Below are 57403 nucleotides of genomic sequence, written 5' to 3' on the forward strand. Positions count from 1 at the left end.
GGCGGCAAAACACCCAGCGCGGCCGAATCCTCATTCATCGCTTGAATGAAACGTTGTGTCAGTGTTTCGATCGATTCATTGTTTTCCTGTGCACGCTTGATAATTTTGTCATCAATATCAGTTACATTCCTTACATAACTGACTGCAAAATCATTGGCCTTGAACCAGCGGATAACCGTATCGAAAACCACCAAAACTCGCGCATGTCCCAAATGACAATAATCATAAACCGTCATACCGCACACATAAATTTTTACTTTTCCAGGTGTTATTGGAACAAAATCTTGTTTTTCCCGGGCGATTGAGTTATAAATTTTGAGCATAAGGTCAACAGATAAAATTGTAGAGTTAGCCATCTTCTTGATAGAATCTGGCCGTTCCAGCGCTTTTTGAAATAGCCTGCGAGTATAACATAACGTAGGCGCAAAGCCCTTACCCGCTACTTGCCACTTAGGATACTTAACTATGCATCGCTATCAAATTCTGATTTTTTTATTGTTAATTGCGCTGTGCTTACCTGTTCATGCGACAGAGACCCGGGTTGAAATGAAAACCAATTTAGGCAGTATCGTTCTCGAGCTTTACCCGGACAAAGCACCGAAAACCGTTGAGAATTTCCTGCAATATGTTGACGATGGATTTTACAAAAATACCGTATTTCACCGCGTGATTGCTGGTTTCATGATTCAAGGCGGAGGATTCGATACCGCATTGAAACAAAAACCGGCACGATCGCCGATCCAAAATGAGGCTGGTAACGGTTTAAAAAATGAACCCGGAACCATTGCGATGGCGCGGACTTCGGATCCACACTCGGCATCCGCGCAATTTTTCATTAATGTCGCCAATAATGCATTCCTGAATTACAAAGCGCCGACTCAGAATGGCTACGGATATGCGGTATTCGGCAAGGTGGTTTCCGGCATGGAAGTTGTCAACAAGATCGCATCGCTACCGACCGGATCGGGTGGCCCTTTTGGCGGTGATGTCCCGAAAAGCAGTGTCATTATTGAAGATGTGATAAAACTGCCCGCGCTCGAGAAAAATACGCAATAACAAATTCATCACTTTACATAGGATAAATATGGTCAGATTACAAACCAATTATGGTGTTATTACGCTTGAACTGGATAGCGAGAAAGCACCGGAAACCGTACAGAATTTCTTAAATTACGTGACCAGCGGATTTTACGACAATACATTGTTTCATCGTGTTATTGACGACTTTATGATTCAAGGGGGCGGGTTTGAACCTGGAATGAAGCAAAAAAAGACTCAATCGCCTATTCAGAACGAAGCTGCCAACGGACTTAAAAACGATGCGTATACCATCGCGATGGCTCGTACGGCCGATGTTCATTCCGCAACGGCGCAATTCTTCATCAATGTCACTAATAACGGCTTTTTGAATTACAAATCTTCAACGCCGCAGGGTTTCGGTTATTGCGTGTTCGGTAAAGTGGTCGAAGGTCAGGATGTAGTGGATAAAATCAAGAAGGTCAAAACGGGTGATCACGCAGGTCACCAGAATGTTCCACTTGAAAATGTCATCATCGAAAAAGCCGAAGTGATTTAATCGCAATCCGGCAGCCGTTCATCACGATGTCATCGTGCCATTATGTCAGTCCGCGGTGCAAATCAGCTTGCAGATCCTGCACCGCTTCCAGTCCAACTGCAATACGCAATAATCCATCGGTGATACCGGCAGCATCCCGTGCTTCTTGACTGATACGCGCATGGGTTGTTGTGGCCGGATGGGTCAGCGTGCTTTTCGCATCGCCCAGGTTGGCGGTAATTGATATCAAACACGTCGAATCGATGACACGCCAAGCAGCTTCCTTTCCGCCTTTCACTTCAAACGTCACAATCCCGCCGCCGGATTTTTGCTGACGTTGTGCTAAGGCATACTGCGGATGCGAGGCTAAGCCGGGATAAAAAACACGCGTCACATTCGGTTGTGCCTCAAGCCATTGCGCCATTTGCAACGCATTTGCCGAGTGCGCTTCTATGCGTAACTTGAGCGTTTCCAGACCCTTCAGTATCACCCAGGCATTGAAGGCACTCAGTGTCGGCCCGGCAGTGCGCAAGAATCCATAGATTCCGCCATCCATCAGCAATTCGCGCTTACCGAGCACAGCACCGCCCAATACTCTACCCTGCCCGTCCAAATATTTGGTCGCGGAATGAATCACGATGTCAGCGCCTAACTCAAGCGGCTTCTGCAAAATAGGAGTACAAAAACAATTATCGACCACCAGCCAAACGCCTGCTTTCTTGGCGATTTTACTCAGTTCCGCGATATCGGAGATTTCCGTTAATGGATTGGACGGTGTTTCCAGAAAAAACAGCTTGGTATTGGGTTGTATCGCAGCTTGCCATGATTGCGCATCGGTCGCCGATACGAAAGTTGTGTCGATATTGAAGCGTTTCAATATGTTATTGAATAAGTTGACTGTCGCGCCAAATAAACTGCGCGATGCGACGATATGGTCGCCCGCCGACAATAACCCCATCGTGCAGGCCAATATTGCCGACATACCGGAAGAAGTTGCGATGCAGGCTTCGGCCCCTTCCAATGCGGCCAGCCGTTCTTCAAACGCAGTGACGGTGGGATTGGTAAACCTGGAATAGATGTTACCCGGCTCGTTACCGGAGAATCGCGCGGCCGCTTGAGCGGCGCTCTCAAAAACGAAACTGGAAGTCAGATACATGGCTTCGGAGTGTTCGTTGAATTGGCTGCGATGAACTCCGGTGTGGAGTGCCAGCGTTTCAGGCTGTAAATGATCGGACATAAGATGAACCTTGAGCGAAAACGATATTGATAGAAATCAGGAAAAGTTTATTATGCATAGAAAAATGAGCGGCAAATAGCAAGACTCAAAATGACATGACGTTTATTGAATGCTCTGCTCAGTGCGCTATTCGGAAAAAACCAAACTCAGATCCAATTGTGTATTGAGTTTAGTCTGTAATACCGAATGATTGGAATTACGCTGTAACTCCAAGGTTTGTAAATATTCGGGAGTAATGTCCCCGGTTATATAATCACCGTTGAAACATGAAGTTTCAAAACTTTTAACCGCAGGCAATACTTTTGAGACAGCATGATTTAGTGCATCCAGATCTTGAAAAATCAAATAATCTGCACCAATTTCATTACAAATTTCTTCTGTCGTACGATCAGTCGCGATCAATTCCTGACGCGTCGGCATGTCGATACCGTACACATTCGGATATCGCACCGGTGGGGCTGCGGAAGCAAAGTAAATTTTATTCGCGCCCGCCTCGCGCGCCATCTGAACAATTTCCCGGCTCGTCGTGCCGCGAACAATGGAATCGTCCACCAACATAACATTCTTGCCGCGAAATTCGATACTCATGGCATTCAGTTTCTGCCGCACGGATTTACGCCGCTGCTGCTGCCCCGGCATGATGAAGGTGCGGCCGACATAGCGATTCTTGACAAATCCTTCACGAAAATCAATGCCCAAGCTGTTGGCAAGCTGTAAGGCGCTTGGGCGGCTGGAATCGGGAATTGGGATGACCACATCGATATCCAAATGATGCATCGTATTTCTGATTTTCTCAGCCAGATGCTCTCCCATGTTTAATCGCGTTTCGTAAACTGAGATACCGTCGATAACGGAATCGGGCCGGGCTAGATAAACATATTCAAAAATACAAGGATTCAACGAAGCATCGGGGGCGCACTGCTTATTGTAAAAATTGCCGTCTTCATCGATAAAAATGGCTTCCCCGGGCTGTATATCGCGTATCAATTTAAAACCCAGCGTATCCAGCGCGACACTTTCCGATGCGATCAGATACTCATCGCCCAATTCATTTTCTGCGGTACCAAAAACCAATGGCCGTATGCCATAGGGATCGCGAAAGGCTAACAATCCATATCCTGCGATCATCGCCACCACCGCATAAGCGCCTTTGCAGCGTTTATGAACACCGGCCACCGCAGCAAAAATAGTAGCGGGATCGAGCTGGCAATTGCGCGTGCTTTCTTGCAATTCATGCGCTAGCACATTGAGCAGAACTTCCGAGTCGGAATTGGTATTCACATGCCGCAAATCGGTTCTGAACAATTCTTGATTCAGTTGCTCCGCGTTGGTTAAATTGCCATTATGGCTTAATACGATGCCGAATGGCGAGTTGACATAAAAAGGCTGCGCCTCGGCTGATGAGTTAGCTGATCCGGCGGTCGGATAACGCACATGTCCGATACCGATATTACCTGCCAATGCACGCATGTTTCTGGTGCGAAATACATCACGCACCAAACCCAAACCTTTATGCATGTGAAAAGTATTCCCTTGCGCTGTTACAATGCCGCTTGCATCCTGCCCGCGATGCTGCAACATGAGCAAACCATCATAAAGTAACTGATTGGCGGGTGATTTTGCAACAATGCCGAGAATTCCACACATAGAAATGCTCCGTTAATTTTGTTTTCCCTGGTCCATCTTAAAGATTTTCTTTTCGTTCAAAACTAATGCGCTTTGACAGATCGGCCGGAAGCCAAGGTAACACTTGCAGTGCAATCGCTTCCAAAGGACGGCTCAAAACTGCTTGCTGCCAAAATACCTGATTTGGAATTGTCGTTAAGCCGGCGATTAAAGTCAGTAACGTAACAATCGCCAGCGCCCTTAACAGGCCAAAAATAGAGCCAAACAATCGGTCGATGAATCCCAGTCCGATGCCTTTAATTAATGAAGTGAGCAACATAGTCCCCAGTGCAGTGATCAGCAATACCGCAAGAAACGTTAAAACAAAGGCAATCGAAATGCGCAATGTCTCACCGACAATTTCAACCGGTAAAAATTGCTCAAAAAACGATCCGTACGCACTGGCTACTATAAAAGCAACTACCCAACCGGCAATGGATAGCGTTTCCCGGACAAATCCCCGGAAAATACTTAAAAGTATTGAAACAAGAAAAATACCGGAAACAACATAATCAAACGCGGTCATCAGTTAAAATCAGTCCCATTTTCGTTGATTCATAACAGAAAATAAAAGCCATTCCATGATCAGCTTATTTGGGAGCCACTACACCGTCCAGTCCAATCTTTTTTAGTTTCTTTAATTCGGCTTCGGCAGCGCTTCGTGTCGTGAAAGGACCGATCCGTACACGCGTCACCTCATTGTGATCGACTTTCAATGTTTCAGTGTAGGCTTTAAACCCGCTCGATAATAGATTGGCTTGCTGCTGCTTGGCTTTCGTTTGATCGGAAAATGCGCCCAGTTGCACGACAAACGCTTTAGCTACATCCATCGGTACTGCTTTAGCTACATCCATCGGTACTGCTACAGATGCTGCCACGGATGGACTTATTGATGTTGCCGCAGGCGCAGGGGCAGGTGCAGTTGCGGCGGTATTTACTACTGCGTTGTTTTTCACTTCTGGAGCGACGGCTACCGGACGCCGGTCAAATTTGGGTTTAATACCTGGGATTGGAATGCGTTTCTGGTCATTCGACATTCCAGAGAATTCATCATGGTGTTGTGAACCTGCTTTCGATTTGCCGGGTAACTCAGGCGACGCCTCATCGTCCATGCCGGAATATTCACTGCTCACAGACTCTTCTTTGAGCGCCAAATCGTTTCTGTTGCTCTTAGACGTCGGCAAATTGATAGCAATTTCCTGTTTTTCACTTCCGCCTTTTGGCTCATCGAATATAGCCGGCAGTACAATCACAGCAGCAAGTACCAGTATGATAGCGCCAACCAGACGCCGCCTTGCGCGTTTCCTGAGTAATAATTCTTCTTCACTGATATTTTTATTCATTTGAAATAGCCGATTATTACCTGCTCTGTTGTGTGCCCAAATACTGCAACACGCCGCTTACCGTATAGAACGATCCAAATATGCAAATTCTATCATTTTTACCGGCTTGTTCACAGGCAAAAACAAAAGCCGCAACACTGTCGGAAAACTGGTAAATGACATCCGCATCGCTCGAAATACCCGCTTTATGAATTTCATTGATCAAATAATCGGCCGATGCGGCGCGAGGAGATTGTATAGCCGATACTAACCAGAAATCGATGTCGTTTTTTAATGCCCGAATGACGCCTTGGATATCCTTGTCTTGCAACATGGAAAATACCGCATAGGTGCGGCCGGATGGCTTCGTCGCCGTCAAATTTTCCGCTAAAACAGCGGCCGCAGCGGGATTGTGTGCGACATCCAAAATGATCATCGGTTGCGTGGAAACCATTTGAAATCTACCCGGTATGACGGCTTCGCCCAATCCTTGCCGGATGTCTTTCATACTGACCGGTAACAATTCACACAAGGTATCCAATGCGGCCAGGCAAGCACTGGCATTTTGCAGTTGCTTGACACCCCGGAGCGCAGGGTATGGAAGAGAATGCCGCCACCCTTTCGGCCCCCAGTAATCCCATTGCATGCCTTTGTTTGAGTAACCAAACTCTTTGTTCAAACGGAAAAATTGGGCACCGGAAGTTTCAATGTGCTGATGAACGGAATCCGGTATATCAGCTTCCGCACAAATAGCCGGTTTGCCTTTTCTAAAAATCGCGGCTTTCTCAAAACCTATTTTTTCCCGCGTATCTCCCAGATAATCCATGTGATCAAGATCGATACTGGTTACGATTGCACAATGCGCGTCGAATATGTTCACCGCATCCAGGCGTCCACCAAGACCGACTTCTAAGATCGCCACATCAACACGCGCTTGAATAAATATATGCACCGCCGCCAATGTGCCAAACTCAAAAAAAGTCAACGAAGTATCGCAGTCCTTTCTGGCGGCATCGATGTGTGCAAAAGCATCGCACAGGCTTTTATCATCCACTTCATTCTTATCGATGCGGACACGTTCGTTATAGCGCAGCAAATGCGGCGAGGTATAACATCCCACCTTGTAGCCAGCGCAGCATAATATCGACTCCAGCATTGCACAAACCGACCCTTTACCGTTTGTGCCCCCCACCATAATAATGGGAAATTGTGGTATTAAAGCAAGCTTGGATCGAACCCGGTTGACACGCGCCAGTCCCATTTCAATCGTTTTGGGATGAAGCGATTCCAGATACGTTAACCAATCAGCAAGCGAATCAGCTTCCATTTGGCGTGCCTGTGTTTAACAGGAAGTGAAATGATCAAACGGTGTTTAAGGAATGGGCGCAGGAATACGCATCAGTTGCGTGCAGAGATTGACAATCTTGTCACGCATTTGCCGCCGGTCCACGATCATGTCGATCGCACCATGCTGCAATAAAAATTCAGCGCGCTGGAAGCCATCGGGAAGGGTTTGACGCACCGTTTGCTCAATAACACGCGGACCGGCAAAACCAATCAGCGCACCGGGTTCTGCGATCACTACATCGCCAAGAAAAGCAAAACTGGCGGATACGCCACCCATCGTCGGATCGGTCAGAACCGATATGAATGGTAATTTGCGATGACTCAGCTTAGTCAGCACGGCCGTTGTTTTTGCCATTTGCATCAAGGAGAATAAACCTTCTTGCATGCGAGCGCCGCCACTGGCACTGAAGCAAATAAAAGGCAAGTGATGGTCAATGCAGGTTTTAACGCCACGCACGAATCGTTCGCCAACGACCGAGCCCATCGAACCACCCATGAAACCGAATTCAAATACCGCAACAACAACCGGCATCGTTTTGATGGTGCCTTGCAGCACCACCAAGGAATCTTGCTCGTCGGTGTTTTCTTTCGCTTGCGTCAGGCGATCCGTATAACGTTTGCTATCTTTGAATTTCAGCGCATCGGTGGCAATCACTTCAGCACCGATTTCATACCGTCCCTCTGGATCCAGCAGTTGATCGAGACGGTTCCTTGCCGAAATACGATTATGAAAATCACATTTAGGGCAGACATTCAAATTCTTGACCAGGTCCGTGTAGTATAAAACCGCTTCACAGGTGCGGCACTTACTCCACAAGCCTTCCGGCACTATTTTCTTTTCACCCGCTTCTTTTCTCTTGATCTTTGGCGGGATAATGTTCTGAAACCAGCTCATTTGTAACGTTTCCTAAAACGTGTTAAACATTGTTTCAATTCTCATCAATGGCTTTACGCAAGGTGCCGATCAGATTTCCTACGTTCCCAAGCAATTCGGCTTCCGGAGATTTCTCGATTTCCTCGATGATGCGGCTGCCAACCACGACGGCATCGGCCAGATCGGCGACTGCCTTGGCTGTTGCGCCATCGCGAATGCCAAATCCGACGCCGATCGGCAATGCAATATATTGGCGTAATTGTGCCAGCATCGCGCTCACATCTTGAAGATCCAAGTGGGATGCGCCGGTCACTCCTTTTAGGGAAACATAGTAAATGTAACCTTTGGCCATTTTCGCCACTTGCTCAATGCGTGCTTGCGGTGTTGTCGGGGACAGCAAAAAGATCGCATCGATTTCTTGTTGCTCCAGACATTGCACCCATTCAGCCGATTCTTCAGGGGGATAATCGACGATCAAAACACCATCGACGCCGCACTCCTTTGCTTTGGCGGCAAAGGCTGCATGACCCAAGGCTTCAACCGGATTAGCGTATCCCATTAAAACAACCGGTGTCGTGCTATCCGTTTTTCTGAATTCGCCCACCATATGCAAAACATCATGCAGACTGACGTGATGCTTTAACGCGCGCTCGGATGATCTTTGAATTGTTGGTCCATCCGCCATAGGGTCGGAAAAAGGCACCCCCAGCTCAACGATATCAGCGCCCGATTGAACCAGCTGATGCATCAATTGAACGGTTATTTCCGGATTAGGATCACCGGCGGTAATAAATGGAATGAGTGCTTTCCGGTTTTGATTTTTTAGTGCAGCGAATTTCGTGGCAATACGATTTATTTTTTTAGCGTCATTCTGATCGCTGAAAATATTCATTAAACTCTTTATAAAGCTCATGTGTTCATCCGCTCTCAATTCTTCTCAGAAAACTGCAAAATACTGTTACTCACTCATTACAGCGTTAAACCGGACATTTGTGCAACCGTTGCCATATCCTTGTCACCTCGTCCGGATAAATTCACCAGCAGCAGCTTGTCTTTGGGTAAAGTAGGCGCATATTTGGCAGCATAAGCCAGCGCATGGCTTGACTCCAATGCCGGCATAATACCTTCATACCGGCACAGTGTATGAAATGCTTCCAATGCTTCATCATCAGTGATCGCGACATATTCAGCACGGCCGCAATCCTTGAGCCAGGCATGCTCCGGTCCCACGCCGGGATAATCAAGACCGGCAGAAATGGAATGGGTCTCAATAATTTGGCCATTTTCGTCTTGGATCAGATAAGTGCGGTTCCCATGCAATACACCGGGTTTACCCGTGGATAAAGTCGCTGCGTGCTGGTTTGTATCAATGCCTTTTCCCGCTGCTTCCACACCGATCAAACGGACATTGGCATCATCGATATAGGGGTAGAATAAGCCGATTGCATTCGATCCGCCACCGACACATGCAATCAACGCATCCGGCTGCCGGTTATAATCTTCCAGCATCTGCACTTTGGCTTCATTTCCAATCACCGCTTGAAAATCCCTGACCATCATCGGATACGGGTGCGGCCCTGCCACAGTGCCGATGATATAGAAAGTATTTTCAACATTGGTGACCCAATCGCGCATCGCTTCATTCAGCGCATCTTTTAAAGTTCGTGACCCGGATTCGACCGGTATTACGGTGGCACCGAGCAATTTCATGCGATACACATTGGTGGCCTGCCGTTTCACATCCTCGGATCCCATGTAAACCACGCATTCCATGCCATAACGCGCCGCTACTGTAGCACTTGCCACGCCATGCTGGCCCGCGCCGGTTTCCGCGATGATGCGCTTTTTCCCCATGCGCTTAGCCAGTAAAGCTTGTCCTATGGTATTGTTGATTTTGTGCGCGCCGGTATGGTTTAAATCTTCCCGTTTTAATAGAATCTGCGCACCCCCTAAATGCTCCGACCATCTTTTGGCGTGATAAATAGGACTAGGACGCCCGACATAATGTTTTAATTCATAAGCAAATTCTGCTTTAAATTCGGGATCGTCGCGATAAAATTCATATTGCTTGCGCAAATCTTCCAAAGCTGAAATTAACGTTTCAGCGACAAATATGCCGCCATAGGGACCAAAATGGCCTTCTTTATTCGGCAGATCATAAGCACTCACAATTGTTTAACTCCTTGCATGAAAGCAATAATTTTCTTCTTATCCTTGATACCCTTTGAGGCTTCCACACCACTTGAGACATCAACCGCCCAGGGTTGGGTTTGTTTGATCGCTCTTGCCACATTATCTGGATTTAAGCCACCGGAAAGAATGAGCGGTAGAGACAATTGCTGTGGAATGAGTTGCCAATCAAAAGCGTGTCCAGTACCTCCGGGCATATCCGCAGCATAAGTATCGAGTAATAATCCTTTTGCTGCCCCGTAACGATGGGCATATTGTAGCAAATCTGTGTCCGGTTTGACTCGAATCGCTTTAATATAAGGTTGGGAAAATTGATTGCAGAATTCCGGCGATTCATCACCATGAAATTGCAGTAGATTGAGTTTGGCAACTCGAGCGGTTTCTTCGACCCACGCCGCATCCGGATTGACATAGACACCGACCGTGCAGATGAAAGGGGGAATCACTTCGGCAATCCGCTGCGCGAATTCGGGATCAATATAACGCGCGCTGTGTGGCCAGAAAACAAAACCGATGGCATCAACACCACACTGAACTGCTGCAATTGCGTCTTCACTACGGGTGATTCCGCATACTTTTACGCGCACTGACATGGAAATCTATATTGTCTTGTGTGTCACTTAATTATGTATCGATAACCCCGGAATGACCGGGAGCTGGGAAAACTCCGGCATACCCCAGTCAGCGTCGTATTTCACACCGGTCAGATACAATCCTGCAGGAGAAAATGTCGGCGCCGCATATGTCCGGTTACGGCTGTCCAACAACGTATGCATCCAATCGACAGAATACTTACCTTTCCCGATATAAACAAGGCAACCGATAATATTTCTCACCATATGATGCAAAAATGCATTCGCACATAGTTCAAAAACAAATAAATTCCCTTGACGGGAAACAGTCAGCCGGGTGATTGTCCGTACCGGGGATTTCGCTTGGCACTCCGCCGCCCGGAATGCGGAGAAATCATGTTCACCCACCAGGATAGCCCCCGCGCTTTGCATTTGCTCCAATTGCAGCGGGTGATGGTACCATCCCACCTTATTGTTATTGAGGCCGGGACGAACCGGTTGATTTAATAACAGATAGATATAGCGCCGCTCTATAGCGCTATATCGTGCGTGGAATTCGCCGGATACTTCAGCTGCCCATAGAACGGCAATATCGTTGGGCAAGAGCGCATTGACTCCGCGTATCCATGCGCTGACCGGGCGCTGCGCCGATGTATCAAAGTGAACGACTTGATAAAGCGCATGCACGCCGGTATCGGTACGGCCCGCAGTGATGATACGAATTTTTTCCTTTGCGATCTTGGATAGGGTTATCTCAAGCGTATCCTGAATCGAGCAGCCTTGCGGTTGACTTTGCCATCCGCAATAACGGCTGCCGTCATACTCTAAAACCAGCGCTATCCGCACAAACTAGAATTGCCATACTGATTGATTGGGTGCAAGGTGCATTAAGAAGCAATTTTTACAAGCTTTTCAGCATTTTCTTTGCGGCTTTTTTCTGCTTCTCGTCGCCATCACGGATGACTTCCTCCAGCATTTCTTTGGCGCCTTCCTTATCGTCCATTTCTTGATAAGCTTTTGCCAAATCGAGCTTGGTTTCCACTTCCTGCCATTGCTCGCTCTTTTCACCCGAGTCAGAATTCTCATCCTTTTCAATTTCTTGGACGGAGTCTTCAAGATTCAAATCAATACCGGCTAAGTCGGGTATGTTAGATTCCAATTCCGGCTCAATGGCTTCATGCGCAACATCCAGCGATGACTCAAATTCCAAGGGTTCATCTAATCCAGAGAATTTCTCACTGCTGTCAACCGCTATTGATTCGTCATCGAGTGCAGGCACTTCGATTTCATTCACTGTTTTATCTTCAGTAAAATCAATATCCGAGTCGCCTAAATCAAAATCCAATTTTTCATCGTCTGAAGCATTGTCATTTAAATTGACAGAATCGAGAGATTTTTCCGAATCGTCAAAATTAATTTCCAATGCATAATCTGAAGCGCTCTCAGGCGTTTTCAAGTCTTCTGCAGCGTTCGATAATCCAGCTTCATCGCCAATCAATGATTGATTTGCAGCCACTTGATGCTTAGCATCAACAGCCTCATCACTTAAATCGAAATCAATCTGATTGGCCGGACTGGTCGAATCCTGAGCGGAGTCAGCGGCTTGACCATACTCTTCCGCAAAATTATCCTGCCCATTTTCATCAATGGGCTGCTCATGCTGCTGCAACTCATTGGCGGATTGTTCATCGTCAACTTGTGATTCTGAAACAGTATCATATTGCGCGACATTGTCTTCGTAATACTGAACATCCTTATCGAATTCTTCATCCTCGGAAGCAGCATTAATATTCTGATACGTTAAATCATCTTCTTCACGCTCTGCGGCAGGCACATCTGCTGCTGCATCCGTTGCTGCCTGAGCGGCAGTTATTGTTGCCATACGCGATCGCATGGCGGAGGAGAAATTCTCTTTCTTGTCTTCCTCTTCCTCACCGGCTTCTTCCAATTGGTTGCGGCGTCTTTTAATCATGAGCAGAATCAGTGACAACCCCAGCACCGATGCAGCAGCAATATACTCAATGTAATTGAATAACAGATCGATCCAGGACTGACTCTCAGTGTCTGGCGGCAGCGGTAATGGGGTAGCTGGCGCAGTATTTGCAATTACTTCGGGCGCCGGTTGAACGGCCGGAATCTCTTGTACTACGGCGGATTCAGATTCCAGTTTCGGACCTTTTTCAGCTGCCGTGTCTACTGCAAGCGCGGGTTGGATTCCCGGTTTAACAGTAGTTTTAGGAGCCGGTTCGGCTTTGAGTTGGGCCTGAGCCAGAACGGAATCCTTCAACTCTAACAGTTGCTTAAGATTATCAATGCTTTTTTCCAGCATCGCCACACGTTCATTCGCTTCCTTCAAGGCCAAGTTTCGTGCGATGGCATCTTCCTCCATCATACGTAGACGATCCACTAGATTTGCGTCTGGAATCTTACCGTCCTTGTCCGGCAATTGAGCGCCGCTGGATAGTTTCAGAACCTCTTTGGATACGCTTGGTGTTGCAGCGGATTTCTTATCGAGAGTGGTTGTAATCTGACCTTGATCCGATTGGCTGATCGTACGGGATGCCGTCGATTCTCGGCTGATATCCGCCAGTTTTCCTCGATAACTGCGCCAATCCGCAGTCTGCATTTTAATTTCTGCTTTTGCGGTTGTTGTATCAATCGATGCAACTTCATTCTTCTCGGGTATTTTCAGCACTGCACCAGCCTTGAGCAGATTCATGTTGTCTGCAATAAAGGCATCCCGGTTTGCATGATAGAGCGCCACCAGCATTTGATTCAGATCGACACCGGCTGGTAACACCTGACGCGCTATGGATGATAAGGTATCCCCGCGTTTTACCGGTCCGTAGGATTTTTTCGTTTGCGCTGTAGCATTATTTTTCCGCTTGGGTGATGAATTTGCAGCTTGGTTATCTTTTTCAGCATTGGATGTTCTTTCCTCATCCAGGCGTGTTGTCACTATCGCCGGAGTAGAACTGGTGCTGGCTGCCGCAAGATTCTGCGTATTGGTCTCAACCGGATCAAGCAGAACCGTATACTCACGTAATATCCGTCCTGAAGACCAGCTTAGCTCCATCAATATCATCAAAAAGGGATCGTTGACAGCTTGCGGAGAGGTCAGCTTGATATAGGGATTGCCGTTCGACCGTAATTCTACCGAAGCTTTAACAGCCGATAGCACTGACTCATAGTTGATACCGGCTTGTGCAAACGCCTCCCGAGTGGCGACACTGGCTTTTAGAGATGCCACATCATCGCTGCTGGTAGTGACAATCTCGATTTCAACGGCAAGCGGTTGTCCCAAAGCGGAATTGAGTGTCAGCTTACCAAGTCCTGCGGCTTGAACAACAGCCCATGGCAACATCAAAACGATTACAAGCAAGCTTACTCTGAAAGATGTTTTATACACCGAAGTACCCTCTCTAGTTTTTTTGAAAAAAGATATCGAAAGGCTAACATTGTGACGCAATCATGTAAGCTAAGATTATGCCTTAAATTACAGGCTAATTCATATAAAACAGACCTATAATTGTTAAAATGTACCTAAAGTGTGAAGAAATGAGAATTTCAATGCTGAATCAGTATGCGCAGCATTCTTCGCAGCGGTTCCGCCGCGCCCCATAATAATTGATCGCCGACGGTGAAAACGGATAAATATTCTTTACCCATCGCTAACTTACGTAACCGCCCCACTGGTATCGATAAGGAGCCTGTTACGGCAGTCGGCGTTAATCTGGACGTGGTTGCTTCTCTTTCGTTAGGAACAACCTGCACCCAATCATTGGATTGAGCGATAATTTCCTCGATTTCATCCAAGGGCACATCTTGTTTTAGTTTGATGGTGAGCGCCTGACTATGGCAGCGCATGGCACCGACGCGCACGCAGATGCCATCGACAGGTATTTGCTGGTCGCTGCTTCCGAGAATCTTGTTAGTTTCCGCCTGTCCTTTCCATTCTTCCCGGCTTTGCCCATTGGCCACTTCTTTATCGATCCAAGGAATCAGACTGCCCGCCAGCGGCACACCAAAATTTTCCGTGGGGAATTTTTTATCGCGCAATGTGCCGGCGACTTCGCGATCAATTTCCAGAATGCTGGAAGCGGGATCGTTCAATAAATCCTTGGCTACGCGATGTGCTTCACCCATTTGTTGCAGCAATTCGCGCATATTTTTAGCGCCGGCGCCCGATGCCGCCTGATACGTCATGGCGCTCATCCATTCCACCATGCCTTTTTCAAACAGGCCGCCAACCGCCATGAGCATCAAGCTGACCGTGCAATTACCACCGATATAGTTTTTCACGCCGTCATGCAGCGCTTGTTCAATGACCGGTTTATTGACCGGATCCAGGATGATCACGGCATCTTTTTCCATGCGTAATGCGGAAGCGGCATCGATCCAATAGCCTTGCCAGCCGGATTGGCGTAATTGTTTGAAAACCTGATTGGTGTAATCTCCACCTTGGCAGGAAATGATGATATCCATTGCGCTCAGTTGATCAAGATCGAAAGCATCTTTCAATGGCGGCGTTTCCTTGCCAATTTCAGGACCTGTGCCGCCTCTTTGTGAAGTCGTGAAAAAAACAGGATCAATCAGAGAAAAATCTTTTTCTTCCCGCATTCTTTGCATCAAGACGGAACCCACCATGCCACGCCAACCAACAAAACCCACTTGTTTCATTGCTTTTCTCTTACCTTAAAATTGACAACCGGTTAATCAAATAAAAATACTTTTAAAATATTAGCTTACATTACAAATCGATAACCAATGAGTAATGCGCCAATACACCGCCAATTCAATCATTCGTACATTGATCCGCTACCAAAGCGCTTTCACATCGCGGACAACACCGCGTCACCCATCGCATGAGTGCCGACCGTTTTCATTCCAGACTCATCGATATCTTTTGTACGGTAGCCCGCTGCCAAAACTTTTTTGACGGCATTCTCGATGCGCTGCGCGGCTTCCTCCTGGTTAAATGTGTAGCGCAACATCATGGCCGCCGACAGTATCGTCGCCAACGGATTCGCCAGATCCTTTCCGGCAATATCCGGTGCCGAACCATGAATCGGTTCGTACAAACCTTTGTTATTTTCATCCAGCGAAGCGGAAGGCAACATGCCGATGGATCCCGTTAGCATCGAGGCTTCATCGGACAATATATCGCCGAACATGTTTCCGGTAACGATGACATCGAATTGTTTCGGATTGCGCACCAGCTGCATCGCGGCATTATCCACCAGCATATGAGACAGCGTGACTTGCGGATATTCTTTTGCCACTTCGATAACCACATCGCGCCACAGCTGCGTACACTCCAGCACGTTCATTTTATCCACGGAGCACAATTTTCCCTGCCGTTTAGCCGCAGCCTGAAAAGCAACGTGCGCAATGCGCCGTATTTCGGATTCACTGTAAATCATTGTGTTAAATCCGACACGTTGTCCGTCTCGCGTCTCAATTCCGCGCGGCTCGCCAAAATAGATATCTCCCGTCAATTCGCGCACGATCATGATATCGAGGCCCGCAACCACGTCATACTTCAAACTGGAAGCATTGGCCAGTTCGGGATAGAGTGTCGCCGGGCGCAGATTGGCAAATAAATTCAATTCTTTCCGAATGGCGAGCAGCCCTCTTTCCGGGCGTTGATGCCGCGGTAGCGCATCGTATTTCGGCCCGCCGACAGCACCGAGTAACACAGCATCCGCTTGACTGGCCAATCGATGCGTCGCGGCCGGATAAGGCTCTCCCGTCGCATCAACCGCGCAGCCGCCGATCAAGCCGTACTCCAGCTCGATAGCCAAGCCATCCGTTTTTAAAGCATCCAGTACACGCACGGCTTGTGCGATGATTTCAGGTCCAATTCCATCGCCTGCTAAAACAGCAATTTTCATCATATTTTATTTTTAGTGGTGATCTTTATACAAACAACCAAGGCTGTTCATTACGCCGTTTTTGTTCAAATTGTTTAATTTTCTCAGCCTGTTGCAAGGTGAGGCCAATTTCATCCAACCCATTGAGCAAGCAGTGTTTACGAAAAGCATCAACTTCAAATTTAAATTCTGTGTTCTGCGGTGTGATCACCGTTTGTTTCTGAAGATCTACCGTCAAGCGATACCCATCTGTTGCTTTGACTTCTTCAAACAAACGATCCATTTGTGCTGCGTCAAGCACAACCGGCAGCAAACCTATCTTAAAGCAGTTGTTAAAAAAGATATCGGCAAAACTGGGTGCGATGATGACGCGAAAACCATAATCCTGAAGCGACCAAGGCGCGTGTTCGCGGCTCGATCCGCAACCAAAATTGGCTCGCGCCAGCAGTATCTGCGCCCCTTGATAGCGTGCTTGATTCAGCACAAACTCGGGATTCGGCTGGCGCTGCGTCACGTCCATTCCCGGTTCTCCGTGATCGAGATAACGCCATTCATCAAACAAGTTCTGACCAAAACCGGAGCGTTTGATCGATTTAAGAAATTGCTTCGGTATGATGGCATCGGTATCGACATTGGCACGATCCAATGGTGCCACCAAGCCGGTAAAAGTATGAAATTTTTCCATTGATTTGTATTAGCAGTTACTGCAACCCGTAATCTATTGATTGAATTCACGCACGTCGACAAAATGCCCGGCAATTGCAGCCGCTGCGGCCATCATAGGGCTAACCAGATGCGTTCTTCCGCCTGGGCCTTGCCGTCCTTCAAAATTCCGATTGGAAGTCGAGGCGCACCGTTCACCTGCGGTCAGCCGGTCATCGTTCATCGCCAAACACATGGAACAGCCGGGTTCACGCCACTCAAAACCAGCCGCGACAAAAACTTTATCCAATCCTTCTTGTTCGGCTTGTTTCTTGACCAATCCGGAACCTGGAACGACCAGCGCCTGTTTAATATTGGCGGCAATGTGTTTTCCTTTGACGATATGCGCCGCCGCACGCAAATCTTCAATGCGCGAATTCGTGCACGAGCCGATGAAAATTTTATCCAGTGTAATCTGCGTAATAGGCAAATTGGCTGGCAATCCCATGTAGTTCAGCGCTTGCTGCATATCGTGGCGTTTGACTTCATCATCAATCAACGCAGGATCAGGCACAGCGCCATCAATCGTTGTCACCATTTCAGGCGAAGTCCCCCACGTTACTTGCGGTTTAATCCGCTCGGCATCCAAAGTCACGGTACGATCAAAAACCGCATCCTCGTCGCTAAAGAGTGTGCGCCAATAAGCAGCTGCGCTATCCCACAGCTCGCCCTGCGGTGCAAAAGGCCGTCCTTTAATGTAATTAATCGTGGTATCGTCAACCGCGACCATCCCGGCGCGCGCACCGGCTTCAATGGCCATATTACACAGCGTCATACGGCCTTCCATCGATAACGCGCGAATCGCACTGCCGGAAAATTCAATCGCATAACCAGTACCGCCTGCGGTACCGATCTTACCGATGATGGCCAAAGCAATATCTTTGGCAGTAACGCCAAATCCCAATTTACCTTCCACGGCAATGCGCATGGCTTTGGATTTTTTCATCAACAAACACTGCGTCGCCAATACATGCTCGACTTCCGATGTACCGATACCGAACGCCAAGCAACCGAATGCACCATGCGTGCTGGTATGCGAGTCCCCGCACACAACCGTCATGCCAGGCAATGTCGCACCCTGTTCCGGACCGATGACATGGACGATGCCCTGACGCAAATCATTCATCTTGAATTCGGTAATGCCCAGCTCATCGCAATTTTGATCCAGCGTATCCACTTGTAAACGCGAAATGGGGTCATGAATGCCGTGGCTGCGATCCGTGGTCGGCACATTATGATCCGCCACGGCAAGAATGGAATTAAGACGCCAAGGTTTTCTTCCTGCCAATTTCAAGCTCTCGAATGCTTGCGGACTGGTTACTTCATGCACCAGGTGACGGTCAATATAGATCAATGCCATACTGTTCGGATCGTCCGATTCAGTATGCACCACATGTTGATTCCAAAGTTTGTCGTATAGCGTTTGCATCGGGCCGGGTAAAATTTAAAAATCGTTAACGCGCGATTATCCCATAAAGTTTACAGATTCAACAAACCTAACACGCGCTTGCATTACTGATTGAATGATTTCATTTTCCAGGCGATTAGGATTAAGCCGCCGGATGCCGCCGCCGCACTGATGAAAAAAGTAATCTCCGCACCTAGCCAATCCCAGGTATAACCGCTAAATACCGCGCCCAATGCACCGCCCACGCCATACGCCGTACTGGTATAGATCGCTTGCCCTTTCGCTTGATGCCGCCCCTGAAAGAATTGATGAACAACCATCATGGCGGCAATATGATGTGTGCCATAAGTGGCCGCATGCAGAATTTGCGCAAAAACGATAACAATTGGCCATTCGACATATTCTCCCAGCAGCACAAAACGGAGCATGGCGCAGGCGAAGCTAAAAATCAGAATGGCTTTTAAACGAAAATACCGCATCAACCAAGGCATGATGAAGAAAATACCAATCTCACAAATCACCCCGGTCGCCCATAGCCACCCGACAAATCCTTTCTCATACCCATGCTCCACCAGATAAATGGAGAAAAACGTATAGTAAGCGCCATGCGCGAACAACATCAGCAAGCTGGAAAGCAAAAACGCCATGACTTCCGGACGCAGGCAAATCTGCCGGACCGAATGCAGTCCGGCGGCATGACGCATGATTTCTTTTTCAGGGATGTGATAAGAAAAAATCACGATACCCAACTTGAGTCCCAGCACAGCCCAGAGTAACCAGACAATCTCCACATTTTCGAGCAAATAACCAATACCGACCACCGCCAAAACGAAGCCCACCGACCCCCAGGAACGGATTCGCCCATACTTGTCGGTATAATTTTCCAAATGTGAGAGCGTAATAGCTTCCATCAATGGCAGCGAAGCGCTCCAAAAGAAACTCATTAGCAGCATGACAAAAAATATCCAAGCAAAGGATTCGCCTGCAAAGAAACCGCAGAAACTCAAACAACCACTGACCGCTGCCACCTGTACAACGCGCACGCGTTTACCGGTATGATCCGCCAGCCATCCCCAAACTGCCGGTGAAAAAATCCGCGCAACCAGCAGCAATGACATCAACACACCAATCTGCAATGCATTAAACGACAGCGACTGCAAATACAAACTCCAATACGGCGAGAATGCACCAATGAAAGCAAAGTAAAAAAAATAAAAACCGGACAGGCGCCAGTAAGGAAGTGATGGCATAGCGTGCGTAAATCGATGCAGTAATTAAACTCAGGAAGCCAACTCAAAGAAAGAAAACATAAAACGCACAGAACCGGGCGCAAGCGGCGGAAATACATTCTGAGTTACCGGAATGCTTATTCTACAAGAATTCACACTGCAAATCTTTTCTCCATCCACGGCGGAATTGCACTGTTTCTCACTCTCTCCATCGTAGATAGTTGACAATCCATAAGCCCTTCGATAGTCTCCACGCACGGATTGGATTTTGTATTTTTACGCACTCGCCATGCGCTGATTAAGCTGAAGGAAACGTTGGCAAGATGCACAACCATCACTTTACGTCCCCGTTTCTCAGCCAGTCTCAGTTTTACGCGACACGAAAATACATTTTTTTCATCTCTATGAACTATAAAAATTCATCAATCTAAAAAGGAGAGCATGATGGAATTGAAAGGATCAAAAACCGAAGGAAATCTGAAAGCCGCTTTCGCCGGTGAATCTCAAGCCAATCGCCGGTATTTATACTTCGCAGCAAAAGCTGACGTGGAAGGACAAAACGATGTGGCTGCGGTTTTCCGTTCTACCGCTGAAGGCGAAACCGGTCATGCACATGGCCACCTGGAACATCTGGAAAGTTGTGGCGACCCAGCTACCGGATTGCCCTTCGGCTCTTCCCGCGACAACCTGAAAACCGCCATCGCCGGTGAAACGCACGAATATACCGATATGTATCCAGGTATGGCAAAAACCGCGCGCGACGAAGGCTTTGACGAAATCGCCGACTGGTTTGAAACATTGGCCAAAGCGGAACGCTCGCACGCCAACCGTTTCCAGCGCGCACTGGATAGTCTGGCCGATTAATTTTATCGCGCCGCGATTATTGCGCTGATTCCAAAATTTCTGCGGGGTTTTCCGGTTATCCGGCCAACCCCGCAGCCGCAAGTCTGAACTAAAACTTTGTATACGCTGATATCCCGCTATGGCTACTCGTGAAGGCAGTCTCGAAGCACCGAAACGTCATCCTATCGACTGGAAGAATCTCGATTTCTATAACGAAACCAGTTTAAATCAAGAAATGGAGCGTGTTTTCGACATTTGCCACGGCTGCCGCCGCTGCGTCAATCTTTGCACGGCATTTCCGCGTTTATTCGATCTGATTGACGAAAGCACGAGCGGGGAATTGGATAGCGTCAATAAGCAACAGCTCTGGGAAGTTGTCGATCGCTGCTATCTGTGCGACATGTGTTTCATGACCAAATGCCCCTATGTGCCGCCGCATGAATGGAACATTGACTTTCCGCATCTGATGCTGCGCGCCAAAGCAGTTAAATATAAAAACCAGGGCGCAGGTTTTCGCGACAAATTGCTGTCCAGCACGGATTTAATGGGCAAACTGGCGACGATTCCCGTGGTGGTGCAAGCCGTCAATGCCATGAATAATACACCGGCTGTGCGCAAAATCATGGATAGCACGCTGGGCATTCATGCCGACCGTAAATTGCCTGAATATACCGCGGATAAGTTTCGCGCGAACGCGAAACCAAACGATACCTTCCCCGTTAAAGACGGTGCGCGCACGCCCGGCAAAGTCGCTATTTATGCCACCTGCTATGTTAACTACAACGAACCCGGCATCGGCCACGATTTATTAAAAATACTGGAACATAATGAAATTCCAGCGCGTTTAGTGGAAAAAGAAGCCTGTTGCGGCATGCCGAAGCTGGAACTGGGTGACTTGGATGCCGTAGAAAAGCTCAAAAATGAAAATATTCCACACTTGCTGAAACTGGCGCAAGATGGCTATGCCATTCTCTCGGCCGTGCCTTCCTGCACGTTGATGTACAAACAGGAACTACCGCTGATGTTTCCGCATGATGCAGCCGTGCAAGCTGTCGCTGCCGCCATGTTTGATCCATTTGAATACTTGGCTTTGAGAAATCAGGACCATTTACTTAAGACAGATTTCAAGAAACCGCTGGGCAACGTGGCTTACCATATTCCTTGCCACCAGCGCGTGCAAAATTTCGGGAAAAAGACTCGAGATATCCTGCAACTCATTCCGGATACCACCGTCAACACCGTGGAACGCTGTTCGGGGCATGACGGTACCTGGGGTGTGAAAAGCGAGCACTTTGCCGATTCGATGAAAATTGGCCGTCCGGTTTTCAAACAAATGGCCGCTTCGAATCCGGATTACATCAGCTCGGATTGCGCGATTGCCGCGCGCCATATTGAACAAGGCATCGGTGAAAGCAAAGCACAGAAATTGCATCCGCTCACGTTACTTCGTCTGGCTTATGATCCTGACAGCACTCATAAACCAGCGATCAGCGACGACCAATCTATTACCCCAACCCCTGCGCAGGTGAAAAACAAATGACGACCGCAATCACTCGCGAGAACCTCTTGACGCTGGAAGCTTATGCCAAAATCCGCAAAGACTTCCGCGTACAAGTGATGGCGCACAAGAAAACACGTAAAGTCCCTCTGGGGGAAAATATCATGCTGATTTTTGAAGATGCTTTGACCATTCGCTATCAAATCCAAGAGATGCTGCATGTCGAGCGTATTTTCCAAGAAACGGAAATCGTGCATGAACTTGAAACGTATACCCCGTTGATTCCGGACGGTCAAAATTGGAAAGCGACGATGATGATAGAATATCCCGATCCTGCTGTACGTGCTGAAAAACTGGCAACCTTGGTCGGCGTCGAAGACAAGGTCTGGGTAAAGATTGCCGGACATGCACCGGTTTTCGCCATCGCGGATGAAGATCTGGAACGGGAAAACAGCGAAAAGACATCATCCGTGCATTTTTTGCGTTTTGAACTGACCCCGGAAATGATTCAAGCACTTCAGCAAGGTGCAGCAATAAGCATGGGTGTCGATCATCCAGCTTATCAAGCCACAGTCGATGCCGTTGCTGCCGATGTTCGCGCTTCGTTGCTCACTGATTTAACCATCGCATGAAACGAACGCTTATTCCATTGATTGGTGTTTTGTTTTTGCTTGCCTGCGCCAAGCCGTCGTTCAAGGATGAATTTGAAAGTGACAAGCCTTGGGTTGAGCAAATAACACAGCTTCCTGCTTATCCGGAGACAAAGGATCTGCTGGCTTTTGATGCCGGTGCAGTAACCAGCAATCAATATTTGGTTGACACCACTTCCATCAAAATCGGTCAAGACGAGGTTATCCGCTTCACGTTGGTAGTTAAATCGTCGGCGGGCGCCATGAATGTCAGCTACGAAGGCATCCGCTGCGCCACCTCGGAAAGAAAACTCTATGCGCTCGGGCGCGATGATAAAACCTGGACCAAACCCCGTGTGTCGGAGTGGCAAAAACTGGATTATGTCCGTCAATTTTATGCACAACGCGAACTCTCCAAAAATATCTTCTGTCCGCATCAACAAATTGTCAGCACAACCGAAGATGCCATTCAAGCACTGAAAGCAGGCATGCATCGAAGCATTTTCCGCTGATAGAAAATAAATTTTAGCTGCCAGAATTTAGTATTTCCTCCTGGGCACTGTTGTCCTTCCTTCGTTCATCAACTCATATCCATTAGAAATCAGAAATTTATTTCCCCCTATTGTTTTTAGGGGAATTAAAGCTCACACTCTGCGTGGGGATATGTCATATATCACCCCTCCTCTGGATCTCGTCGAGGATTAACCCGAGAAATCACTAGAATAAGGAAGAATCACATGAAAAAAAGCTTTAGCTTGATATTGCCGTGCGCAATAAGTCTGTTTCTCCTCAGTTTCAGTAGTTGGGTCAGCGCAGAAACCGCGCCAGCCTTGAGTGAAGCGCGCACAGTCGCGCAATATAATTACATCATCCATATTCTTGCCATGCTGCTGATCGGTTTCGGCTTTTTAATGGTTTTTGTACGCCGCTATGGATTTGGTGCAGTAACAGGCACATATTTGGTTGTCGCCGTTGGCTTGCCTTTATATATATTATTCCGCGCCAATGGTATTTTCGGCCATCAACTTTCACCACATTCGCTCGATGCGCTCCTGTATGCGGAGTTATCGGTTGCCACCGCATTGATTGCAATGGGCGCGGTGCTGGGACGTTTGCGCGTTTTTCAATACGCCTTGCTGGCTTTATTGGTGGTCCCACTCTATTTAATCAACGAATGGCTGGTGCTTGACGATGCCATCGGCTACACCACCGGCTTTCAGGATTCCGCCGGCTCGATCGTGATCCATGCATTCGGCGCCTATTTCGGATTGAGTATGTCGCTGGTAATGACCACGGCCTATCAGCGCAGCCAGCCGATTGAATCGGATCACACATCGGATCGCTTCGCGATGCTGGGTTCCATGGTGCTTTGGTTGTTCTGGCCGAGTTTTGCCACCGCGTTAGTGCCGCTGGAAAACATGCCGCAAACCGTAGCCAATACATTGCTGGCACTGTGTGGTGCAACCATTGCCACCTATTTCCTCAGTAGCAAACTGCACGGCGGTAAAACATCCATGGTGGACATGGCGAATGCCGCGCTGGCGGGTGGTGTTGCCATCGGCTCGGTGTGTAATATCGTCTCGCCTACTGGAGCCTTCGGCATCGGTTTGCTGGCCGGTATCGTCTCCGTTCTAGGCTATGTTTTTCTGCAACCCAAGCTCGAATCCCGCTTTAAACTGGTCGATACCTGCGGTGTGCACAACCTGCACGGCATGCCAGGGTTACTGGGCGGATTGAGTGCTTTCCTGGTCGTGCCGGATGTCGCCATTGCACAATTCAATGGTATCGTCATCACACTGGTCATCGCAATTACTGGCGGATTACTTGCCGGTGCAATCATTAAAGCAACCGGAACCACGCGCGAACCGTACGAAGATAGTGTCGAATTCACCCATCTGGCCGGACCCGAAACGGAGAATTTACCCGAGCTGCTGGAAACCCGGGTAGAAGCTTTGGAGAGCCATGCTTTGGCCGCTAAGCCGCAAATTCCAGCCGAATCATCCGAAACCAAAATACTGGTTGCAAGATTGGAGTCCCGGCTGCAGATTCTAGAAAGCAAAATCGCCGCAACACACACTTTAAATCCTGAAGAAAAGACATAGCACAGTACTTAATTTCTTAGTATCAAACTCCCCGCTGTAAACGGCGGGGAGTCTAGTTTAGTAACAGTAATGTCCTAAATTCCGGTATCGCGATTCTCAACCGTGGCTGCATTCGGTTAATGGGATTAAAAAACCATAGTCCCGGGATAATACGCCTTCCCCCATTTGACTAAAGCTTCTAGCACCGGCCGCAGATCTTCCCCTTTTTGTGTTAACGCGTACTCATACCGCACCGGCTTCTGCTGATACGCATGCTGCACAATAATTCCGGCAGTATCCAATTTCTTTAACCGGTCAGCGAGTATATTGGTGGCGATTTGTTCCGGCGACGCAAGAAATTCTTGATAGCGCTTTTTCCCTGACAGCAGATCCCGGACAATCAGCAGCGTCCATTTATCTCCCAGAATATCAAGCGCGCAAGCAACCGGGCAGCATGATCGCTCAAAGCTTGTTTTATTTAAATCATCCGGCATCAATCACCGCACTCCATCGCGAAAACTATCAATAGCGATAATGTACTGCACTCACTTGCAATTAACAAGTTTATAGAGTAGAGTAACTTGCAACATGCAAGTAATAAACAAATACTATGAGGATGATCAATATGTTAAAACTGCATCAATTTGAACGAACCTGGGGCATTCCGAATTTGAGCCCTTTTTGCTGCAAGATTGAAACTTACTTGCGCATGGCCGGTATCGCGTATGAAATCAAACCCGCATTACCGCTACGTGCGCCGAAAGGGAAATTGCCTTATATCAGCGACAATGGCAAAACGCTCGGCGACTCGCGTTTCATCATCGAATATCTGAAATCAACTTATTACGATCTGGATAGCGGATTAGCCCCAGAGGAATTAGCCATATCGACCGCTTTGCAGCGCTTGCTGGAAGAGCATTTATTTTGGGTTGCGCTGTATTCCCGCTGGCAATTTACCGACGAAAATTGGCAAGTGAACAAGCAAGCCATCTTCGGCGCATTACCGCCCATCGTCCGGGATATTGCCGCAAGTCACACTCGCAAAAAAATTCAGCAGCAGATTCATGGGCATGGCACGGGGAGACATCAAACGGAAGAAATTTTCGCATTGGGCAAACAGGATATTGACGCATTGGCGGCATATCTCGGCCACAAACCGTATTTCTTTGGCGGCCGGCCAACAACATTGGATGCATCGGCTTTTGGGCTACTGATCAATATTAGCGGTTGTCCCATCGAATCTCCGCTTAAAGAGCATGCATTAACCAAAGAAAATCTTGTGGCCTATATCGAGCGGATTTCGCACAGCTTTTATCCGGATCTACAGCATCCATAAAACAAAAAACAGCTGAATGCGAGCAGATTTGACTGATTGCACTAGTACAAAACGCAGATTATCCAGTAGTAAAACAGGAGCGATAGACTATGGAATCACCCCGAACCAGTAGGTTATAGTTGGCAAATCAGTGAATTATATGATTTCACTGTGCAATTTCGATTGAATAGTCAAAGTTCAATCTGACAGTAAGAAACGACGCTACGAATGTTATTCGAAAATTTTAATGACTTGTCTCGAAACTGGCTAGCTTACTACTGATTGGAAAGAGATTTGGCTGCTTATACACACAAAAATGGAGACTATTATGACGAAAAATCTTTCACCTTCTCATTTCATTGCTGTTGCAGCTATCACTTTGACCGGATTGGCACCGTTGCAATCAACCCATGCGGCATCCGTGCTCTATCAAGATTTGACTCCGACCGGCATTCTTTCCAGTCCAAGCAGTATTACGCGTAGCTTTGTGTCGGGCAGTGGTGCGGGCAATATTTCTTTCGAGATTCAAGGCTACTTGAGTTTGGATGGCTCAAATTGCTGTACCGATACGTTCAGCTTATATAACGATAGCGACCTGCTGTTTCAAGGTACGTTCAATCTCGGCGGCGGTGGCACGGATATCGTATTCGCCAATCCGAATGGAGCAACCTACTCGGCGGTCAATTTTGGCTTCTTCAATGGCGGCTTATTGAATGTATCCATTCCAGTCACTTTCACTGCCGGAAACCACGTGCTGACATTCGATTATGCCGGAGGCGCACAAGGTCTTGGCGATGAAGGCTGGGGATTAAACAACATTACTGTTGAAGGCGTTTCAGCCGTACCCGAACCCGAAACCTATGCCATGTTGCTGGCTGGACTGGGTATGATCGGTTTTATGTCACGCCGCCGCAAAAATGATTCAGTTTAATGATTGCAACTAAAATACTCGCAGCAATTAGTTCAAACGGGAGCCTCGGCTCCCGTTTTTTATTTCAGGCTCCGTAACATTCAAAGTCCTCAATAACAGCATGAGCAGTCAGTTTCCAAGTTATTTTCTCTGACATTGTCACGCAAAAAACGTTAAAACTAACCCGCAACGGCACCCTATTTACCAATTGTTCGACAGGGCAATGACCAGCGATTCTTTAAAAAATTAGTTCTATTTTGTGGAAATAATTCCCACAATCTATTTACGCGGAAAATTTTCCCACGTATAATGTTTCTCGTGTGGGAAATTATCACACACAAAAACTCGACTCAATGAGTGAGAAACAAAACTTCATGAAACTTACTTAAGGAAGATTAACAATGAAAACAAAAATGTTAAAAATTTCAACACTATTAGGTGCAACTGCAATATTTTTTGCAACGTCACTCGCTGCGGCTGATGCAAACGCTGCGGGCATTCGCATCAAATGCGAGAAAAAATCAAACCGCTCTTCGATTTCGGTGGATGGACGAAACCTGACACCGGGCAGTTACTCGGCAGTGGTCAAATCGGGTGACAATAAAGCCGTCGCTGATCTTAAATCGAGTACGGGCGACGAAGTTGAGTTTGATTTCGATAGCGATAAGGGTGATATCGCAGCGGGTGCTGTCGCGATCAGCCCTATTTTCATCCAAGGTGGAAAAGTAACCGGTCAAATCAAAGATGCTGATGGATTCATCGTCATCGAAGGCACAAGCTCCTGCCGTGTGCGCTAAAAATAAACTAAGTAATCAAAATTACTGGCAATGATCAAAACAGTTCCGTGCTACTTTTTCCCTCCGGTAGCTTCGGAGCTGCCCGTCACCTGTTTTCGCAGATTATGCTTGCACACTTTCCCATAACTTCTGCAAGCGTTTAACGGACACCGGAAACGGCGTTTTCAATTCCTGCGCAAACAGCGAAATACGTAATTCCTCAATCTGCCAGCGGAATTCATCGAGCCGGTGATCCTGCAATCCGGCTTTCCGGTGCTTTTCCTGCTGTTGCAAGCATTGCTTCCAGAATGGCGCGATTTCGGCGCTGTTGCGCTCATCGCGCTCGGGATTAGCCGGTAATTTCTCCAGGCGCAGCGCCATTCCTTTCAAATAACGCGGAAATTGCTGCAAGCGCTGCCACGCGGTTTTACTGAGAAAGCCGGGGTAAATCAGCATTTCAAGCTGTTCATCCAATTCGGATTTGATCCGGGCGTTTCGCGTCGATGCTAATCGTCCGAGCACGATCTGATAGTCACCGCCAATTTGTTGCAGCAACCGGGTAAGCGCTGTGGTGACCTCCGGCAGACGGCCTTTTGCTCGTTGACAGTGGGCGGTAAATTCGGCTTCCGTGCGCGGTAGCGGATCGTCATTGAGTAAAGCGCGATCGATGATGGCATCGAGCATATCCTGCTTTAATTCGCCCGGATTGATCCGCGTAGCCAATTGCATGCTTGCTTGTTTTAATCCTGAGAGGTTTTTTTCCAGCTGTTTAAGCTGATCTTTGAGCGCCAAACACAGCAATCTTCTGACGCCCGAACGCATCGCGCTGTCCGCCGCCTGTTGCGTATCGAATAGCCGGATCGCGGCGCTTTCCGTTTGATCGGTCAACGCCGGATAACCGGTCAATGATTGTCCATTTCTTTTAAATGGCACTTCTACAGGCAAATCGCCGAAATCCCATTGCGTGATAGCATCGCGTTCGATGCCGATGGCATCGCTTCCGGCATCGCGTTTCACAAAAGTCATTTGCGCGGCCTTACCCAATTGCGATTGTAAATCGGCGAGACTACGGCTCATTGCCAATTCTTGCCCGGCATCATCCAGCACCCGGATATTCATCAGCAAATGCGCCGGTATCTCATGGGCTTGCCAGGTTTCTGCCGGAACCGTTAGCGTGGTTTTCTTTTGAATGAATTTTTCTAACGCTTCCTGCAAGGAAACGTGCTGCCAAGTATGGGCTTGACTATCCAGGAATCCGGTCACCGAATCCGGCAATGGCACCAGAATGCGGCGGATTTGCTTCGGCAGTGCTTTCAAATACCAGGTGATTTTTTCCCGGATCAGACCGGGAACCAGGTAATCCAATTGCTTTGCATCCAAGCGATTCAACAGCGGCAGTGGCACGGAAACGGTCACACCGTCGAGCACATGGCCGGGATCAAAGCGGTAAGTGAGCGGCACAATACTGCCATCCGCGAGCAGAAAATTTTCCGGAAATTGCACTTCGGTGATGTGATCGGCTTGATGACGCATCAACAACTCGCGCTGCAAATACAATAAGTGTGGTTCTTGCTGTTCAGCCAGCTTGCGCCATTTCTCAAATCCTGCGCCATTGGTGATGTTTTGCGGAACGATGGCATCGTAAAAAGCAAAAATCGCGTGTTCATCCACCAACACATCCTGCCGCCGCGCTTTATGCTCCAGCTCTTCGATCTCATGAATCAACGCTTGGTTGTGAACAAAGAATGGCGCTTGCGTCACATACTCCCCTGCCACCAGCGCCGCTCGGATAAAAATCTCGCGCGATTCCTTGGGATTGATCGAACTATAATGAACCGGCCGTTTCGCAACGACGATCAAACCGTACAACGTGACGCGCTCATAAGCCATCACCTGCGCCTGTTTCTTTTCCCAATGCGGGTCGAAATAATGCCGTTTGCATAAATTTCCGGCGATCCGCTCCAGCCACTGCGGCTCGATTCTGGCTGCGCATCGGGCGTAGAGTTTGCTGGTTTCCACCAATTCCGCCGCCACCACCCATTTGGCTTTGCCTTTTTTCAGCACCGAACCGGGAAAAATCGCAAACTTGATGCCCCGCGCGCCGAGATATTCCCCTTCATTCTCGGCTTTAAAGCCGATGTTACCGAGCAAACCGGGCAGCAGCGCGCGGTGAATCTCGTCGTACCCCGCCGGAATTTCATTCGGTTTGAAACCCAGTTCGGTCATCAGCACGTGCAATTGCCCATGAATCTCGCGCCATTCACGCAACCGCCGGTACGACAGAAAATGCTCGCGGCATTGCGTCATCAGCTTCTTGCCGGATTTTTTGTGCTTCAGCAGATCGTCAAAGAAATCCCACAGTTTCAAATACATCAGAAAATCCGAGCGTTCGTCCTGAAAGCGCCGGTGCGCCAGATCGGCAGCAGCCTGGTGCTCAAACGGCCGGTCGCGCGGATCCTGCACGCTCAATGCCGATGCGATGATCAGGATTTCGTGCAGGCAGTTTTCCTGTTTCGCCGCCAAAATCATGCGGGCGATGCGCGGATCGATCGGAAATTTCGCCAGCCGCCAGCCGATTTCGGTCAACTGCCGGTTGTCGTCGACCGCGCCCAGTTCCGCCAACAGCTGATAACCGTCGGCGATCATCCGGGGCGACGGCGGCTCCAGAAACGGAAAATCTTCCACATCGCCGATTTTCAGCGACTTCATGCGCAAAATTACCGCCGCCAGGGAAGAGCGCAAAATTTCCGGGTCGGTAAACTCCGGCCTGCCCTGAAAATCCTGTTCGGAATACAAGCGGATACACACGCCGTCCGCCACCCGGCCGCAGCGCCCCGCCCGCTGATTCGCCGACGCGCGCGAGATTTTTTCCACCAACAATTGCTCGACCTTGTTGCGATAACTGTAGCGGTTGATCCGCGCCAGGCCGGTATCGATCACATAATGAATCCCCGGCACAGTCAACGACGTTTCCGCCACGTTAGTCGCCAGCACGATACGGCGCGCGCCGTCCGGTTGAAATACCCGTTCCTGCTCGGCGACCGACAAACGGGCAAACAGCGGCAAGATTTCGATACTCGAATGAAAACGGTGAAACGAATGCTTGCGCAAGGTTTCGGCGGTTTCGCGAATCTCGCGCTCGCCCGGTAAAAACACCAGAATATCGCCCGAACCCAGCGCCATCAACTCATCGGTCGCATGAATGATGGCTCGCTGCACATCGCCATCGCCATCGCTATCGTCGTCCTCATCGGCCAGCGGCGAACGGTAGTGGATCTCCACCGGATACAACCGCCCGCTGACCTCGATCACCGGCGCAGCACTGAAATGCCGGGAAAAGCGCTGCGCATCAATGGTTGCCGACGTCACGATCACTTTTAAATCCGGCCGCTTGGGTAGCAATTGCTTGAGGTAGCCGAGCAGAAAATCAATATTTAAACTGCGCTCGTGCGCCTCGTCTATGATCAACGTATCGTAAGCCTGCAACAGCGGATCGCCTTGCGTCTCGGCCAGCAAAATGCCATCCGTCATCAGTTTGATATAACTATCCGCGCCAATCTTGTCGGCGAACCGCACCTTGTAACCGACCGCCTGCCCCAGAGGACTGTTCAACTCCGCCGCAATCCGCCCCGCCACCGTCCGCGCCGCAATCCGGCGAGGCTGCGTATGGCCGATCAAGCCATGCACCCCGCGTTTGAGTTCCAGACAGATTTTAGGGATTTGCGTAGTTTTACCGGAACCGGTTTCCCCGCAAATGATCACGACTTGATGGCTTTCAATCGCTTGTTTGATTTCTTCGCGGCGGACGTTGACGGGTAGATCTTCCGCATAGGTTGGGCGCGGAAGATGGGCGAGACGTCTCGTGATGACTTCGGGGGAGAGTTTTTTCATAGAAATATTGGGAATCAGATCAATGTGATTAATTTTTATAAATGATCTGGAAGCCTGACAATAAATTTATAACGTAAATTTAGCAGGAAGTCTTTTATGTTGATACGCAAAACTTGATGTTTTAATTTATACCTTAAAACTGGAAACATACGAAACATGATGTTGATTGACCAAGTGAGATAATTACCGCTTCACCTCAATCACATCCATCTCAACTGAATGTCGCTTGCCATGAAAAATATTATCGTGTTTAATCCATGCGATATCAGTTTTTTCAGCGCTTAAACTATAGTGCCTAATTGATTAATTCACATTAAAATACATAATGATAACCCAACATAACTACAATTATACGACATCATCCGCAGGATTATTGGACGAAATGTCTTATATATTGCGTTAGGTTTAAGATGGCGATGATCGCGTTTCCTTCCGTCCAGTCACTGCTAATTCAAATGCAGTTCCGAGGGCAGCCCTTGTCAACTGGCACGGCGTTTGTGGCCTTAAGTTCGAAAAGAACACCTTATTTGCTCACGAACCGACACAACGTCACAGGCAGGAATCAAGAGACTGATCAGCCTCTATCTAAGACAGGCGGCATACCCGACTCCATTGTGATCGTACATAACAAGAAGAACACCCTCGGGCAATGGGTTCCACGCACAGAAACGCTCTACGACATGGACGGCAAATCTCGCTGGAAGGAACACCCCGTTCTTGGCGCAAAGGCGGATTTCGTGGCTCTACCGATATCCGCGCTCGAAGATGTTGCGCTCTATCCATACGACGACCCTGGCAACCCCGGAGTAGAAATGTCAATCGGGCCTGCTGAAACCGTAAGTGTAATTGGCTTTCCATTCGGTATTACAGCTGGGGGTGCATTCGCAGTCTGGGCTACTGGTTTCATTGCGTCAGAGCCAGACATAGACTTTGACGGTCTCCCTGTCCAGCTCATTGACTGCCGCAGTCGGCAAGGACAGTCAGGTTCTCCGGTACTTGCTTATCGTGCAGGAGGCTCCTACGCGCTACCAAGTGGTGGCAGTGTGATGACAACACAACCTGTTCAACGCCTTCTTGGTATCTATAGTGGTCGCATCAATGCCGAGTCCGACTTAGGCATTGTTTGGAAAATATCAGCAATCAAAGAGCTCATGGACACAGTGTGAAACCAAACTCTACGTTATACAACACAACATCACGAGTCACATTAAATGCCACTATCCGAATTTGAACGCGGAAGAATCGAAAAGCTCTTTGGCGAATATTGCCAGAGTAAGGTTCCACCCCATGTTCGAAATCAGATCCGAATCGAATACAAAATTAGAGGAAGTGAAGTAAAACTGTTTGAGTGCCATCCGCGCTATGACGACCCTTCAATCTGGACCGAAATGCCAGTCGCTCGGTTCAAGAAAGACGAGAAGAAAAATACATGGTTTTTATATTGCGCAGACCGTAATAGCAAATGGCATCTTTTCGAGCCCAATGCCGAAAACAAAGACATTGGAAAGCTGCTGACCGAAGTCGAACGTGACACCACAGGAATATTCTGGGGTTGAAGTGCCGTAGAACCCATAAGATCGCAGCCTACAAAACAGGTGTATACAGACACAGTGAGAAATCGGTGAATGCTACCAAATGCACCCAACAGCAAACGAAGTGATTCTCCTGGAGCATAAGAGCGTTTTACTTTAGCTCTGACACTATTTTTCTTACACAAAAGAATTCATCAAATTAATTGATAGAAATTTGTAAAGTTTATGTGAATAATTTGTGAATATATTGTGAACTTTTAGCCAAGTTTCGGCTCCGAATAAATTCAGAAGCTTTATTATTAATTTTTTTGGAGTGCTAAAAATGAGTAAGAATGATATCAGTCATAACACAACGGTTGCCCTTAGTTTGGCTTTGATATGTGTTTTAGCTTCAGTCAGTCTGGTTGTATTTGAAGGAATGAATACCGGGATACTGCTTTTTACGGGGTATCTGGTAATAGCTGCGGTTAGCAGTGCTTTTAAAGATAAAAAATACTATTCGCGTAGAGCTTGGGGTTGAGTTATATCAACTAAGATTCGACCAATATTATTTTTTAATATTGGTCTTTTTTTATTCATGAGCTTTAAAGTTAGTTTTTATTTTCCAGAACGTCTTCTTTAAGTGACTCAGCTTCTTTCTGCATGACATTTTGAAATAACTCAGAACCGATCAACCGGTCCAGCCACGCAATCAGATGATGATAGCGGGAGGCATAAAACCAATCCGGATTGACATTGGAAAACTGCCGGATGAAAGGGAAGATGGCCATATCTGCTAATGTGTAGCGACCGCCTAAAAGATAACCATCTTTGTTCAGACGTGTATTCAGTTCCACTAGAAACGGCTCGGCTTGCTCCCGGTAATAAGCTTCGGAATGTTCCGGAAAGCGCACGGCGTATTTATATAGGTCGAGCGCTGGTTTAAACGTTTCGTCATTTTGCTTGATCAGTGCTGCGATTTCAGCCGCAACTGCCTGATCGTCATCCAGCCAGTGCTCGGGATCATGGATCGACAGCGCCCACCGCATGATATCCAGGCTTTGTTCAAGCACACTGCCGTCGGCGAATTTTAGAACCGGTACGGTGCCTTTGGGTGAGCATTCCAGCATTTCTTTGGGTTTGGCGCGCAGACTAACTTCCTGCTGATCGACTTCAACGCCGCTGACTGTGATCGCCAGCCGGGCACGAATGGCAAAGGGACAACGGCGGAATGTGAACAATAGCGGTTTCATTTATTGATCGCCAGCATTCGATACATCTTTGAGCGAATAGCTGGTGCTACGCCCGCCACCGGCATCTTTCAGTAGAATGCCACGCTCGACCAGATCCAAAATATCTCGTAGCGCCGTGTCCTGCGAGCATTTGGTAAGTTTCGCCCATTTTGACGATGTCAGCTTACCTTCAAACCCATCCAACACTTTATTCAGCATAATGCGCTGACGATCATTAAGCGATACATTCTTATGCGTCTGTAAAAACCGTGCTTTATAGAGCACATCACCCAGCGTTTCTTCCGTATTGCTGATCGCACGATCAAGGCAATTTAGAAACCACCCCAGCCAAGGCGTGATATCGAGATCTTTTTTTTGGGTTTTTTCTAGCATATTGTAATAAGTTTTCCGCTCTTGCCGAATTTGTGCCGACAAGCTGTAAAAGCGCTGCGGACTTTGTTCGGATTGCGCTAATGCCATATCGGCAATTGCACGCGCCATGCGTCCGTTGCCATCCTCGAATGGATGAAGCGTGACAAACCACAAATGGGCAATACCAGCCTTGAGGACAGCATCGGTATCATTTTTATCATTAAACCATGTCAGAAAAAGATTGATTTCCTGCTCGAGGCGTTCGGCCGCAGGTGCTTCAAAATGTACACGCTCTTTCCCAAGCGCGCCGGATACCACCTGCATCGGCCCATTTGCATCATCACGCCATTGCCCGGTTCTGATTTTATGCATACCGCTAAAACCAGCGGGAAATAGTGCCGCGTGCCATCCAAACAAGCGATCCACGCTCAATGGCTGTGCATAATTTTGCGTGGCATCGAGCATCATATCGACAATGCCGTCAACATGACGGTCGGCGGGCGCTAACGCGCCAATATCCAATCCCAGCCGCAAGGCAATCGAGGAACGAACCTGATCACGGTTCAGGATTGCACCTTCAATCTCGGAAGATTTCAACACATCGAGCGTCAAGTTTTGCAACGTGGCTTGCGCTGTTAAAGGAAATCCCATAGCTTCCATCCGGCCAATTAACCGCCCCTGCCGGTGGCGTACAGAGGCCAGCAGCCCAGACAATTTTGCATGATCCCAGCTGAAACCAGGCCAATCGGGTAATTCATGAATATAACGATTCATTCTACGCACCTCATGCGGAGATTATGCGCTATATTCTCCGCATCCGGCAACTGCACAACACGCATCTACCTTCCAGTGGACTATGCGTCGAATTAAACTGCTGAACGCTTCAAATCCCGGCTCTTTTTGATTAAATCGTAAGCCGTCTGTACTTCCTTGGCTTGCTCGGTCGCGACGGCGATCATTTCCTCCGGCACGCCTTGCCCCATCAGTTTATCTGGGTGGTATTGACTCATCAATTTGCGGTAAGCGTGCTTGATTTCCTGATCCGTGCTGTCTTTGCTGACACCCAATGCCTTATACGCATCTTCCAGCGCATTGGCCGAGGTGCTTTGCCCTCCGGCAAAGTGCGCTTGATTGATGATCATGCCGAGCAGCTGATCGAAAGCGGCTTGGTGGTAGCCCAAACGTCCGGCAATGGCTCGCAACAGTTCTTCTTCGGCGGAATTCAGATGCCCATCGGATAATCCCATGATGATGAGATAAACCAGCAGCATTTGCCGTAAGTTGGGAGAATAACCGCATGTTTTCAGGAATTCATCGAGCTGCGGTTGAATATCGTAATCGGATGAAGCACCTTGCTTGAACAGCGTAATGGCTTTCAGGCGGTGATCGCGCGTCATGCGCAGTTTCTGCATGAATTGCTCGACATGCGATATTTCCGTTTCGGATACCCGGCCGTCCGCTTTGGCCAGCTTGCCCATCAGAATGAAAACAGTCTCCAGGAAAACCGACTGACGCCGCGCGGCGTTGAATGGATTCATTCCGCCCGGGCCAAAGGCTCTGAACCGGTCGATAAAGCTCCCAATGAAATAACCCAGGAAAATGCCCCAGAAACCAAGAAGGAAAAAACCCGCTAAAGCGCCTAGTAATCTAAACAATGAAATTCCAGATAATTCGATAACAAAAGGCAATCATAGTAAATTGCCGGTTGATAAAATGACTTGAAATCTTGAATGCCCAGTCAAAGTCTAATTTCTTAGAGCGATCAGGATTTATTCGTCCATTGCTCAGGCGTTAGCGTTTTCATCGACAACGCGTGAATATCCTGTTTCATTTTTTCGCCCAGCGATTTGTAGACCAGCTGATGCTGCTGAACTATATTTTTACCGCTAAATTCCGCGCTGACAATCAGCGCATGGAAATGGCGTCCGTCGTCGCCTTCCACTTGCACGTGCTGACAAGGCAGTGCCGATTCAATAAAGGTTTTTACATTTTCTGCAGTTAGCATTTATATTCTCCTTCACGCATGATAAACATGCAAAATCAAACAATCGTTATTTTTAGTGCCGCAATTTATATCCGGTTTTGAGCATGCGAATCGTCAGCATGGATATGGCCACCAAGCATATTGCCACAATCGAGAGACTAATATAAGGCGAAATATCCGATACGCCGAAGAAGCCGTAGCGGAATCCATCGATCATGTAAAAAAACGGGTTCAGATGAGAAAAATACTGCCATCCGGCCGGTAGCGAATGAATGGTATAAAACACGCCGGATAAGAAAGTCAGCGGCAAAATGATGAAATTCTGGAAAGCCGCCAATTGATCGAATTTGTCCGCCCAGATACCTGCTATCAACCCCAACGCACTCAGTATCGCGCTGCCGAGCACGACAAAAAGGATCGACCAGACCGGTTGCGCGAGTGGAATATCGAAGAAAAACAGCGTGACCCAATAAACCCCAAGTCCGACCAACAACCCGCGCACGATGGAAGCGATAATGTACGCAAAGAATATGGCGTGGTACGACAATGGCGAGAGCAGGATAAATACGATATTGCCGCTGATTTTGGATTGAATCATGCTGGACGATGCATTGGCGAAGGCATTCTGAATGACCGCCATCATCACCAGTCCGGGAATCAGAAAAGCGGTGTACGCGACACCGGGATAAGCTTCGACGTGTGCTTCCAGTACATGAAAGAAAATCAGTAAATATAGCAATGTGGAAACCATCGGCGCGACAATCGTCTGAAAACCGACTTTCCAGAAACGCAGCAATTCTTTGTAGAGCAGTGTCAAAAATCCGGTCATGTCACTTCATTCCCGCTGTTTCTCATCATGCTGACGAACACATCTTCCAGATCCGGTTGCTGCAAGTGCATTTCCAGTATCTCGATTTGCGCGGATCGCAAAGCCGACAGTATCGATTCCACTTGCGCGTAGGTGTCGATCCGCAATTCAACCATTCCGCCGCTATGACTGATTTGTAATGGGTGCAGTGCGGCAGGCAAAGTATCGGGCAGCAATCTTAGCCGTACCGATTTTCCGGCAGGCAGCTTTCCGATCATATTCTGCGTGCTATCCAGCGCGACAATTTTTCCCTCTTTCAGCATCGCGACCCGGTTACACAGCGTTTCCGCTTCATCCAGGTAATGTGTCGTCAGCACAATGGTGTGTCCATTCTGATTGAGCTGGCGGATAAAATCCCACAATGATTGACGCAATTCCACGTCCACGCCGGCCGTCGGTTCATCGAGAATAATGACCGGCGGTTTATGCACCAGCGCTTGCGCAACCAGAACACGGCGTTTCATGCCGCCCGACAACGCACGCATGTTGGCATTGGCTTTGCCGGTCAAATCCAGGCGGTCAATAATTTCATCCACCCAGTCGCCATTGTGTTTAATACCGTAATAACCGGATTGAATCAGCAACACCTCGCGCACGGTGAAGAAAGGATCAAAAACCAATTCTTGCGGCACTACGCCTAAACTCTGCCGCGCTTGCCGGTATTGTGTGATGACATTATGTCCCATCACGCTGACCGAGCCGCTATCGGCCAGTGTCAAACCGGCGATGATGCTGATCAGCGTGGTTTTACCGGCGCCATTCGGACCCAGCAGCGCAAAAAACTCTCCCGCGCGAATCTCAAGATCGATACCGGACAGTGCGCACACATTGCCGAAGCGTTTGGAGACGTGCTTAACTTCAATAGCAGATTGCATCGGATGAAGAAATCAGAAGGAGAGCAATTCGGAACTTCAGGAATGGCAAAACAGCATCCGGTCAGGAAGCGTTTTGCACGGGAATTGGATTGGCCGCGAGCGGAATTAACTCCGCAACTCCATATAATTGAATCAGGCTTTTAAGACTCTCGGGCATATTGATAAATTGCAGTGCATGGCTGTTTTTACGTGTCGCGCGTTGCCATTCCAGCAATACACTGACGATCGTTGAGTCCACTTCGGTCACTTGATTGAGATCAATCGTCAGCGGTTGATCATCGAACAACGCAATACCGCTTTTCGTCAGCATCACCGCATGATCGATCGTGACAGCACCCTGCACGATCACGGTGTTGCCCTCACGAGAAATTATCGGAATCGAAGAGTTCAATTGATTTCCCGCCGTTATTACTTTTTACCTTCCAGGGATTTGTTTTTATCCGTTAAGACTTTCAGCAATCCCTCGACACCGCCTTTACGCACCTGGCTGTTAAAACTTCCGCGGTAATTGGTTACCAGACTGACACCGGCGACTGTCACATCATAGACTTTCCATCCATCCGGCTTTTTCTCCATGCTATAGTCAATCGGCAATGGTTCTTTTCCATTCCCTTGAATGACTACAGTCCGGACTGTTGTTTCCGTTTGATCGCCCAATTGCTTGACCGGATTGACTTTAATCGTTTCATTGCTATGACTGTTCAAGGCATTGGAATAGGTACGCACTAACAATGTGCGGAATTCATTCACCAGTTTTTGTTGTTGTTCCGGCGCTGCTGTTGACCAGTGTTGTCCCATCGCGAGCTGGGTCATACGGGTAAAATTGAAGTGCGGCAGTATTTTGGTCTCGATCAGATCGAGCATTTTTTCTTTATTGCCATTTTTTAATTCCTCGTCTTTCTGAATAATTTCCATCACTTCCTTGACCGTTTTGTCGACCAGCCGGTCAGGCGCCAGTTCAACCGACCATGCCGGGAACGCCAGTAAACTCGAAAGTGTTAATATCATTATTCCAAGAAATCTCTTCATCATGCCCTCACCAAAATTTTTAGTCATAGTTACAATACTAAACCAACAACCGCAGAATTAACAAATATCCATTCAGATCACAAAGAATCGTCTTCGGTCGCTTTATTGAATAAAAAACGTCCGATCAATTCTTCCAGTACCATGGCTGAATTGGTTTTCATGATTTTATCGCCATCTTTCAACATGGCCTCGTCCCCGCCTGCAGCCAATCCAATGTACTGCTCACCCAGCAAACCCGACGTCAAAATACTGGCAAAGGTATCCTTAGGAAATAGAAACCGGCTGTCCATGCTCATGGTAACCACCGCATCGTACGTTTGCGTGCTGAATTGAATATCCGTGACGCGCCCGACCACTACGCCCGCGCTCTTCACCGGCGCACGTACTTTCAGGCCGCCGATATTTTCAAAATTTCCACTAATGACATAGCTTTGAGAAGGATTATACACATTGAGATTGCCCACTTTAAGACTCAGGATCATGAGCGCGATGACGCCCATGACCACAAACAATCCCACCCACAAATCCATCGTTGTCCGCTGCATTAACTCACTCCTCTAAACATGAAAGCGGTCAAAATAAAATCCAATCCCAAAATCACCAATGACGACGTAACCACGGTACGCGTTGTCGCGCCCGAAACGCCTTCCGCCGTCGGCGGTGCATCGTAACCTTCAAAAACCGCGATGGCCGTTACTGCCACGCCAAAATAACAACTCTTAATAAAACCGTTCATGATATCAAAGCGGAAATCCACCGCGCTTTGCATTTGCGACCAATAAGAACCTTCATCCACGCCAATGAAGACCACGGTCACGAGATAGCCGCCAAAAACACCCATGACGGAAAAAATGGCTGCCAGAAACGGCATCGAAATCACGCCGGACCAGAAGCGCGGCGCCACCACACGCGCAATCGGATCAACCGCCATCATGCCCATCGCCGCCAGTTGCTCGGTCGCTTTCATTAAACCGATTTCGGCGGTAATCGCGGAACCTGCGCGGCTGGCAAACAATAATGCAGCCACGACCGGACCCAATTCACGCACCAGCGACAATGCCACCAACGTGCCGACTGCCGATTCCGAGCCGTATTTTTGTAACGTTTCATAGCCTTGCAACCCGAGCACCATGCCGACAAAGAGTCCTGACACGACAATGATGATCAGTGACAAAACGCCGGTGAAATACAGTTCCCGTATGACGAGATTGAAACGGCGCAAGCTGGTGCCGGATTTTAACAGCACCAGGATGAAAAAACGGCTGGCGACGCCCAACCGCCACACACCTTCAATCACGCGATGGCCGATATGTTGAATACCGGATACGATACGTCTAGGCAAGAGCATTCTCCAGATTCAAATCCTTGCGGTAGGATTGCGCCGGATAATGGAACGGCACCGGCCCATCCTCCTCACCATGCACAAACTGATGCACAAACGGCGCAACGGATTCGCGCACTTCTTTCGGTGTACCTTCGGCGGCGATCACACCATCCGCGATAAAGTAAACATAATCAACAATTTTTAGCGATTCCTGCACATCATGGGTAACCACAATCGAAGTCATACCAAGCGCATCCGTCAAACGGCGGATCAGATTGCCGATTACGCTCAGTGAAATCGGATCCAGTCCGGTGAACGGTTCATCGTACATAATTAGCATCGGATCCAATGCGATCGAACGCGCCAACGCGACGCGGCGCGCCATACCGCCGGACAATTCATTCGGCATCAAATGTTGCGCGCCGCGCAAACCCACAGCGTGCAGTTTCATCAGCACCAGGTCTCGAATCATCGATTCCGGTAAATTGGTATGCTCGCGCATCTGAAACGCGACATTGTCAAACACCGACAAGTCGGTAAACAGCGCACCAAACTGGAACAACATGCCCATCTTGCGGCGCAGTTTGAACAAGGCATCGCGATCCAATTCGTGCACGACTTCTCCGGCAAACTTCACATAGCCCGAAGTCGGTTGAATTGTGCCGCCAATCAAGCGGAGTAGCGTGGTTTTTCCCGATCCGCTGCCGCCCATGATGGCGATCACTTTTCCGCGTTGCATCGTCATGTCGATGCCTTTCAGAATCGCGCGCGTATCGTAGGAAAAATTCAACTCGCTGATTTCAATTAAATTTTCAGATGTCATGCTGCACAGTTAAATAAGCAAAGGGAAAATCCGGAAATGGTCGTTATTGCGATGATTGAATCTACTGTTGGCGCTGAAATAATCCAGAATGCATCGGTTAAATTTTCACTCAATTTTATAAAGGGCAATTTTAATCCACTTTCCTCAAGAATATTGCGCTATATTAGATTTCGCCAGGCGATTTTTTATGCTTTTTGAAATTCTATCCGTTAGTGGATCGCATGAAGTACAAAATCCCTGCTGCTGAGATAGAGCAAACACAACACAGTTTTTACCTGATGATCCCGATACTTAAATCGTATTCAGCCTAAATAACCCATGTTCCGCAGCAAATCGATCCGCCTGCTTTTTCTGCTTCTCAGTCTCGCTGCAACCGCAGCACCGGCTAGCGGGATTTACCGTAGTGTCGATGCACAAGGACGGGTCACTTATTCCGACACCCCTTCGGCCAATGCCCAACCGGTCAAAATCACCGGCCAGCCCAGCCGCCAACTGTATCAAGTTACCCGGGTGTACGATGGCGACACGATCATCCTGGAAGGCAGAAAACAAGTTCGCCTATTGGGAGTCAACACACCGGAAATCGAAAGCCGTCATCGCAACGAAGAACCGGGTGGAGTAGCCGCAAAAAAATGGCTGCAAAATCAGCTGCGGGACAATCAGGTTTATCTGGAATTTGATCAAGTGAAGCGGGATAAGTACAAGCGTCTGCTGGCGCATGTATTTTTGCCGAATGGCAAACATGTGAATCTGGCTTTACTGGAAAGCGGTCTGGCCGCGATCAGCATCATCCCGCCTAACGGCCGCTATAGCGATAAACTGATCCAGGCGCAACAATTCGCCGAGAAACAAAAGCTCGGCATATGGTCCATGCCGGAATACCAATCCCGCCCCATCACTGAAATCGCCAATCACACCAAAGGCTGGCAGCGGTTTACCGGGACCCCGGTAGCGATCAGAAAAAGCCGGAAATTTACCCGTTTGCTCTTTAACGACAAAGTCGACATCCGTGTCGCCAACAGTAATCTTAAGTTATTTCCCGAGCTTGCAACTTACGTGGGGAAACCGCTGGAAGTTCGCGGCTGGGTGACACGCAACAAAGATCATTACACCATGCTGATTCAGCATCCGAGTGCGCTGATCGCGCGGTAATACTGTGTGCGTTTAAACTCAATAAGTTCTGGCTTTCGGCGGAAAAGAATCGACTGTAATCGGCTTTAGCCGCACCGGTTTGTAGTCCAATCGGTTATCTTCGCTGAAAAACAACGTATGTTTTAACCATTTGACGTCATCGCGTCCGGGAAAATCGTCACGAGCATGCGCGCCGCGGCTTTCGCGCCGGGCTTCGGCGGAAATCATGGTGGCGATCGCGACTTCTTTCAGATTATCCAATTCCAGCGCTTCGATTCGCGCCGTATTAAACACTGCACTTTTATCCTTAATTTCCGTTTGCCCCACGCGCTGACCGACTTCCAGAATTTTTTCCACGCCCTTTTGCAGCATGTCTTCAAAACGGAAGACGCCGCAGTAGGTTTGCATTGTCTTTGCAAGCGCGGCATGCACTTGCGCGACATTCTCGCCGTCTTTCTGATTCTCCAAGCGCGTCAGACGATTCAAAGTCCTATCCGCTGCATTCTCCGGCAAGGGTTTGTGGTGCGGATGAATTTTCAAGTCTTCAATAATCTGATTGGCTGCGGCACGGCCAAATACGACCAGGTCAAGCAGCGAATTGGTGCCTAGGCGATTGGCGCCGTGCACCGATACACAAGCACACTCGCCAACGGCGTAAAATCCCGACACGACCTCTTCCGGGCCGGTTTTATACGGCGCTACCACTTGGCCGAAATAATTAGTCGGTATGCCGCCCATCATGTAGTGCGCGGTCGGTACCACCGGAATCGGTTCGTTGATCGGATCGACATGCGCAAATTTCATCGCCAGTTCACGGATGCCAGGCAAGCGGGTTTTAATGACTTCCGCGCCCAGATGATCCAATTTCAACAGCAAATGATCGCTTTCTTCGCCACAACCGCGCCCATCCTTCATTTCCGTCGTCATGGCGCGCGATACCACGTCGCGGCTGGCCAGATCCTTGGCATGGGGAGCATAGCGTTCCATGAAACGTTCGCCTTCCTTGTTCAGTAAATAACCACCCTCCCCGCGCACGGCCTCGCTGATCAAAACACCCACGCCGTAAACACCAGTCGGGTGGAATTGCCAGAATTCCATATCCTCCAGCGGAATACCAGCTCGTGCCGCCATCCCTAAACCATCGCCGGTATTGATCAAGGCGTTGGTGCTGGCTTGAAAAATCCGCCCGCCACCGCCGGTGGCAAACAAAGTGGCCCGGGCTTGCAGGATCGAAACTTCACCGGTTTCCATTTCCAGCGCAGTGACGCCGAGCACGTCGCCTTGTTCGTCGCGAATCAGATCCAGCGCCATCCATTCGACAAAAAACTGCGTATTGGCGCTGACATTGCGTTGATAGAGCGTGTGCAACAACGCATGGCCGGTACGATCCGCCGCCGCACAGGAACGCGTTGCCTGCGCACCGCCGAAATTCTGCGATTGTCCGCCGAACGGGCGTTGATAAATTTTGCCGTTTTCCAGCCGGTCGAACGGCATGCCGAAATGTTCCAGCTCATACACGACTTCATTGGCCTGGCGGCACATGAATTCGATGGCATCCTGATCGCCCAGGTAATCGGAGCCTTTGACGGTATCGTACATGTGCCAATGCCAATGGTCTTCCGTTACATTTCCCAGTGCCGCGGCAATCCCGCCTTGCGCCGAAACGGTATGCGAACGGGTGGGAAAAACCTTGGACAGCACCGCCACTTTCAATCCGGCTTCGGATAACTGCAATGCCGCGCGCATTCCGGCACCGCCCGCACCCACGATGACCACATCAAATTTTCTTTTGGTTATTGCCACATCAACTCCACAATATTTCCGTAGCCCAGATCAGATAAAACAGCAAAGCAGTGATGACGGCAATTTGCACGGTCAGGCGGATCGCCGTGGCATGCACGTAGTCCATCAGGATATTGCGCATGCCGACCCAGGCATGCCAGAACAGACAAATGAAAAATACCAAGGTGGCGATGCGCAACCCTTCATGGCTGAATACCGCTTTCCAAGCGGCATAATCCTGCGGCGCGGCAACCAGCAAAACCGCCGTCAGCGCGATGAGATAAATCACCATCAGCACGGCTGTCACACGTTGCGCCAGCCAATCCTTCAGGCCATAGTGCGCGCCCGTCACGGCCAGTCTCGATGGCCTCACCATAGCTGCCACCCGATCAGTGCCGTCAACAAAAATCCGGCCGCCAGCACCAGCTTGCTGCTGGTACGCGCATGTGCCAATTGAATACCGATTTGCAGATCCAGCAAGACATGGCGGATACCGGCGCACAGATGATGCAGAAAAAACCACAAGGGAAGCAACAGCGTAAGTTTAATCACCGGATTGCGCAGATAGTCCTGTACAACTTCAAAGCTTTGCGGCGATTGCAATAGCATTTGCAAACCATATAGCAGCAAGGGAATACCGGGAAAAAACAGCAAGGCACCGCTGATTCGATGCAGAATGGAAACCACCGCCGGTAGCGGTTGCTTGATCTTGAGCAGATTCAGATGTTTGGGGCGTTTATGATGTAATTTTGCTTCCATGCGAGAAATTCTACAGTAGAAAATGCTATCGCCCGAACCCGGCTAAAACGCTAAAAATTGCAACCAAGTGTATTCTGTTACGCTGCCCGATACAAGCCATAACTTGATCGAATACGCAAAACCCGGCCGCCAGCAGCCGGGTTTCCACGTAAGAAGGATGATCGATAGCTGCTTACTGCGCGCGCCGTCCATCCAGGCTATAACCACCCGCACCATGCACGGCCAGCAGTATGAATCCGCCGGTTATCGCAATATTCTTCAGGAACATGATCATCTGCATTTGATCCGATAAATTGCTGTGAAAAATTGCCGCGGCCGCCAACGTAAATGCAGCCAGCGCAATCGATACCCATCGGGTCTGCAATCCCGCCACAATCGCCAGACCGCCACCTATTTCAAGCGCTATCACCAGCGGCAGCAGCATGCCCGGCACACCCATCGCCTCCATATAACCTTGCGTTCCCTCGTATCCGGTAATTTTAAAAATACCGGATAGCAGAAATATTTGCGCCAAAAATACCCGCGCTACGAATTGACCGATTTTTTCCATTTGAGTCTCCTTAACATTGATTAATGATTTTATTTATTGCGCTTGATCCATGCACGATCACGCACAAAATTGTTGGACTGAAAATCTTGCATCGCCTGATCGATTTGTTCCCGGGTATTCATGACAAACGGACCATACCGCGCCACCGGTTCACCAATCGGCCTGCCGCTGACAACCAGCAGGCGCGCGCCCTTTTTCCCGGCAGCGAAGTCAAATGAACCATCATCCCCACCCAGTGACGCCCATGAATGCAACGGCACGCGTTGCTCACCCAACTGTCCATCGCCTTCAAAGACATAGAGAAAGCTATTGTTCCCCGCTGGCAGGCGGTGTTGAAAATGCTTGCCGGGTTGCGCTCGCACGTCATAATAAGACACTCCGGTCAGCTCATCCGTAATCGGCGCATTCGTACCGGCAAAGCGGCCGATTAAAACTTTCACCGTATAATCTTGCGTTTTCACCACAGGAAAAGCTTCCGCAGGATATTCCTGATATTCCGGATGATCCATCTTATGCGCCGCGGGCAAGTTGATCCACAGTTGGAATCCACGCATTAAGCCATTCTTCTGTTTTGGCATTTCCGAATGAATAATGCCGCTGGCGGCTTTCATCCATTGCGCGGAACCGGGACCCAAATCACCGCTATTGCCCATGTTGTCCTGATGCTCCATATGACCGTCGACCATATAGGTAAATGTGGTAAATCCGCGGTGCGGATGGGATGGAAAACCCGCCTTATAATCTTCCGGTTTATCGCTACTGATGTGATCCAACAGCAAAAACGGATCGTAATCGCGCAGCACCGGGGATCCAATCGTGCGGTATACGGTCACTCCAGCTCCTTCCGGCACGGCCACTGCCGGGATTATTCGTACAGAATTCACTACTGTATCCATGACTTTCTCCTTTATTGTGATTCATCGTTGTGATCGGCTGACAGGGAGCATTATCATCGTTGTCATAATAAGAATAAACAACCATAATGAGAAATGATTGTTCTGTTATAAACAACAATGAGACACTCTGATGGATCGATATGAGAATATGAATGCTTTCGTGCGCGTCGTCGAAGCGGGCGGCATCAGCGCCGCTGCCGATAGCATGGATGTAGCGAAATCGGTGGTTAGCCGCCGCTTGAAGGAACTGGAAGAACACCTCGGCGTGGAATTGTTTCACCGCACCACCCGGCAAATGAATCTAACCGATAGCGGACGTGCTTTTTATCAGCAATCGGTACGCATTCTGGCCGACATCCTCGAAGCCGAGCACGCCACCTCGCAATTTCATGGTGCATTAAAAGGCAGCTTGAAAGTAGCGGTGCCACTGAGCTTTGGTTTGATGCACCTGGGACCCGCCATTAACGAGTTCTTGCAAACCCATCCGGAAATCGAATTCGACCTGGATTTCAACGACCGCCATGTGGACTTACTGGCCGATGGTTTTGACCTTGCCATCCGCATCGCCAGCTTGCCCGATTCAAGCCTGATCGCGCGCCGCCTGGCTCCCATTCAAGCCGTCATGTGCGCAAGCCCGGCTTACCTCGAACGCATGGGCGAACCGGAATCGCCGGAAGCGCTCATTAAACACCGCTGCCTGGTGTATAACCTGATCAGCAACATCGACAACTGGAACATATTCGATGCCACAGGGCAATTAACCAAAACCCGCATCACGCCTTACCTGAAAGCCAGCAATGGCGAATTTCTTCGCGATGCCGCCGTCGGCGGACTGGGCATCGTGCTAATGCCGTCCTTTATCGTATACCGGGAAATCGAGCGCGGCGCATTGGTGCCGCTATTGACTGAATATCACTACTCACAACTTGCCGCATACGCCATTTATCCGCAAACCCGCCATCTCTCGCAACGGGTCAGGGCATTCGTCGATTTTCTGGTTAAGCGGTTCGAGGGAATGCCTTATTGGGATAGGTGCTTGAGAGATGATAATAATCAGTTTTAAGAAATCAATCGAAAAGGAGAGAATTTCATTGATTCGCACTTCCTTCCCTTAATTGTCTTGAGCCAAAGGAGCCGTTTTGGCTGAACAAGTCAGCAAACAAAAAGCCGAAATCAACTCAAACTGTTTCTACTCAGAATACCGATGTTATCCCTAAAGAATCATTTCCATTGTTTTTCAAAGAATGTGAGTTCAGATTCAAACTGCTGGCAACGTCACTTTTTCATACACCCTGATTCCACCATCAATCGCACAAAGCCGCTTTACTTCTCTATCCAGTCTGGCTTTCTCCGTAAAAAAAGTGGCGTAAACGATGAGTGAAGCGAACAAAAACAAGCTGATTCTTTTTATGTGGAAGGCTTTCATTGATGTACGGCAAGTGCTACCGCATCCTTCCCCAAACTGGTGCAGTAAGTCACCAGTGACGCAGGGAGTGCCGGTCATTTTTCAATATCCGGCAGGATTTACATGGGAGCAATGAAGTTCTAATCATCCACAATGCCCTGCCCCGGAAACAGTACATCGGTAAATCCGAATTGCCGGAAATCGTTGATGCGCATGGGGTAGAGAATTCCTTGCAGATGATCGCATTCATGCTGCACTACGCGTGCGTGGAAACCGCTGACGCTGCGGTCAATCGCTTTACCGTATTGGTCCACGCCGTGATAACGCAGATGCGAGTAGCGCGGCACCATGCCACGCATGCCCGGTACGCTGAGGCAGCCTTCCCAATCGTCTTCCATATCGCCGGACAGGGGCTTCAGTTTCGGATTAATCAGCACGGTGAAGGGCACTTCTTCGGCACGCGGATAGCGCGGATTCTGATCAAAACCGAAAATCACCAGCTGCAAACTCACGCCAATCTGCGGCGCGGCCAGCCCTGCACCGTTGAGGTAAGACATGGTGTCTTGCATATCCTGAATTAATTCATGCAGCTCGGCGGTATCGAATCGTTCGACAGGTTTGGCGACTTGCAGCAATACCGGATCGCCCATTTTCAGTACGGATCTAATGGCCATGGCAGTTCACCACATGTTCCAGAATGTTTCTGACACGCACCATCGCTTGTTCCAGCACGGCATAAATCTCTTTAAGCGGAATACTGTCGGCATTGGCGCCCCGTCCGGCAGCTTGGTTGGCGACCACAGCGAGCGTGGCGTAACTTAGACCCAACTCCCTGGCCAGTGCTGTTTCCGGCATGCCGGTCATGCCGACGATATCCGCGCCGTCGCGTTCCAGCCGGTTGATTTCCGCGGCAGTTTCAAGCCGAGGCCCTTGCGTTGCGGCATAGACGCCGCCGTCGAATATGGCTTCATAAGCATCGCTAGCCGCTCGCAGCAGCAATGCGCGTGTTTGCTGATTGTACGGCTGAGTAAAATCAATATGTGTCACCGGTTGATCCTTCCCTTCAAAAAAAGTGAAATTGCGTCCATAGGTATAATCGATAATCTGATTGGGCACCACCAGCTTGCCCGGCGTCAGATCGGCACGGATACCGCCCACCGACGCCACGGAAATCACGTGCGCCGGTTTCAGGGAATGCAGCGCCCATAAATTCGCCCGGTAATTGATCGCATGCGGCGGTATCGTGTGACCGTGGCCATGCCGTGCCAGAAAAACGATATCCTCGCCATGCAGCTTACCGAATGTCAGCGGCCCGGAAGGCTCGCCATACGGGGTACGTATGATTTGCCGGTGAGAAATTTCGAGGCAGGATAATTGCGTCAATCCGCTGCCACCAATTATTGCAAGCATAGCTTCCCCTTTCAGTTTTTCACTGCATAAATCGCTGGCAGATTCCGCCATGCGCCGCGGATATCCATACCAAAACCGAACACATACCGGTCCGGCACCGTCAATCCGGTAAAATCGGCTTTGATCGGTTTGGTTTTGCCTGTTTCTTTCTCGGCAAACACTGCGCTGTAAAATGCTTTCGCGCCATTCTCCAGCACCTTGGCGCGGATAGCGGCCAGTGTAATGCCTTCATCGAGAATATCGTCCAGCACCAGAATGACGCGATCCTTGACACTTTCCCTGGGCTCCACCCGCCAGTAAATTTCTCCACCCTGCATCTCTTTGCCGTAACGCGTCAGATGCACATAATCAAAGTCCAGTGGAAACCGCAGTTGCGGCAGCAGTTGTCCGGTAAATATCACCGCTCCGCCCAGCATGCACAAAACCAGCGGTTGCTGATGCGACAACACGCGCGTGATGTCCGCTGCCATGCGCTGCACCGTTAGCGTGACGGTTTGTTCGGAATGAATTAATTCCGCCGTGTTAAGAATTTGTTCCAGTTGCTGGTAAGTTTGCATGAAAGATTTTGGGCCTTGGTTTGAATAATATCTCGTTTTTTAATGAGATATTATAGCGCTGTGCTGAAAGCATCAAATACTTCCACTTCAATCCATGCAGGTAAAAATTCTTACACGCAAAATTTTTTTATGATTAAATGAAAGTACTTCATTGAAAGGAGTAACTCACCATGAATAAATTTATCGTTGAATGCATTGGCACTTTCTTTTTGTTGCTCACCATAGGCTTAACGGTAATACCGGGCAGCGCCGGTGTCATTGCGCCTCTCGCCATCGGTTCCGTGTTAATGGTTATGGTTTACGCCGGTGGATATATTTCCGGCGCGCATTATAATCCTGCTGTCACTTTGGCGGTGCTCATACGCGGAAAATGCACCATGGCTGACGTGCCGGTGTACCTCACCGCGCAAATTTTGGGTGCAGTCGCAGGCGCGTTGACTGCGCAATTCCTGGTGGGCTCAGGCACTGCCGCCGGAACCATCGATGTGACCAAATCGCTGATTGCCGAATTTTTATTCACGTTTGCATTGGCGTACGTCGTGCTTAATGTTGCCACGGCAAAAGGCACCAGCGGCAATTCCTTTTACGGCTTAGCCATTGGCTTTGTGGTCATGGCGGGCGCATTCTCCGTGGGCGGAATTTCCGGTGGCGCGTTTAACCCGGCTGTCGCCATTGCCGCACCATTGATGGGTTTAATGGATTGGAACAATATCTGGATTCATATTTCTGCTGACTTTGCCGGTGGCGCATTGGCAGCGATTGTCTTTAATATACTCAACCGCGATGATCAATAAAATGCAGATCTTCACAACAAAATACCTGGCGATCGGAATTTCCGTTTTACTCGCAAGTCTTGTTTTTTCGCAACACAGTGCCCATGCCTCCGATTACCCGGTCTTTCGCGATGGAAAATTAATCATCCCTCGTGTTGATACCGATGCGCAACCGGGTAGCTTTCAGAGCGCGGAATTTCAGTTCGAAACTTCGACAAACAGCTGGAAACTCAAGCAGTTTGTCGAAACTAAAATTATTCCCGGCCCTGCGACCTATGATGAAAAAGTTGAAGCCATCATTGTAGATTCATCACCGGTCCAGGTTTTTCTCAAAATCACCGGGCAATTCTCAGATGGTTGCGGGTACTTTCAGCAAATCAATCAGGCGCTCAAGGACAATACATTTGAAATTATTCTTCATGTCGGGCCTAATCCATTCCCTGAAGGGATAGCATGCACAATGGCGCTGGTGCCGTACGAAAAAATCATTCCCCTCGAGGTCTACGGACTTCCGGCTGGAACTTATGGGTATAGTGTCAATGGCATTCCTGCCGGAACATTCACCCTAACCAAAGATAACACGTTGTAACTCAAAGCATAAAATGACAACTTTGTTGTTGTCATTTTATTCTCATGACGGCGGTGATGGATTATTTCAGCAACGCCTCTAATCCGGCTTGATCAAGAATAGTAATTCCGATACTCACTGCTTTGTCGTATTTACTGCCGGGATCGGCCCCGGCGACGACATAATCGGTTTTTTTGGAAACACTGCCGCTGACTTTGCCGCCCAGCGCTTCGATTTTTTCTTTGGCTTCTTCGCGGCTCATCGTCGGCAAGGTGCCCGTCAACACAAACGTTTTGCCGCTTAACGGCGCTGCCAAGCCGTTTTGCGCGGATTTACCTTCGTTCTCTTCCCAATGCACGCCGCAGGCGCGCAGTTGTTCAATGACTTCGCGGTTATGCGCCTCGGCAAAAAAATCCACAATACTCTGCGCCACCACCGGACCGATATCGGGAATTTGCTGCAAACGTTCGCTGTCCGCCGCTATCAACCGGTCCAGACTACCCAAATACTTGGCCAGATCTTTCGCCGTCGCTTCGCCGACATTGCGGATGCCGAGCGCATAGATAAATCTGGCCAGTGTGGTGTGTTTGCTTTTCTCAATCGCTCGCAGAATATTCCCGGCTGATTTCTCCGCCATGCGTTCCAGACTGGCCAGTGCAGTCAATCCCAATTTATACAGATCCGCCGGTGTGCGGATAATGGCATTATCGACCATCTGATCGACCAGTTTGTCCCCTAATCCTTCAATATCCAGCGCGCGGCGCGACGCGAAGTGCAAAATCGCCTGTTTGCGTTGCGCCGGACAGAATAAACCGCCGGTGCAGCGCGCGACCGCTTCGTCCGGCAAGCGTACCGCCTTCGCGCCGCACACCGGACAATGTTCCGGCATGGTAAATACCAAAGCGCCAAGGGGACGTTTTTCCGCTACCACCGAAACCACTTCCGGAATCACATCACCGGCGCGGCGCACAATGACGGTATCACCGATACGCACATCCTTGCGCTCGATTTCATCGGCGTTATGCAAGGTTGCATTGGTTACGGTCACACCGCCGACAAATACCGGTTGCAGCCGCGCCACCGGCGTTAAAGCACCGGTTCTGCCGACTTGCACATCGATATCGAGCAATTGCGTGATGGCTTCCTGCGCCGGAAATTTGTGCGCGATGGCGAAGCGCGGCGCGCGTGACACAAAACCGAGTTTCTCTTGGAATGCCAATGAATTGACTTTATACACGACGCCATCGATGTCGTATGGCAAAGCATCACGCTTAGCGCCAATCGTTTGATAGTAATCCAGCAATCCGTCTAATCTCGCCACTATCCGGCATTCCTGAGATACCGGAAAATGCAAAGTGGAAAGATATTGCAGCATCCGATAATGCGTATCCCGCGGCAAATCCGCATCGTCACATTGCCCGATGCCATACGCGAAAAAAGTAAGATGCCGGGTCGCCGTTATGCCGGGATCCAACTGACGCAACGAACCTGCGGCGGCGTTGCGCGGATTGGCGAATTCCTTCTCGCCTTTGGCCAATTGCTGCTGATTCAGCCGCTGAAAATCTTTTTTCAACATTAACACTTCGCCGCGCACTTCCAGCAAAGCGGGTGGATGAACCAGCGGCAATCTTAAGGGAATTGACCGGATCGTCCTCAGGTTCAGCGTAATATCTTCACCGGTATAGCCATCGCCACGCGTTGCGCCGGTTTTAAAATCACCATTTTCATAACGCAAACTGACCGCCAGTCCGTCGAATTTCGGTTCCGCGGTATACTCGATACAATCAACAGTTAAAGGATCGAGATCTAGCCATGCAACCTGCGAGGTTTCTAGTGCCAAGCCAGCGCGCACACGCCGGTCAAAGGCCTCGACTTCGCTATCGTCAAACGCATTACTCAATGACAACATCGGAATAGCATGTGTGATTTGCGCGAACGCTTTGAGCGGTGCCGCGCCCACCCGTTGCGTCGGTGAATCGGGGGTAATCAGTTGCGGATAGTCCTGCTCGATTTGCTGTAATTCACGCAGTAATCGATCGTATTCCGCATCGGGAATAGATGGATTATCGAGCACATAATAACGGTAATTATGCAGCTCGATCTCCGCACGCAATGCCTGTGCGCGCTGATTTATTTTCTGAATGTTTTCATGCATGGCCAAAGTATAACCAATCGGGCAAAACGCGGTTTCAGTAATTTATGAAAAATCCTTTATACTGCACACTCCATCGAAAAATTCCTTTACCAAATCCCAATGTCTCAAGAAACGACACGCGACATGAGCAACAATAAATTAAAAATCCGTATTCAGATTCAGCAACCGCCACAAGCCATCGAAGAGATTTATCCCGAACCGGAAGTCACTTACGAAGAAACGCTGGACTGGAACAAAATCGCCATCGCAGCCGCATTGCTGCTAGCCATTCTCGGTTTGACCGGTTATTTACTCTTTTCCAGCGGCGGCACTGAGAAAACCGCCGATGAGACCATTGCGTCCGGCCACACCGCCGTTGCAGTTTCCGGACAGGCCGTTTCCCCGGAAAAAACCGCGGCGGAATCCGCCACAACCAACAATACCGCCGGAACACAACCGGGCGAATCGATCAGCGTGCAGAAACCCCTGGTGAAACCAGCCGAGCCCGGTACAAAACACGTTGCCGCCAAATCGGTTCCAATACCCGCAAAAAAACCGCAGCGGATCGCATCCGGTAACGCCGGAAAAACGGCGCCGAAAACGGCTGTACAAGCAAAACCACAGCAACCATCCGATCATGCCGAAGTTATCCGTGCGCAATTAAGTCACGCGATAGACGCACGTGAGCCGGTCGATTCGATTGACACTGTACAACTGCAACCGGGTGAATCCAAACCGATTCATTTTTATCTGCATTTAAAAAATATGCGGGGAAAGAAAATCCGTATCGACTGGTATTACAATGACAAACTGGATTCAAAGTTAAACTTGCAGGTGCACAACAACAATTGGCGCACGCATGCCAGCAAGCAACTGGATCAACGGCGGCTGGGCGAATGGCGCGTTGAATTAGTCGATGAATCCGGAAATCCATTGGCAACCCGGAAATTCACCGTCACCGAACAGTAAAACGCGCTTACATCCCACCGCATGCACTAAAGGATTTACCCATGAAATTTTGCAGTCATTGTAGTGCCACCGTTGAGTTGATCATACCCGAAGGCGATTCACTGCCGCGCTATGTATGCACGACGTGCAAGGTCATTCACTATCAGAATCCCAAAATGGTGGTCGGGTGCATTCCGGAATGGGAAGATAAAATTTTATTGTGCCGCCGCGCCATTGAACCGCGCTTAGGCTGGTGGACTCTACCGGCCGGTTTTATGGAAAATAATGAAACGCTGGAACAAGCCGCCGCACGCGAAACGCTGGAAGAAGCCAATGCACGGGTAGAAATCGGCGATTTGTATGCTGTTTATAGCCTGCCGCATATCAGCCAAGTTTATATCTTATTCCGCGCACGATTGCTGGATCTCGATTTCAAACCCGGCATTGAAAGCCTGGAAGTCAAACTGGTCTCCGAACACGAAGTTCCTTGGGACGAGATGGCGTTTCGCGTCATTCATGACCCCTTAAAGCAATATTTTAAGGAACGCAGCCAAGGAAAATTGGGGTTTCACATGGGTGTCATCGACAAACCATCCAGCAGCTCCTGAGCAAGGTCATTGTTTCTTCGCTCATAAATTCGAAGGTTTTAGATTCCCGGATGGCAAGCTATAATGTTTATTTTTTGCAGACTCCAGACTCTTATGAAGCATTTATTCGTTCTATTGCTAGTATGCCTCACCGTCTCGTCAGTACCTGCCCAATCACAAGATATTTCCATCTCTGCTAAAGCTTACTTACTGTCGGATTTCCAGACCGGTCAGGTGTTGGCCGGTCAAAATGCGGATGAGCGCATCGAGCCCGCCTCGTTAACAAAACTCATGACCGCGTACGTAGTGTTTTCCGCCATCAAACAAAAGCAGATTGCCTTGGATCAGCCGGTTCCGGTGTCTGAAAGCGCCTGGCGTATGATCGGCTCGCGCATGTTTATCCAACCCAACAAACAGGTTACCGTGGAAGAATTGATCCGCGGCATGATTGTGCAATCCGGCAACGACGCTTGTATCGCATTGGCGGAAGTGGTTGCAGGATCGGAAGCCAGCTTCGCCAATCTGATGAATAAAGAAGCGGGCCGATTGGGTATGAAAAACACGCATTTTACCAATTCAACCGGTTTGCCCGATCCGGAGCACTACACCACGGCGCATGATCTGACACTGCTGGCAACGGCCATCATCCGTGATTTTCCCGAATTCTATCCGCACTATTCACAAAAAGAATATACCTACAACAACATTACGCAACCGAACAGAAACCGGTTGTTATGGATCGACCCGCATGTCGACGGCATGAAAACCGGATGGACTAAAACTGCTGGCTATTGTCTGATTACTTCCGCGATTCGCGATAAGCGGCGGCTCATATCGGTGGTGATCGGCGCGAAATCCGCCAATGCACGCAGCATCGAGAGCCAGCGCCTGCTCAATTACGGTTTCCAGTTTTACGACACACTGCATTTATATAAAAAGAACGATTCACTGACCACCATCCATTTATGGAAAGGCACGCAAAACGAGTTGAAAGCGGGATTCGACCGGGATGTTTATTTCACTCTCCCTAAAGGTCAAGGCGACAAACTCAAAGCCACCATGGAATACAAACAACCGCTGATCGCACCGGTGCAATTGGGACAGGAAGTCGGCACGGTAAAATTCACGCTGGATGACAAAACCGTTGAAACCTATCCATTGGTCGCTCTGGAGAAAGTCGACACGGCGAACTTCATCGGCCGTGCTTGGGATAGTGTAAAATTACTCTTTAATTAATCCAGTCTTAACACATCATAGAAGGTTCGCATGATATATCTGAACGGTAAGTTTATGCCCATTGAAGAAGCATGCATCCCCGTGCTGGATCGCGGTTTTATCTTTGGCGATGGCATCTATGAAGTCATCCCGGCTTATTCGCGCAAACCCTTCCGCCTCCCTAAACATCTCAAGCGGCTACAACACAGCCTGGATGGAATCCGCTTGAAAAATCCGTTCAGCAACGACGAATGGAAAAACTTGTTGGAACAAGTCATCGCCAAAAATGAGGGAGAAGATCAATATCTCTACTTGCACATCACGCGTGGAGTCGCCAAACGGGATCATGCGTTTCCGGTCAATGTACCGCCTACTGTGTTCATCATGAGCAACCCGTTGCTACCACCGCCTGCGGAACTGCTGGCCAGCGGTGCTTCGGCCATTACCGCGATCGATAACCGCTGGATACGCTGCGATGTCAAAGCGATTTCATTATTACCGAATGTGCTACTGCGGCAATTGGCGGTGGATGTCCATGCGCTTGAAACGATCCTGATTCGCGACGGCTTCCTCACCGAAGGCGCCGCCAGTAATATTTTTGTCGTTAAAAACGGCGTACTGCTGGCTCCTCCAAAAAGTAATCTGATGCTGCCCGGCATTACCTACGATGTGGTGCTTGAATTGGCAGCAGCGAATAAAATACCGCACGAAATCCGTGAAATCACGGAAGCGGAAGTCCGCGCGGCGGATGAA

61 protein-coding genes (2 of these 61 running past the window's edge) are annotated in these 57403 nt (G+C 49.0%); 21 read left to right on the forward strand and 40 right to left on the reverse strand.

Annotated features, from left to right (window positions below; genetic code table 11):
* Positions 1-323 carry the 5' portion of a cysteine--tRNA ligase gene (gene cysS, locus R2103_RS07265; protein WP_317530806.1) on the reverse strand. 1060 nt of this gene lie to the left of the window's left edge, so 323 of the gene's 1383 nt are visible here — the first part of the coding sequence; it begins with the start codon at positions 321-323; its stop codon lies beyond the left edge, outside the window.
* Between the two features lie 142 nt (positions 324-465).
* Here cysS and R2103_RS07270 point away from each other — a divergent pair, with 142 nt between their 5' ends.
* Together R2103_RS07270 and R2103_RS07275 are read left to right on the forward strand one after the other, a co-directional pair.
* The gene (locus tag R2103_RS07270) at positions 466-1056 is read left to right on the forward strand and encodes a peptidylprolyl isomerase (RefSeq protein WP_317530807.1); all 591 of its coding nucleotides are present in this window, start codon (positions 466-468) and stop codon (positions 1054-1056) included.
* 28 nt (positions 1057-1084) lie between these two features.
* On the forward strand, positions 1085-1576 hold the full coding sequence (locus R2103_RS07275; protein WP_317530808.1) for a peptidylprolyl isomerase: 492 nt from the start codon (positions 1085-1087) through the stop codon (positions 1574-1576).
* Positions 1577-1616: 40 nt separating this feature from the next.
* On the opposite strand, the gene R2103_RS07280 is transcribed toward R2103_RS07275, so the two are convergent.
* From R2103_RS07280 to R2103_RS07355, 16 genes are all read right to left on the reverse strand, one after another.
* Entirely contained in the window at positions 1617-2792 is a 1176-nt protein-coding gene (locus tag R2103_RS07280) for an O-succinylhomoserine sulfhydrylase (RefSeq protein WP_317530809.1), read from the reverse strand.
* Between the two features lie 126 nt (positions 2793-2918).
* A complete protein-coding gene (purF, locus tag R2103_RS07285) occupies positions 2919-4439 on the reverse strand; it encodes an amidophosphoribosyltransferase (protein ID WP_317530810.1) in 1521 nt (506 codons plus the stop codon).
* A 37-nt stretch (positions 4440-4476) separates the two neighbouring features.
* Entirely contained in the window at positions 4477-4983 is a 507-nt protein-coding gene (locus R2103_RS07290; RefSeq protein WP_317530811.1) for a CvpA family protein, read from the reverse strand.
* A gap of 64 nt (positions 4984-5047) precedes the next feature.
* Positions 5048-5800 (reverse strand): SPOR domain-containing protein, encoded by a 753-nt coding sequence (locus R2103_RS07295; protein ID WP_317530812.1) that lies wholly within the window; start codon positions 5798-5800, stop codon positions 5048-5050.
* A gap of 16 nt (positions 5801-5816) precedes the next feature.
* Positions 5817-7106, reverse strand: coding sequence for a bifunctional tetrahydrofolate synthase/dihydrofolate synthase (folC, locus tag R2103_RS07300; RefSeq protein WP_317530813.1), 1290 nt, complete (start codon positions 7104-7106; stop codon positions 5817-5819).
* A gap of 45 nt (positions 7107-7151) precedes the next feature.
* Positions 7152-8021, reverse strand: a complete 870-nt coding sequence (accD, locus tag R2103_RS07305) for an acetyl-CoA carboxylase, carboxyltransferase subunit beta (RefSeq protein ID WP_317530814.1) — start codon at positions 8019-8021, stop codon at positions 7152-7154.
* Between the two features lie 34 nt (positions 8022-8055).
* The gene (trpA, locus tag R2103_RS07310; protein ID WP_317532070.1) at positions 8056-8856 is read right to left on the reverse strand and encodes a tryptophan synthase subunit alpha; all 801 of its coding nucleotides are present in this window, start codon (positions 8854-8856) and stop codon (positions 8056-8058) included.
* A 113-nt stretch (positions 8857-8969) separates the two neighbouring features.
* Entirely contained in the window at positions 8970-10169 is a 1200-nt protein-coding gene (trpB, locus tag R2103_RS07315; RefSeq protein ID WP_317530815.1) for a tryptophan synthase subunit beta, read from the reverse strand.
* A complete protein-coding gene (locus tag R2103_RS07320; protein WP_317530816.1) occupies positions 10166-10783 on the reverse strand; it encodes a phosphoribosylanthranilate isomerase in 618 nt (205 codons plus the stop codon). Before R2103_RS07320 ends, trpB begins: the two co-directional genes overlap by 4 nt.
* A 27-nt stretch (positions 10784-10810) precedes the next feature.
* Complete coding sequence (truA, locus tag R2103_RS07325) at positions 10811-11608, reverse strand: tRNA pseudouridine(38-40) synthase TruA (RefSeq protein WP_317530817.1); 798 nt, start codon at positions 11606-11608, stop codon at positions 10811-10813.
* Between the two features lie 55 nt (positions 11609-11663).
* Complete coding sequence (locus R2103_RS07330) at positions 11664-14144, reverse strand: FimV/HubP family polar landmark protein (RefSeq protein ID WP_317530818.1); 2481 nt, start codon at positions 14142-14144, stop codon at positions 11664-11666.
* A 185-nt stretch (positions 14145-14329) separates the two neighbouring features.
* Complete coding sequence (gene asd / locus R2103_RS07335; RefSeq protein ID WP_317530819.1) at positions 14330-15442, reverse strand: aspartate-semialdehyde dehydrogenase; 1113 nt, start codon at positions 15440-15442, stop codon at positions 14330-14332.
* Positions 15443-15594: 152 nt separating this feature from the next.
* Positions 15595-16656: a 3-isopropylmalate dehydrogenase gene (gene leuB, locus R2103_RS07340; RefSeq protein ID WP_317532071.1), complete on the reverse strand. Its 1062-nt coding sequence runs from the start codon at positions 16654-16656 to the stop codon at positions 15595-15597.
* A 25-nt stretch (positions 16657-16681) separates the two neighbouring features.
* Positions 16682-17320 carry a 3-isopropylmalate dehydratase small subunit gene (leuD, locus tag R2103_RS07345; RefSeq protein WP_317530820.1) on the reverse strand — a complete coding sequence of 213 codons (639 nt, stop codon included), beginning with the start codon at positions 17318-17320 and terminating at the stop codon, positions 16682-16684.
* Between the two features lie 33 nt (positions 17321-17353).
* Positions 17354-18766, reverse strand: coding sequence for a 3-isopropylmalate dehydratase large subunit (gene leuC, locus R2103_RS07350; protein ID WP_317530821.1), 1413 nt, complete (start codon positions 18764-18766; stop codon positions 17354-17356).
* An 83-nt stretch (positions 18767-18849) separates the two neighbouring features.
* The gene (locus R2103_RS07355) at positions 18850-19995 is read right to left on the reverse strand and encodes an MFS transporter (protein ID WP_317530822.1); all 1146 of its coding nucleotides are present in this window, start codon (positions 19993-19995) and stop codon (positions 18850-18852) included.
* A gap of 423 nt (positions 19996-20418) precedes the next feature.
* On the opposite strand from R2103_RS07355, the gene R2103_RS07360 reads away from it, so the two are divergent.
* From R2103_RS07360 to R2103_RS07380, 5 genes are all read left to right on the forward strand, one after another.
* The gene (locus R2103_RS07360) at positions 20419-20838 is read left to right on the forward strand and encodes a rubrerythrin family protein (RefSeq protein WP_108698921.1); all 420 of its coding nucleotides are present in this window, start codon (positions 20419-20421) and stop codon (positions 20836-20838) included.
* Positions 20839-20956: 118 nt separating this feature from the next.
* Positions 20957-22357, forward strand: a complete 1401-nt coding sequence (locus tag R2103_RS07365) for a heterodisulfide reductase-related iron-sulfur binding cluster (RefSeq protein ID WP_317530823.1) — start codon at positions 20957-20959, stop codon at positions 22355-22357.
* Positions 22354-22947 (forward strand): DUF3501 family protein, encoded by a 594-nt coding sequence (locus R2103_RS07370; RefSeq protein ID WP_317530824.1) that lies wholly within the window; start codon positions 22354-22356, stop codon positions 22945-22947. Before R2103_RS07365 ends, R2103_RS07370 begins: the two co-directional genes overlap by 4 nt.
* Positions 22944-23456, forward strand: coding sequence for a CNP1-like family protein (locus tag R2103_RS07375; RefSeq protein WP_317530825.1), 513 nt, complete (start codon positions 22944-22946; stop codon positions 23454-23456). Before R2103_RS07370 ends, R2103_RS07375 begins: the two co-directional genes overlap by 4 nt.
* A 225-nt stretch (positions 23457-23681) precedes the next feature.
* The gene (locus tag R2103_RS07380; RefSeq protein WP_317530826.1) at positions 23682-25046 is read left to right on the forward strand and encodes an ammonium transporter; all 1365 of its coding nucleotides are present in this window, start codon (positions 23682-23684) and stop codon (positions 25044-25046) included.
* A gap of 125 nt (positions 25047-25171) precedes the next feature.
* Here R2103_RS07380 and R2103_RS07385 read toward each other — a convergent pair whose 3' ends face one another.
* On the reverse strand, positions 25172-25519 hold the full coding sequence (locus R2103_RS07385) for a helix-turn-helix domain-containing protein (RefSeq protein ID WP_317530827.1): 348 nt from the start codon (positions 25517-25519) through the stop codon (positions 25172-25174).
* Positions 25520-25650: 131 nt separating this feature from the next.
* Here R2103_RS07385 and R2103_RS07390 point away from each other — a divergent pair, with 131 nt between their 5' ends.
* The 3 genes from R2103_RS07390 (at position 25651) to R2103_RS07400 (ending at position 28047) form a co-directional block, all read left to right on the forward strand.
* Entirely contained in the window at positions 25651-26361 is a 711-nt protein-coding gene (locus R2103_RS07390) for a glutathione S-transferase family protein (protein WP_317530828.1), read from the forward strand.
* A gap of 307 nt (positions 26362-26668) precedes the next feature.
* Positions 26669-27271 (forward strand): PEP-CTERM sorting domain-containing protein, encoded by a 603-nt coding sequence (locus R2103_RS07395; protein WP_317530829.1) that lies wholly within the window; start codon positions 26669-26671, stop codon positions 27269-27271.
* 380 nt (positions 27272-27651) lie between these two features.
* Complete coding sequence (locus R2103_RS07400) at positions 27652-28047, forward strand: hypothetical protein (RefSeq protein ID WP_317530830.1); 396 nt, start codon at positions 27652-27654, stop codon at positions 28045-28047.
* Positions 28048-28149: 102 nt separating this feature from the next.
* Here the strand turns inward: R2103_RS07400 and hrpA are convergent, their stop codons facing one another.
* Complete coding sequence (hrpA, locus tag R2103_RS07405) at positions 28150-31917, reverse strand: ATP-dependent RNA helicase HrpA (protein ID WP_317530831.1); 3768 nt, start codon at positions 31915-31917, stop codon at positions 28150-28152.
* A 410-nt stretch (positions 31918-32327) separates the two neighbouring features.
* Between hrpA and R2103_RS07410 the strand changes: the two genes are divergently transcribed.
* From R2103_RS07410 to R2103_RS07420, 3 genes are all read left to right on the forward strand, one after another.
* Positions 32328-33083, forward strand: a complete 756-nt coding sequence (locus tag R2103_RS07410) for a trypsin-like peptidase domain-containing protein (RefSeq protein ID WP_317530832.1) — start codon at positions 32328-32330, stop codon at positions 33081-33083.
* Between the two features lie 45 nt (positions 33084-33128).
* The gene (locus R2103_RS07415) at positions 33129-33473 is read left to right on the forward strand and encodes a DUF3024 domain-containing protein (RefSeq protein ID WP_317530833.1); all 345 of its coding nucleotides are present in this window, start codon (positions 33129-33131) and stop codon (positions 33471-33473) included.
* Positions 33474-33771: 298 nt separating this feature from the next.
* Positions 33772-33969: a hypothetical protein gene (locus R2103_RS07420; RefSeq protein WP_317530834.1), complete on the forward strand. Its 198-nt coding sequence runs from the start codon at positions 33772-33774 to the stop codon at positions 33967-33969.
* 70 nt (positions 33970-34039) lie between these two features.
* Here R2103_RS07420 and R2103_RS07425 read toward each other — a convergent pair whose 3' ends face one another.
* From R2103_RS07425 to R2103_RS07475, 11 genes are all read right to left on the reverse strand, one after another.
* Positions 34040-34681, reverse strand: a complete 642-nt coding sequence (locus tag R2103_RS07425; protein ID WP_317530835.1) for a glutathione S-transferase — start codon at positions 34679-34681, stop codon at positions 34040-34042.
* Positions 34682-35806: a Fic family protein gene (locus R2103_RS07430; RefSeq protein ID WP_317530836.1), complete on the reverse strand. Its 1125-nt coding sequence runs from the start codon at positions 35804-35806 to the stop codon at positions 34682-34684.
* A gap of 92 nt (positions 35807-35898) precedes the next feature.
* Complete coding sequence (gene djlA / locus R2103_RS07435; protein WP_317530837.1) at positions 35899-36687, reverse strand: co-chaperone DjlA; 789 nt, start codon at positions 36685-36687, stop codon at positions 35899-35901.
* 107 nt (positions 36688-36794) lie between these two features.
* Positions 36795-37037: a BolA family protein gene (locus R2103_RS07440; protein WP_317530838.1), complete on the reverse strand. Its 243-nt coding sequence runs from the start codon at positions 37035-37037 to the stop codon at positions 36795-36797.
* Positions 37038-37089: 52 nt separating this feature from the next.
* Positions 37090-37845, reverse strand: coding sequence for an ABC transporter permease (locus R2103_RS07445; protein WP_317530839.1), 756 nt, complete (start codon positions 37843-37845; stop codon positions 37090-37092).
* A complete protein-coding gene (locus R2103_RS07450) occupies positions 37842-38759 on the reverse strand; it encodes an ABC transporter ATP-binding protein (RefSeq protein WP_317530840.1) in 918 nt (305 codons plus the stop codon). The genes R2103_RS07445 and R2103_RS07450 overlap by 4 nt, the downstream gene beginning before the upstream one ends.
* Before the next feature lie 61 nt (positions 38760-38820).
* On the reverse strand, positions 38821-39150 hold the full coding sequence (locus tag R2103_RS07455; RefSeq protein WP_317530841.1) for a lipid asymmetry maintenance protein MlaB: 330 nt from the start codon (positions 39148-39150) through the stop codon (positions 38821-38823).
* 17 nt (positions 39151-39167) lie between these two features.
* Positions 39168-39767, reverse strand: a complete 600-nt coding sequence (locus R2103_RS07460; RefSeq protein WP_317530842.1) for an ABC transporter substrate-binding protein — start codon at positions 39765-39767, stop codon at positions 39168-39170.
* Between the two features lie 98 nt (positions 39768-39865).
* On the reverse strand, positions 39866-40333 hold the full coding sequence (mlaD, locus tag R2103_RS07465; RefSeq protein WP_292667626.1) for an outer membrane lipid asymmetry maintenance protein MlaD: 468 nt from the start codon (positions 40331-40333) through the stop codon (positions 39866-39868).
* Positions 40333-41130, reverse strand: a complete 798-nt coding sequence (mlaE, locus tag R2103_RS07470) for a lipid asymmetry maintenance ABC transporter permease subunit MlaE (RefSeq protein WP_317530843.1) — start codon at positions 41128-41130, stop codon at positions 40333-40335. Before mlaE ends, mlaD begins: the two co-directional genes overlap by 1 nt.
* On the reverse strand, positions 41123-41935 hold the full coding sequence (locus tag R2103_RS07475) for an ABC transporter ATP-binding protein (protein WP_317530844.1): 813 nt from the start codon (positions 41933-41935) through the stop codon (positions 41123-41125). The genes mlaE and R2103_RS07475 overlap by 8 nt, the downstream gene beginning before the upstream one ends.
* Before the next feature lie 318 nt (positions 41936-42253).
* Between R2103_RS07475 and R2103_RS07480 the strand changes: the two genes are divergently transcribed.
* Complete coding sequence (locus R2103_RS07480; RefSeq protein WP_317530845.1) at positions 42254-43087, forward strand: thermonuclease family protein; 834 nt, start codon at positions 42254-42256, stop codon at positions 43085-43087.
* Positions 43088-43105: 18 nt separating this feature from the next.
* Here R2103_RS07480 and sdhA read toward each other — a convergent pair whose 3' ends face one another.
* The 5 genes from sdhA to R2103_RS07505 all read right to left on the reverse strand — a co-directional run bounded on the left by sdhA (position 43106) and on the right by R2103_RS07505 (position 47053).
* Positions 43106-44869, reverse strand: coding sequence for a succinate dehydrogenase flavoprotein subunit (gene sdhA, locus R2103_RS07485; RefSeq protein ID WP_317530846.1), 1764 nt, complete (start codon positions 44867-44869; stop codon positions 43106-43108).
* A gap of 1 nt (position 44870) precedes the next feature.
* Positions 44871-45224: a succinate dehydrogenase, hydrophobic membrane anchor protein gene (gene sdhD / locus R2103_RS07490; RefSeq protein WP_317530847.1), complete on the reverse strand. Its 354-nt coding sequence runs from the start codon at positions 45222-45224 to the stop codon at positions 44871-44873.
* Positions 45218-45607, reverse strand: a complete 390-nt coding sequence (sdhC, locus tag R2103_RS07495; protein ID WP_317530848.1) for a succinate dehydrogenase, cytochrome b556 subunit — start codon at positions 45605-45607, stop codon at positions 45218-45220. The genes sdhD and sdhC overlap by 7 nt, the downstream gene beginning before the upstream one ends.
* A 172-nt stretch (positions 45608-45779) precedes the next feature.
* Positions 45780-46157 (reverse strand): DoxX family protein, encoded by a 378-nt coding sequence (locus R2103_RS07500; RefSeq protein WP_317530849.1) that lies wholly within the window; start codon positions 46155-46157, stop codon positions 45780-45782.
* A gap of 29 nt (positions 46158-46186) precedes the next feature.
* Positions 46187-47053: a pirin family protein gene (locus R2103_RS07505; protein WP_317530850.1), complete on the reverse strand. Its 867-nt coding sequence runs from the start codon at positions 47051-47053 to the stop codon at positions 46187-46189.
* Positions 47054-47183: 130 nt separating this feature from the next.
* Between R2103_RS07505 and R2103_RS07510 the strand changes: the two genes are divergently transcribed.
* Positions 47184-48116, forward strand: coding sequence for a LysR family transcriptional regulator (locus tag R2103_RS07510; protein ID WP_317530851.1), 933 nt, complete (start codon positions 47184-47186; stop codon positions 48114-48116).
* A gap of 195 nt (positions 48117-48311) precedes the next feature.
* Here the strand turns inward: R2103_RS07510 and R2103_RS07515 are convergent, their stop codons facing one another.
* From R2103_RS07515 to R2103_RS07530, 4 genes are read right to left on the reverse strand one after another with little or no spacing between them, the layout of a single operon-like run.
* On the reverse strand, positions 48312-48557 hold the full coding sequence (locus R2103_RS07515) for a hypothetical protein (protein ID WP_317530852.1): 246 nt from the start codon (positions 48555-48557) through the stop codon (positions 48312-48314).
* Positions 48558-48598: 41 nt separating this feature from the next.
* Positions 48599-49132, reverse strand: coding sequence for a peptide deformylase (gene def, locus R2103_RS07520; RefSeq protein ID WP_317530853.1), 534 nt, complete (start codon positions 49130-49132; stop codon positions 48599-48601).
* Complete coding sequence (locus tag R2103_RS07525) at positions 49122-49868, reverse strand: S-methyl-5'-thioinosine phosphorylase (protein ID WP_317530854.1); 747 nt, start codon at positions 49866-49868, stop codon at positions 49122-49124. The genes def and R2103_RS07525 overlap by 11 nt, the downstream gene beginning before the upstream one ends.
* Positions 49869-49879: 11 nt before the next feature.
* Positions 49880-50425, reverse strand: coding sequence for a hypoxanthine-guanine phosphoribosyltransferase (locus R2103_RS07530; protein ID WP_317530855.1), 546 nt, complete (start codon positions 50423-50425; stop codon positions 49880-49882).
* Between the two features lie 170 nt (positions 50426-50595).
* Between R2103_RS07530 and R2103_RS07535 the strand changes: the two genes are divergently transcribed.
* Together R2103_RS07535 and R2103_RS07540 are read left to right on the forward strand one after the other, a co-directional pair.
* Positions 50596-51219, forward strand: coding sequence for an MIP/aquaporin family protein (locus R2103_RS07535; RefSeq protein WP_317530856.1), 624 nt, complete (start codon positions 50596-50598; stop codon positions 51217-51219).
* A 1-nt stretch (position 51220) separates the two neighbouring features.
* Entirely contained in the window at positions 51221-51787 is a 567-nt protein-coding gene (locus R2103_RS07540; protein ID WP_317530857.1) for a hypothetical protein, read from the forward strand.
* A 61-nt stretch (positions 51788-51848) separates the two neighbouring features.
* Here R2103_RS07540 and ligA read toward each other — a convergent pair whose 3' ends face one another.
* Positions 51849-53921, reverse strand: coding sequence for an NAD-dependent DNA ligase LigA (ligA, locus tag R2103_RS07545; RefSeq protein ID WP_317530858.1), 2073 nt, complete (start codon positions 53919-53921; stop codon positions 51849-51851).
* A gap of 99 nt (positions 53922-54020) precedes the next feature.
* On the opposite strand from ligA, the gene R2103_RS07550 reads away from it, so the two are divergent.
* From R2103_RS07550 to R2103_RS07565, 4 genes are all read left to right on the forward strand, one after another.
* Positions 54021-54869, forward strand: coding sequence for a DUF2914 domain-containing protein (locus R2103_RS07550; RefSeq protein WP_317530859.1), 849 nt, complete (start codon positions 54021-54023; stop codon positions 54867-54869).
* Between the two features lie 41 nt (positions 54870-54910).
* Positions 54911-55456, forward strand: a complete 546-nt coding sequence (locus R2103_RS07555; protein ID WP_317530860.1) for an NUDIX hydrolase — start codon at positions 54911-54913, stop codon at positions 55454-55456.
* 93 nt (positions 55457-55549) lie between these two features.
* Positions 55550-56671: a D-alanyl-D-alanine carboxypeptidase family protein gene (locus R2103_RS07560; RefSeq protein ID WP_317530861.1), complete on the forward strand. Its 1122-nt coding sequence runs from the start codon at positions 55550-55552 to the stop codon at positions 56669-56671.
* Positions 56672-56701: 30 nt separating this feature from the next.
* Positions 56702-57403, forward strand: partial view of a D-amino acid aminotransferase gene (locus R2103_RS07565; RefSeq protein WP_317530862.1) — the 5' portion only. Its footprint extends 168 nt past the window's final position; only the first 702 of its 870 coding nucleotides appear in the window; it begins with the start codon at positions 56702-56704; its stop codon lies off the right edge, out of view.

This window comes from Nitrosomonas sp. Is24 (assembly GCF_033063335.1).
Lineage (GTDB): Bacteria > Pseudomonadota > Gammaproteobacteria > Burkholderiales > Nitrosomonadaceae > Nitrosomonas.

Bases quoted from the DNA above. Each gene is read 5' to 3' on its own strand.
- R2103_RS07415 (WP_317530833.1), top strand. From the start codon at position 33,129: ATGCCACTATCCGAATTTGAACGCGGAAGAATCGAAAAGCTCTTTGGC.
- R2103_RS07385 (WP_317530827.1), bottom strand. From the start codon at position 25,519: ATGCCGGATGATTTAAATAAAACAAGCTTTGAGCGATCATGCTGCCCG.
- R2103_RS07525 (WP_317530854.1), bottom strand. From the start codon at position 49,868: ATGCTTGCAATAATTGGTGGCAGCGGATTGACGCAATTATCCTGCCTC.
- R2103_RS07535 (WP_317530856.1), top strand. From the start codon at position 50,596: ATGAATAAATTTATCGTTGAATGCATTGGCACTTTCTTTTTGTTGCTC.
- R2103_RS07375 (WP_317530825.1), top strand. From the start codon at position 22,944: ATGAAACGAACGCTTATTCCATTGATTGGTGTTTTGTTTTTGCTTGCC.
- R2103_RS07425 (WP_317530835.1), bottom strand. From the start codon at position 34,681: ATGAAACCGCTATTGTTCACATTCCGCCGTTGTCCCTTTGCCATTCGT.
- R2103_RS07500 (WP_317530849.1), bottom strand. From the start codon at position 46,157: ATGGAAAAAATCGGTCAATTCGTAGCGCGGGTATTTTTGGCGCAAATA.
- R2103_RS07275 (WP_317530808.1), top strand. From the start codon at position 1,085: ATGGTCAGATTACAAACCAATTATGGTGTTATTACGCTTGAACTGGAT.
- R2103_RS07320 (WP_317530816.1), bottom strand. From the start codon at position 10,783: ATGTCAGTGCGCGTAAAAGTATGCGGAATCACCCGTAGTGAAGACGCA.
- hrpA (WP_317530831.1), bottom strand. From the start codon at position 31,917: ATGAAAAAACTCTCCCCCGAAGTCATCACGAGACGTCTCGCCCATCTT.
- R2103_RS07370 (WP_317530824.1), top strand. From the start codon at position 22,354: ATGACGACCGCAATCACTCGCGAGAACCTCTTGACGCTGGAAGCTTAT.
- R2103_RS07380 (WP_317530826.1), top strand. From the start codon at position 23,682: ATGAAAAAAAGCTTTAGCTTGATATTGCCGTGCGCAATAAGTCTGTTT.
- R2103_RS07290 (WP_317530811.1), bottom strand. From the start codon at position 4,983: ATGACCGCGTTTGATTATGTTGTTTCCGGTATTTTTCTTGTTTCAATA.
- sdhD (WP_317530847.1), bottom strand. From the start codon at position 45,224: ATGGTGAGGCCATCGAGACTGGCCGTGACGGGCGCGCACTATGGCCTG.
- R2103_RS07550 (WP_317530859.1), top strand. From the start codon at position 54,021: ATGTCTCAAGAAACGACACGCGACATGAGCAACAATAAATTAAAAATC.
- ligA (WP_317530858.1), bottom strand. From the start codon at position 53,921: ATGCATGAAAACATTCAGAAAATAAATCAGCGCGCACAGGCATTGCGT.
- leuC (WP_317530821.1), bottom strand. From the start codon at position 18,766: ATGCAAACGCTATACGACAAACTTTGGAATCAACATGTGGTGCATACT.
- R2103_RS07270 (WP_317530807.1), top strand. From the start codon at position 466: ATGCATCGCTATCAAATTCTGATTTTTTTATTGTTAATTGCGCTGTGC.
- R2103_RS07280 (WP_317530809.1), bottom strand. From the start codon at position 2,792: ATGTCCGATCATTTACAGCCTGAAACGCTGGCACTCCACACCGGAGTT.
- R2103_RS07410 (WP_317530832.1), top strand. From the start codon at position 32,328: ATGGCGATGATCGCGTTTCCTTCCGTCCAGTCACTGCTAATTCAAATG.
- R2103_RS07355 (WP_317530822.1), bottom strand. From the start codon at position 19,995: ATGCCATCACTTCCTTACTGGCGCCTGTCCGGTTTTTATTTTTTTTAC.
- asd (WP_317530819.1), bottom strand. From the start codon at position 15,442: ATGAAACAAGTGGGTTTTGTTGGTTGGCGTGGCATGGTGGGTTCCGTC.
- R2103_RS07440 (WP_317530838.1), bottom strand. From the start codon at position 37,037: ATGCTAACTGCAGAAAATGTAAAAACCTTTATTGAATCGGCACTGCCT.
- R2103_RS07540 (WP_317530857.1), top strand. From the start codon at position 51,221: ATGCAGATCTTCACAACAAAATACCTGGCGATCGGAATTTCCGTTTTA.
- R2103_RS07365 (WP_317530823.1), top strand. From the start codon at position 20,957: ATGGCTACTCGTGAAGGCAGTCTCGAAGCACCGAAACGTCATCCTATC.
- R2103_RS07295 (WP_317530812.1), bottom strand. From the start codon at position 5,800: ATGAATAAAAATATCAGTGAAGAAGAATTATTACTCAGGAAACGCGCA.
- R2103_RS07555 (WP_317530860.1), top strand. From the start codon at position 54,911: ATGAAATTTTGCAGTCATTGTAGTGCCACCGTTGAGTTGATCATACCC.
- leuD (WP_317530820.1), bottom strand. From the start codon at position 17,320: ATGGAAAAATTTCATACTTTTACCGGCTTGGTGGCACCATTGGATCGT.
- R2103_RS07390 (WP_317530828.1), top strand. From the start codon at position 25,651: ATGTTAAAACTGCATCAATTTGAACGAACCTGGGGCATTCCGAATTTG.
- purF (WP_317530810.1), bottom strand. From the start codon at position 4,439: ATGTGTGGAATTCTCGGCATTGTTGCAAAATCACCCGCCAATCAGTTA.
- R2103_RS07445 (WP_317530839.1), bottom strand. From the start codon at position 37,845: ATGACCGGATTTTTGACACTGCTCTACAAAGAATTGCTGCGTTTCTGG.
- leuB (WP_317532071.1), bottom strand. From the start codon at position 16,656: ATGAAAATTGCTGTTTTAGCAGGCGATGGAATTGGACCTGAAATCATC.
- R2103_RS07450 (WP_317530840.1), bottom strand. From the start codon at position 38,759: ATGCAATCTGCTATTGAAGTTAAGCACGTCTCCAAACGCTTCGGCAAT.
- R2103_RS07475 (WP_317530844.1), bottom strand. From the start codon at position 41,935: ATGACATCTGAAAATTTAATTGAAATCAGCGAGTTGAATTTTTCCTAC.
- R2103_RS07460 (WP_317530842.1), bottom strand. From the start codon at position 39,767: ATGATATTAACACTTTCGAGTTTACTGGCGTTCCCGGCATGGTCGGTT.
- folC (WP_317530813.1), bottom strand. From the start codon at position 7,106: ATGGAAGCTGATTCGCTTGCTGATTGGTTAACGTATCTGGAATCGCTT.
- sdhC (WP_317530848.1), bottom strand. From the start codon at position 45,607: ATGGAAGCAAAATTACATCATAAACGCCCCAAACATCTGAATCTGCTC.
- R2103_RS07515 (WP_317530852.1), bottom strand. From the start codon at position 48,557: ATGACCGGCACTCCCTGCGTCACTGGTGACTTACTGCACCAGTTTGGG.
- R2103_RS07480 (WP_317530845.1), top strand. From the start codon at position 42,254: ATGTTCCGCAGCAAATCGATCCGCCTGCTTTTTCTGCTTCTCAGTCTC.
- mlaD (WP_292667626.1), bottom strand. From the start codon at position 40,333: ATGCAGCGGACAACGATGGATTTGTGGGTGGGATTGTTTGTGGTCATG.
- R2103_RS07400 (WP_317530830.1), top strand. From the start codon at position 27,652: ATGAAAACAAAAATGTTAAAAATTTCAACACTATTAGGTGCAACTGCA.
- R2103_RS07395 (WP_317530829.1), top strand. From the start codon at position 26,669: ATGACGAAAAATCTTTCACCTTCTCATTTCATTGCTGTTGCAGCTATC.
- R2103_RS07560 (WP_317530861.1), top strand. From the start codon at position 55,550: ATGAAGCATTTATTCGTTCTATTGCTAGTATGCCTCACCGTCTCGTCA.
- R2103_RS07430 (WP_317530836.1), bottom strand. From the start codon at position 35,806: ATGAATCGTTATATTCATGAATTACCCGATTGGCCTGGTTTCAGCTGG.
- accD (WP_317530814.1), bottom strand. From the start codon at position 8,021: ATGAGCTGGTTTCAGAACATTATCCCGCCAAAGATCAAGAGAAAAGAA.
- R2103_RS07505 (WP_317530850.1), bottom strand. From the start codon at position 47,053: ATGGATACAGTAGTGAATTCTGTACGAATAATCCCGGCAGTGGCCGTG.
- R2103_RS07510 (WP_317530851.1), top strand. From the start codon at position 47,184: ATGGATCGATATGAGAATATGAATGCTTTCGTGCGCGTCGTCGAAGCG.
- def (WP_317530853.1), bottom strand. From the start codon at position 49,132: ATGGCCATTAGATCCGTACTGAAAATGGGCGATCCGGTATTGCTGCAA.
- R2103_RS07530 (WP_317530855.1), bottom strand. From the start codon at position 50,425: ATGCAAACTTACCAGCAACTGGAACAAATTCTTAACACGGCGGAATTA.
- R2103_RS07360 (WP_108698921.1), top strand. From the start codon at position 20,419: ATGGAATTGAAAGGATCAAAAACCGAAGGAAATCTGAAAGCCGCTTTC.
- R2103_RS07420 (WP_317530834.1), top strand. From the start codon at position 33,772: ATGAGTAAGAATGATATCAGTCATAACACAACGGTTGCCCTTAGTTTG.